We start from the raw sequence: 55,356 nt of genomic DNA, 5'->3' as shown, positions 1-55,356 counted from the left end.
CGTCCCCCGACCGGGGAGCCTTGCGCACCGTGCGATCGACCCGCCATGCTGGCGCCATGACGCAGCCCGGCGCCGCCGCAGCCCATGTCCCGTCGGAGAGCACCGCTGCGAACCAGGCAGGGCGCGCCGAGCACGCGGGCCGCATCGTCGATCATCTGTTCACCCACGGCGGCGCCACGCGCGCAGAGCTCGCGGGCGCGACCGGCATGGGCCGCACGGCGATCGCCGGGTTGGTCACCCGCATGATCGCGGCCGGGGTCCTCATCGACCCCGAGACCGGTGCCGAACACCAGCGGTCCAGCCGGCTCCGTCTCGCGATCGCCGATCGGCTGCTCCTGACCGCCGGCGTCGCCGCCGACGACGCCGTCGCCACCCTCGCCGAGCTCGACGGCACCGAGGTCGCCCGCTACGAAGAACCCGTCGCGGTCGCCGACGACGACCCGCGCCCGGTGAGTGCGGCGCCGCTCGATGCGCTCGCCGTCGTCGTCGACCGGGCGATCGCGCAGGCCGAGCGCGACGGACGTCGCATCGGCGAGACCACGCTGCTCGTCCAGGGCGCGGTCGTCGGCGAGCCGGCGCTCGCACTCGGCGACGGCACGCTCGGCCCGGAGCCGCTCGACGTGGTCGCCGCACTCCGTGCCAGGTCCGAACGCCTCGCCGGGCTGGAGCCCGACCTCATCACGGCGCCCACGCTCCGCACGGCGGCCGCCGCCCGCGCCGCTTCGGACGGTGCCGAACACCGCGACGAGGTGGTCCTGCACATCTCCGGCGATGCGCAGGTCTCGGCCGCGATCGTCGTCCGCGGCGAGCCCTTCTCCGGTGCGCACGGGCTGGCGGGAACGTTCGGCCACCTGCCGATCGTCCCGAACGGCGTGAAGTGCGAGTGCGGCCAGCGCGGATGCCTCGCCACCGTCGCCGCACCCGGCGTCGTGCTCGCCAAGGCCGAGCTCCGGGACTTCGAGCTCACGTACGGCCGACGGGCCGCCATCACCGAACTGACCGAACGGATCTCGGTCTCGGAGGACCGGGCGAAGTGGGCCTGGCTCGACGCTGCGCTCTGGATCGGTCGCGCACTGCAGGTCGTCGTGCCGACGATCGACCCCGACGTCGTGGTCGTGAGCGGATGGTGGGCACCGCTCGCCGGCGACATCGACGCGTCGTTCCGGGACAACCGGCCGACGCTCGGCAACGGAGCGCTCGATGCGATCCCGCGCGTGGTGGCCGGAGGATCGGTCGACGGCCTGGGACTCGCGGGCGCCCGCCGTCAGGCGCGCGACGCCCTGCGATCGTCGTTGGTCTCCGCCGTGGCCTGACGCGAATCCCGCGAGGTCCGCGACGTGGTCGGCCGGAAGCGTCGCGCCACGCCCCACCCCGTCACCCGCGCCATCGCCTCGAGCACGATCGCGGCACTCATCTTCGACCGGCCGCGCTCGCGCTCGACGAAGGTGACCGGCACCTCCACGACCCGCAGTCCCGCCATCACCGCGTGCCAGGTCATGTCCACCTGGAAGCCGTACCCGCGCGTGTGCACGTCGTCGAGATGCAGCGCGCGCAGCGCGCTCGAGCGGTACACCCGGTACCCGGCGGTCGCGTCCCTCACGGACAGTCCGAGCATCCACCGCGAGTAGGTGCTCCCGAACTTCGAGAGCCACACGCGCCGGCGCGGCCAGTTCACGACCGACCCGCCCGGCACCCAGCGCGACCCGATGACGACATCGGCGGCCCGCCCCGCGGCATCCGTCGCCTCGAGCGTCTCGAGGAGCTCGGGCAGCTCCTCCGGCAGGTGCGACCCGTCGGCGTCGAGCTGCACGATCGGATCGAACCCGCGCCCGAGCGCCCAGTCGAAGGCCGCGAGGTACGCACTGCCGAGGCCCTCCTTGCCGTGGCGGTGCAACACCTGCACCGCGGCATCCGTCTCGGCCATCTCGTCGGCGAGCTCGCCCGTGCCGTCCGGTGAACCGTCGTCGACGACGAGCACCGACGCCGTCGGCACCGCGGCGCGCACGCGGGCGACGATGCCCGGCAGGTTCTCCCGCTCGTCGTACGTGGGGATCACCACGAGCGGTCGGTTCACCCGCTCCTCCTCAGCACGCGACGACATGTGAGGGAATCGTACCCGGCCCGCGTCGCCCTCGCGCGCGGGCGGTTCCTCAGCGCACCCCCTGCATGAGCCGCAGCACGGGCCGCGTGCCGAGCGCGAGCGCACCGCCCAGCACGACCGCGATACCGCCGAGGACCCCGAAGTAGACGGCCTCGGGAACGGCCGTGTAGAACTCCGCGAGCTGACCGGCGATCGCCGTGCCGAGCGCCACCGACAGGAAGAACAGTGCCACCATCTGCGTGTGGAACTTCGCCGGCGCGAGCTTCGTCGCGACCGACAGTCCCACCGGCGACAGCAGCAGCTCGGCCACGGTGAACACGAACAGGATGCCGACGATCGCCAGCAACGGCGTCGAGTTCGATCCGCCGCCCGCGAACGGCAGGAAGAGCAGGAACGCGACGCCCATGATGACCGTGCCGAGCGCGAACTTGACCGGCGTCGACGGCTGACGCGTGCCGAGCTTCGTCCACAGCGCCGCGAAGACCCCCGACAGCAGGATGATGAAGATCGGGTTGATCGACTGCACCCACGAGATCGGCATCTCCCAGCCGAACAGGGTGCGGTCGAGCTGTTCGTCGGAGTAGATCGTCAGCACCGTGAACTGCTGCTGGTACAACGACCAGAACGCGACGCTCGCGATGAAGAGCGGGATGAACCCGAACACGCGGCTGCGCTCGACGGCGCTCACCGCACGGCTCGTGATGATCACGATGAAGTACGCGACCGCTGCGACCACCGTGCCGCCGATCACCCAGGTCACGAGGTTCTCCGCGGTCACCAGGCGGGTCAGCACGAGCGCGACGATGAGGATGACCGCCGCGATCGCGATGCCGACGACGAGCCCGCGCCTCTCTCGTGGCAGCGGGTTGGGCACCACGGATGCCTCGGGCGGCAGTCCCTTGCGACCGAACGAGTACTGGATGAGCCCGATGGCCATCCCGACCGCCGCGGCTGCGAAGCCCCAGTGGAACCCGACCGTCGACTGCAGCAGGCCGGTGATCAGCGGGCCGAGGAAGGCGCCCAGGTTGATGCCGAGGTAGAAGAGCGAGAACCCGGCATCGCGGCGCGGATCGTCTCGCGAGTAGAGCGTGCCGACCACGCTGGTGGCATTGGCCTTGAGCCCGCCCGACCCGAACGCGACGAGCACGAGGCCCACGCCGACGCCGACGAATCCGGGCAGCAGGGCGAGGGCGATGTGCCCGGCCATGATCACGATCGCCGAGAAGAAGAGCACCTTCTCGCTGCCGAGCAGGCGATCGGCGATCCAGGCGCCGAGGATCGTCGACAGGTAGACCGCGCCGCCGTAGGCGCCGACGATGCCGGCGGCAGCGCTCTGCTCCATGCCGAGGCCGCCCTCGGACACCGAGAAGTACAGGTACAGGAGCAGGATGGACTGCATCCCGTAGAAGCTGAAGCGCTCCCACATCTCCACGCCGAAGATGTGCGCAAGTGCGCGCGGCTGGCCGAAGAATCCGCGGTCCTCGCGCGCGTCGGAGTGCCCGACCTCGGCAGGCGGAGCCGCCAGTCCGGCGGTACCCGCGGGTCCCGGCGCCGATCCGTCGCTGTCCCCCGCCGGACGATCGTCGTCTCGCATGGCCCTGCACACTACACCGGTTCGCCACGAGCGGTCAGGGGTCGTCGCATCGGGCGCCGACCCTTGTCCGGAGCACCGCGGGATGCTGGACTTGCCGAGGCACACGACCTCAGGGGGACACCGAACATGCCGTACATCACCGTCGGAACCGAGAACTCCGCACCCATCGAGCTCTACTACGAGGACCACGGCGAGGGCCGGCCGGTCGTCATGATCCACGGCTACCCGCTCGACGGGGCGTCGTGGGAGAAGCAGGCGCGGGCACTGCTCGGCGCCGGGCGTCGCGTCATCACGTACGACCGGCGCGGCTTCGGCAGGTCCTCGAAGCCCGCCACCGGCTACGACTACGACACGTTCGCCGCCGACCTCAAGACCCTCCTCGACGCGCTCGAACTGACGGATGTCACGCTCGTCGGCTTCTCGATGGGCACGGGCGAGGTCGGCCGCTACCTCGGCACCTACGGGAGCGAGCGCGTCGCGCGGGCGGCGTTCCTCGGCTCGCTCGAGCCGTACCTGCGGCAGACCGACGACAACCCGGATGGCGCCGCGCCCGACTTCGACGGATTGAAGTCGCAGGCCGAGGGCGACCGGTTCGCCTGGTTCGACGGGTTCTTCGAGAACTTCTACAACCTCGACGAGAACCTCGGCTCGCGCATCTCGGAGGCCGCCGTGCGCGGCAGCTGGCAGACCGCGGCCGGCGCGAGCTGGTACGCCGCGTCGGCGTGCGTCGACACGTGGCTCACCGACTTCCGCGACGACGTCGCGAAGATCGACGTGCCGACGCTGATCATGCACGGCACGGCCGACCGCATCCTGCCGATCGATGCGACCGCGCGGCGCTTCCGGGAGCTGCTGCCGTCGGCCGAGTACGTCGAGATCGAGGGTGCACCGCACGGCATGCTCTGGACGCACGCCGACGAGATCAACGCGGCGCTGCTGACGTTCGTCGCGTCGTAGGGAGGCCGGCGTTCGCCCTGACCGGCGAACCGGTCTCGCCGTGGCGCGTCAGCTCGCGAGCGCCTCGACCAGCTGCGGCTTCGTCATGCGCGAGTAGCCCGTGATGCCGCGCTCCCTGGCGAGCGCGCGCAGCTCGGGCACCGTGCGCGCGGAGAGGTCGCCCGCCGCCGACGCGGCGGTCGGCTTCGCGCCCGGCTTCGTCGCGGGCTTCGCGTTCGGCTTGGTGGCGGGCTTCTTCGCGGCCGTGGGCTTCGTGCCGGAGGCGGGCGTCTTCGCTGTCGCGGCGGGCTTCGCGGGCGCCGCCTGCTCGGCGGCAGGCGCACCGGTCGGCGCGGCGGCGGTCGCGGTCGCCGCCTCGGCCTGCGCCCTGACGGGCTCGCTCACGGGCCCGGTCGGTGCGGGCGCCTCCGCGGCCGCGGGCGCCGCGGCATCCGTCGTCGGGTTCGTGCGGTTCAGCCTGCGCAGTTGCGCGCGCGTGGCCGTGCCGGCTCGCGCGGCGAGCTGCTTCGCCGCGTCGAGCGCCTTCGCGGCAGGGTTCCTGTGGGTGTTCGCGGGTGCCATCGTCGATCCCTCTGGGTCGGGTCGTTCGGGTGGGGGTTCCCGGAATCGTAGCCCGATCAGCGACGCAGTTCGAGCGTGCAGCACTTGACGCCGCCGCCGCCGAGCAGCAGCTCGGAGAGGTCGACGCCGATCGGGTGGTAGCCGGCGTCGCGCAGCTGCCGCTCGAAGCCGGTGGCGCGCGCGGCGATGACGACGTTGCGGCCGTCGGAGTACGAGTTGAGGCCGAGCACCGCGGCGTCCTCCTCGGAGACGAGGATGGCGTCGGGATAGCGCTCGCGGAGGATCTCGAGCGAGGTCGCGTCGAACGCGCTCGGCAGGTAGGCGATGTGCTCCTGGCCGGGTCGGGAGTCGAGCACCGCGATCGCGGTGTCGAGGTGGTAGAAACTCGGGTCGACGAGCGTGAGCGTGACGACCTCGCGTCCCGTGATGCGGCGCAGCTCGTCGTGGCTCGCGCCGTCGCTGCGGAAGCCGGTCCCGGCGAGGATCACGTCGCCGACGAGCAGGAAGTCGCCCTCGCCCTCGTTCGTCTCGACCGGCTCGCGCACGTCGAAGCCCGCCCGGCGGAACCACTCCATGTACGCGGGGCCCTCGGCGGCCCGCTGCTCGTGGGTGAACTTGGCGCCGTACGCGATGCCGTCGATGACCGTGCCGCCGTTCGCGGCGTAGACCATGTCGGGCAGCCCCTCGACGGGGTCGATGAGGTGCACGTCGAAGCCGAGCCCGACGTACGTGTCGTGCAGGGCCTGCCACTGCGACACGGCGAGCGCGGTGTCGGTCGGCTTGGCCGGATCCATCCACGGATTGATCTGGTACACGACGGTGAAGTGCTCGGGGCGGCACATCAGCACGGTCTTCTTCGTCGCGGTCCGCTCCGGCGCGGTCGGGGTCGTCTCGGTCTCGATCACGGTCGACATCTCACTCCTCGAGTGGGGTTTCGTCGGCCGGGCACGGCGGCGCGCCGCCGGCTCGGCCGGTGGGGTGTCGGCGGACCAGGTCGCTCTTCCGAGCCTCGGCGGCGGTGTTCGGATGGCACCGCCGTCGAGACGCCACCTCCAGTGTGGCGCGCGAAGTGCGCGAGTTCTCGGCATCCGACACAAGATTCCTGCGCGTTCCGGCATCCGGCGCAACGTTCCCGGGGTGGCGGACGACGTCGCCGCGGGTTTCGCGCGCGATGGCGCGCGTGCGGGGCGCACGAATCCGGCGCGGCGGAGGCGCGCGACGGCGGGTGCGGCACGCGAATCCGGCTGCGCGGGGCACGGGCATCCGCCGCAGGCGCGCGCTCGGAAATCGTGTCGGGGCATCCGGCACCCGGTCGACGCTGCGAGGGAGGCTCGTCGACCGCTGCTTGCTCGGGCCGCTCGGGGTGCGGCATCCTGACTCCATCCCGGCCGCCCTACGCCGGCCGAGCGAGGAGACCCCGATGTCCGACGGCAATCGCATCGCCGAACTGCAGCGCCTCGCCTACGGAGCCGGCACGGACGACGCCGTGCGCGTCGCCGCAGCGGACGAACTCCATCGCCTGCGCCGGCGAGCGGCGCGACCCGGGAGCGACGGGCCCGGCGTCGAGGCCGCGAACGCACCGACGGTGACCATGACGGCGGCCGATGCCGATCCCTTCGACGCACTCGGCGTCGCCGATGACCGACCGGTCGAGGAACCTCGAGGCGCGCCGTCCGCTGCCGTTCGCGCGGGCGTCCTCGTCGGAGCGATCGCCCTCGCTCTCGGGTTCGGCGCCGGCTGGGTCTCGGGCGCGCAGGCGGCCTCGGACCTGGCCGGCGGGGACGTGCCCGATGAGTCGCTCACGTTCGAGCTCGCACCGAGCGGATCGAGCGAGACGGGTGACGCCGTACCGCTCGACGAGGCGAGGGCGATGGCGGTCTTCGAGCGCACGCAGGTCCCGGAGGACGTGCCCGACTTCGGCGACCCGTCATCCGACCCGGCGACGTATCGGCGCGTCGGAAGCTATCCCGGCGGCGCCTCGATCCACGTCGCCCGGAGCGCGGATTCCGCTCAGGTCTGCCTGATGCTCGACGTCAGGGAGGTCGGCGGCATGTCGACCTGCACCACGGATGGCGAGTTCCCGTCGGGCGGCCTGTTCGCGGAAGGCGGATTCGAGTCCGCCTTCTACCGCATCGGGTGGGCGGAGTCGGGCGAGGTGAGCTACTCCAGTCGGCCGACGAACTGATCGAAGGCCCGCCGCCTCATCCGGCCGCGACTCGGGCCGCGCGCCGGGCCTCGGGCCGCGCGCCGGGCCTCAGGCCGCGCGGACCCCCGCCTCCTCGTTGCGCCGGTCGCGCCAGGCGAGCCAGTGCCGCACGGCCGCATCGTCGTAGTCGGGGCCCGAGATGCCGAGCGTGAAGAGCCGCACCCCCGCGTCGTGGAGCGCGTCGGCGTACGCGTCGTCGAGGCTGCGGCGCGGGAGCTCGTTCGAGATCGTGATGCCCGAGACATCCCGCCCGACCTTCTCGCCCCAGCCCTTCAGCACGTCGACCTTGCGACCGAGCTCGTCGGGTCGCACGAACGAGTGCCAGATATCGGCGTGCTCGGCGACGAGCCGCAACGTCTTCTGCTCGCCCTTGCCGCCGATCATGATCGGGATGTCGCGGGTCGGCGCCGGGTTCAGCTTCGCCCAGCGCGCCCGGATGCGCGGCAGCGCCTCGGCCAGGTCGTCGAGGCGCGAGCCGACCGTGCCGAACTCGTAGCCGTACTCGTCGTAGTCGCGCTCGAACCAGCCCGAGCCGGTGCCGAAGATGAAGCGGCCGGTGTCTCCGCCCTTCGCGCTGATGTGGTCGAGCGTGCGGGCCATGTCGGCCTGCAGGTCGGCGTTCCGGTACGAGTTGCAGTTCACGAGCGTGCCGAACTCGACGCGCTCGGTCTGCTCGGCCCAGGCGCCGAGCATGGTCCACGCCTCGAAGTGGAGGCCCTCGGGGTCGCCCGAGAGCGGGAAGAAGTGGTCCCAGTTCATGAGGACGTCGACGCCGAGGTCCTCCATGCGGAGCACGGCGTCGCGGATCTGCGTGTAGGTCGCGTGCTGCGGCTGCAGCTGCACGCCGAGGCGCGCGGAAGCGGTGTTCGGGGTCATGGCCCCACGATACGTCGATCGGCGAGCGGTTTCCGCCCGGTGCGCCCAGGGCGAACGGATGCCGCGCCCGCGCGTCGCGCGCGACGGGCTCGCGTCGATTCCGGTCGCTCACGATCACGAAAGCGCAACACCACGCACGAATCCGGCGCCGACCCGTTTCCCGGCGCAACGGACCGCCGTACACTCGCCCCATGGACAACCTCGACCGGGCGATCCTCGACCTGCTCCGCCAGAACTCGCGGGCCGGGTACGGCGATATCGGGTCCTCCGTCGGGCTGTCCGCGTCGGCGGTGAAGCGGCGCGTCGACAAGCTGGTCGCCGACGGCGTCATCAAGGCGTTCACCATCCAGGTCGACCCGGCCGTCGACGGCATGAGCACCGAAGCGTACGTCGAGCTGTTCTGCCGCGGCACCGTCGCGCCCGACGAACTGCAGCGCATCCTCCAGAACGTTCCCGAGGTCGTCTACGCGGGCACGGTCACGGGCAGCGCCGACGCGATCGTGCACATGCGCGCCCGCGACATCACCTCGCTCGAGGACGCGCTCGAGCGCGTGCGCATCGCCCCGAACGTCGACCACACGCGGAGCGCGATCGTGCTCTCGCGCCTGGTCAACCGCAACCGCGACTGATCACCACCGACCACGGAGTCCACATGCGATTCACCGTCGACGACGACGCGCACACTCCCCCGTACGAGCAGCTCCGCATGCAGGTCGTCGACGCCGTGCGCGACGGACGCCTCGCAGCAGGGTCGAAGCTGCCGACCGTCCGCGCCCTCGCGGAGGAGCTCGGGCTCGCGGCGAACACCGTCGCACGCGCCTACAAGGAGCTCGAGGCCGACCGCGTCGTCGAGGGTCGCGGCCGCGCGGGCACCTTCGTCTGCGCAGCGGGCGATCCCGTCGAGCAGGCGCTGCAGTCCGCGGCATCCGCCTTCGCCGACAGCGCCGAACGCCTGGGCGTGACGACGGATGCCGCGTTGGCCGCCGCCGAACGCGCGCTCCGCGCCCGCCGCTGACGGTCTCGCGGCTGGCTGGCTCGGCGTCCCGCGCCATCCCATCGGAGTGCGATTTCTGCGATGGAGTGCCGACGAGGGCGCACTCCATCGCAGAAATCGCACTCGATCGGGGTCGGCGCGGGGGGGGGCGCCGGCGCGCCTCGCGGGGGCGGAGTCAGCTCGCCGCGGCCTCCGGCTGCGCCGGGATCGGCTCCTTCGGCAGGCGCCGCACCTTCTGCCGCCGGCGGCGCCGCTCGGGGATCATCGAGCGCATCTCCTCGAGCTTGCCGAAGCAGAGCAGGCGATCCTCGGCCTCGAGCACGACGCCCTTGCGGGGGTTCGGGATGACGGTCGTGCCGCGGTGCAGCGTCAGCACCGTGATGTCTCGCTCCCAGAGGCCCGACTCGCCGAGCGACTTGCCGACGAGGTCGGCCGCACCGTGCACGAGGAGCTCGGCGACGCCGTACCCGGTCGAGACGGTGAGCCGCTGGCGCACGTCGATCTCGGGGAAGGCGACCTGGTTGCCGATGTAGTCGATGATGGCGCCCGCGACATCCAGCTTCGTCGCGGACTCGATGCCCTGCAGGCCGGGCGAGGAGTTGACCTCCATCACGAGCGGGCCCTCGTTCGCCTCGAGCATGTCGACGCCCGCGACCTTGAGGCCCATGATCTGCGCCGACCTCACCGCGGCCTGCTCGTACTCGGGCGTGAGCTCGACGGGCTCGACGCTGCCGCCGCGGTGCACGTTGGAGCGGAACTCGTCGCCGCTCGCGACCCGGCGCATGGCGGCGACGACGCGGTCGCCGACGACGAGGGCACGGATGTCGCGACCGCGACTCTCGGCGATGAACTTCTGGATCAGCACGTTCTGCTTCGTCGAGTGCAGGGTCTCGATGATCGCCTCGGCGACCTTGATCGTCGGCGCCAGGATGACGCCGATGCCCTGCGTGCCCTCGAGCAGCTTGATCACGACGGGCGCACCGCCGACCGACTCGATCGCGGGGCGCAGGTCGGCGCGGTTCCGCACGAACGTCGTGGCCGGCAGCGCGATGTTGTGGCGCGAGAGGATCTGGTTCGCGCGGAGCTTGTCGCGCGCGTTCGTGATGCCGTTGGCGGTGTTCGGCGTGTAGACGTCCATCTGCTCGAACTGCCGCACGACGGCCGTGCCGAAGTACGTGATCGAGTTGCCGATGCGCGGCAGGATGGCGTCGTAGTCCGACAGCGGACGACCGCGGTACTGCAGGTCGGGCTCGGGGCCCGAGAGGTCGATGCCGAAGCGGAGGGTGTTGAGGACCTTGACCTGGTGTCCGCGCTGCTGCGCTGCAGCACGGAGACGCTGGGTCGAGTACGCCTGCGGCGCGCGCGACAGGATCGCGAGTTTCATTCGGGAGTCCCTGCGAAGATGATCGGGTGACGGATGTCTCCACCCATTCAAACACCATCGCCGGATGGCGCGAATGGGTGCGCCTGCCCCAGGCCGACGTCGAGTGGCTGAAGGCGAAGCTCGACACCGGAGCCCGCTCGTCGGCGCTGCACGCGTTCGACCTCGAGGAGTTCGAGCGCGACGGCGTCGCGTGGGTGCGGTTCGGCATCCACCCGTGGCAGGACACCGATGCGGATGCCGCGACGGTCGAGCTTCCCGTGCACGATCGCAGGGTCATCCGCAGCTCGACCGGTCACACGCAGGAGCGCCTCGTCGTGCTCATGGAGATCGTGCTCCACGACCGACCGGTCACGGCCGAGGTCACGCTCACGAACCGCGACGAGATGGGCTTCCGCATGCTCATCGGGCGCGAGGCGCTGCGCAACGGGTTCCTCGTCGATGCGGGCCGCTCGTTCGTCGGCGGGCGCGCGCCCCGCGTCATCCGTCGCCGCAACCGCGGCCGCGCCTGACCCGACCCGTCCGCTCGAGCTTCGCCTCCCGAGGTGCGGCTCGAGTTCGCAGGACCAGACGCGCGATGGCGCCGTAGCACCACGCGTCAGTCGTGTCATCCTGCGAATTCGCACCGCTCCACGGTCGGCGACGACCTTCGCCTTGGCTCACGCAGGGCCGTCGGGCACGGATGCCGCGGCTCACGCCGTCGCGAGGTCCGCCTCCAGCCGCGCGACGTCCTCCGCACGGCACAGCTCCGTCGCCGGCAGCATCGCCGTCGCGCTGCCGGCCGCGACCGCGGTGCGGAACGCCTCCGCGATCGTCCGGCCCTGCGCGAGCCGCAGCACGAGCGCCCCGAGGAACGCGTCGCCCGCCCCGACCGCGCTCGAGACCTGCACGGCCGGCGTCGGCAGACGCAGCACCTCATCGGCCGTCACGAGGATCGCCCCGTGCCCGCCGAGCGTGAGCGCGACGACCTCGCTGCGCCCGGCGGCGACGAGCGACCGCGCGGCCTCCACCATCGCCGGCTCGTCGAGCTCGGCAGGCGCGCCGACCAGTTCGGCGAGCTCGTCTCGGCTCGGCTTGATCAGGAACACGCCCGCCTCGAGCGCGGCCGCGAGCGCCCGCCCCGAGGCATCCACCACCAGGCGCACGTCGTGATGCGCGGAGATCTCGGCGAGCATCCCGTAGAAGCCGGCCGGCACGCCGGGGGGCAGGCTGCCGCTCGCGACGAGGAACCCGCCGACGGGCAGCTCGTCGGCGACGACCGAGAGGCACGCACGCCACTCGGGCTCGCGGATCGTCGGGCCCTGCAGCACGAACCGGAACTGGTCGCCGGTCGACAGCTCGTCGACGGTGAAGCTCTCGCGCGTGTTGCCGCCGATCGTGATGACGCGGGCGACGAGGCCGGCCTGCTCGATGAACCCGCGGTACGCCTGGCCCGTCGGGCCGCCGAGCGGATAGACGGCGATCGAGCTGCCGCCGAGGTTCCGGATGGCGCGGCTCACGTTGACGCCGCCGCCGCCCGGGTCGAACCGGCTCGGCCCGCACCGCAGCTTGTGCTCGGGCACGACGCGCTCGGCCGTGCTCGACACGTCGAGCGCAGGGTTCATGGTCAACGTCACGATGGGTGCGTGCACGGCCATGGCCCGAGCCTAGGGCGCACGATCGGCTCGGTGCGGGACGAACGGCCGCCGCCATCGCGTGGGGCGGCGAGTCCGCGGCATCCGCTCAGTAGTCCACGGGGTCGCGCGAGATCGGGCAGGTCATGCAGTGCCCGCCCCCGCGCCCTCGGCCGAGTTCGGCGCCGACGATCTCGATGACCTCGACCCCCGCGCCGCGCAGCAGTGCGTTCGTATACGTGTTGCGGTCGTAGGTGAACACCACGCCCGGTTCGACCGCGACCGCGTTGTTGCCGCTGTCCCACTGCTGGCGCTCCCCCGCGTACCAGCCGCCGCCCGGCTCGACCGCGCGGAGCTTCGCGAGTCCGAGCGACTCGGCGACCACCTCGATGAACGATCCGCGCTCCTCGGTGACCTCGACGCCGCCGTCGTCGGCCGGCCGCAGCGAGAACGTGTGGATCCCGTCGACGATGTCCGGGTAGTAGGTCACGAGGTCGCGGTCGGCGAACGTGAAGACCGTGTCGAGGTGCATGGCGGCGCGCAGCTTCGGCATGCCCGCGACGACGACGCGCTCCGCTGCGCCCTCCTCGAACAGCCGCGAGGCGACCGCCGTGATCGCCTGGCGCGAGGTGCGCTCGCTCATGCCGATGAGCACCACCCCGTTCCCGACGGGCATGACGTCGCCGCCCTCGAGCGTCGCGCGGCCCCAGTCCTGTTCGGGGTCGCCCCACCACACGGTGCTGCCCGTGTAGTCCGGATGGAACTCGTAGATCGCCTTCATCAGCATCGTCTCGGCGTGCCGCGCCGGCCAGAAGAGCGGGTTGAGCGTCAGGCCGCCGTAGATCCAGCACGTGGTGTCGCGCGTGTAGATCGTGTTGGGCAGCGGCGGCATCAGGTACTCGGTCATCCCCGCCGCCTCGCGGACCAGGGCGACCTCGGGTGGGCGGAACTCCGCCGGCAGGTCGCGCGTGGAGAGACCGCCGATGAGGTACTCGGTGAGCGTCGGATGGTCGAGCGAGTCGAGGAACGCGCGCGTGTCGGCGACGAGGCCGGATCCGACCTCGTTCGCGACGATCTTGCGGTCGAGCAGCCAGTCGCGCGCGCCGGGCACCGCGAGGGTCTCGGCGAGCAGGTCGTGGAGTTCGACCACCTCGACGCCGCGGTCGCCCAGGTGCTGCACGAAGTCGGCGTGGTCGCGCCTGGCGTTCTGCACCCACAGCACGTCGTCGAACAGGAGTGCGTCGCTGTTGCTCGGCGTGAGCCGTTCGTGCCCGAGCCCGGGCCGGCAGACCAGCACCTTCCGGAGCCGGCCGACCTCGGAGTGGACCCCGTACGAATGGTCCGACATGGCGTGCTCCCTTCTGCGCCGCGGCGCGAGGACGGTCAGAGCTGGACGACCCCGGTGACGAGCAGGACGATTCCGATCACGGCGAACGCGACGATCGCGATGAAGACCACGAGCCCGGCGGGCGTGAAGACCCTCGCCTGCTGCTGGCGCCGGGCGACGACGTAGAGGGCCGTGGCGGGGGCGAGCAGGATGGACGCGAGGAACAGGAAGACGTAGCCCGCCGCCCAGATCAGGAACAGCGTGTAGGCCGTCGAGATCGCCGCGATCACGAGCTCGCGCGTGCGACGGGCCGTCGTGGCATCCGCGTAGCCGTCTCGCTGCACGGCGATCTTCACGGCGTACGCGCTCGCCAGCGCGTACGGAGCGAGCGAGAGCGCGGCGGTGAGGTCGAGGGTGAAGTCGAGCGCGTCGTCCACGAACTGCACGAGGAAGAGGATGGCGGTGACGAGGATCGAGGTCCACAGCACCGCGTGCTCGGGCACCTCCCGGGCGTTCAGGCGGGCGAAGTAGCGCGGCAGGTCCCGGTCCTTCGCGGCCGCGAAGACGACGTCGGCGGCGAGCAACTGCCACGCCAGGTAGGCGCCGAGCACCGAGATGATGAGCCCGACCCGGATGAACGCGCCGCCCCACGGCCCGACCGCGGCCTCGAGGACGCCGCCGGCAGAGGGTTGCGGGAGGGCGGCGATCTCGGCCTGCGGCAGGATCCCGTACGACAGGATCGACACCGACGCGAAGAGCGCGAGCACCGACAGGAAGCCCAGCACGGTCGCCCGGCCGACGTCCGAGCGCTTCCTCGCATAGCGCGAGTACACGCTCGCCCCCTCGATGCCGAGGAACACGAACACCGTGATGAGCATGGTGCCCTGCACCTGCGCGAACAGCGTCTCGTAGGCCGCCGGGCCGTCGTCGCCGGAGAGGTTGCCGACGAAGACGTCCCAGTCGAAGAAGAAGGCCACGAGCACCAGGAAGAGGGCGAGCGGCACGAGCTTGGCGACCGTGACGATGAAGTTCACGGCGGCGGCCTCGCGCACGCCCCGCCGGATCAGCAGGTACACGCCCCATACCGCGGCCACCGACACGAAGAAGGCCGGCCAGGTGTCGCCCTGCCCGAGCACCGGCTCGAGGTCGGGGAAGAGCTGCGAGAGCGTCGTCATGATGAGCACCCAGTAGAAGGCGTTGCCCGCGCACGCCGACGCCCAGTAGCCCACCGCCGAGAGGAAGCCGGGATAGACCCCGAAGCCCGCGCGTGCATAGACGTAGACCCCGTTGTCGAGCTTCGGCTTGCGCATCGCGAGCGTCTGGAACACGAGCGCGAGCGTCAGCATGCCGAGACCGGCGATCGACCAGGCGATCAGGGCTCCGTACACGCCCGTCTGCGCCGCGAACCGGGCAGGGAGCTGGAACACGCCCGCCCCGACCATCGAGCCGACGACCATCGCGGTGAGCGCGGGAAAACTGAGCTTCGACGTCGCCCGCGGCTCGGTCGTCGATGTCATCAGTGCCCCCTCGCCGTTCGATCCGCCCCCGTGCGGATGGTTCAGGACGCGGCCTCGCAACCTGGTCCGTGTCTAGCGCAGCCTCGGCGAGCGCACAAGGGCGAGCGGATGGCGCGGGCGGCACCGGGGGCACGCCGAACGGGGCGGCCGCTCGCGCGACCGCCCCGTGACATCCGTCGACGCCGCTAGATCACGTCGTCGGAGATCGTCGTCGGGTTGCCGAATCGGTGGTTCGTGATCGAGATCGCCTGCTCGTGCAGGAACGGCAGGAGCTCGACGCGGCCCGACGGGGTGACCGGGTGCGACCACACCGCGAGGTCGGGCGTGCCGCCCGTGGCCTCGGCGAGCGCCGTCGCCGACCCGCCGACGAGTCGCACGCGGCCCGTGATCTCGCCCTTGCCGGCGCGCGTGATCCAGCCGGCGTCGCCCTCGCGGACCACGCGGATGTCGCGCGACGCGAGCAGCGCGCGCACGCCCTTCGGCAACTCGTGCGCGGTCGAGATCGACAGCGGGGACTTCGCCAGCAGGCCCGCGGCGATGACGCGGAGGCCGTCGGCGAGCGTGGCGTCCTCGCTCACGCGGACCGTGACCGGGAGCGGCAGGTAGCGGAACAGGTTCCGCTCGACGCCGAGGCCCGAGACATCCTTCACGGTGGCGTACTCGTCGGCCCAGGCGACCGCGTCGGAGAGCGCGGAACGGCGGAGCACCTCGTACGCCTCGTACTCGAGCGACGGCTGCGACGCCTCGATGAGGTCGGTCACGCGCTGCTCGAGGCCGCGCAGGTGGAGCGACCGGCTGGGCTCGTCGTGCACGGGCTGCCAGTCGCCGAGGCCGAACAGGTAGTTCGGTCCGCCGGCCTTGGCGCCCGCTCCGACCGACGAGCGCTTCCAGCCGCCGAACGGCTGGCGCTGGACGATCGCGCCCGTGATGCCGCGGTTGACGTACAGGTTGCCGGCCTCGACGGTCGCGAGCCAGGTCGCGAGCTCGTCGGAGTCGAGCGAGTGCAGGCCGGCGGTCAGGCCGAAGTCGACCGCGTTCTGGAACCGGATCGCCTCGTCGAGGTCCTTCGCGTGCATGATGCCGAGCACCGGGCCGAAGAACTCGGTGAGGTGGAAGTACGAGCCGGGCTTGACGTTCGCGCGGATGCCGGGCGACCACAGGCGGCCGGTGCCGTCGAGCTGCCGCGGCTCGACGAGCCACTCCTCATCGGCGCCGAGCGTGGTGAGCGCGTGCAGCAGCTTGCCGTTCGCGGGCTCCACGATCGGGCCCATCTGGCTCTGCGGGTGCTCGGGCCAGCCGACGCGGAGGCTCGTCGCGGCGTCGACCAGCTGGCGACGGAACCGCTCGGACTTCGCGACCGAGCCGACGAGGATGACCAGCGAGGCCGCCGAGCACTTCTGGCCCGCGTGGCCGAAGGCGCTCTTCACGACGTCGGATGCCGCGAGGTCGAGGTCGGCGGACGGAGTCACGATGATCGCGTTCTTGCCGCTGGTCTCGGCGAGCAGCGGCAGGTCGCGACGGAAGGAGCGGAACAGCTCGGCCGTCTCGTAGGCGCCCGTGAGGATGACGCGGTCGACCTTCTCGTCGGAGACGAGCGTGGTGCCGAGGTCGCGCGAGCCGAGGTCGACGAGCGCGAGCAGGTCCTTCGGGATGCCGGCCTCCCACAGCGCCTCGACCATGATCGCGCCGGAGCGCTGCGAGAGCTTCGCGGGCTTGATGATCACGCCCGAGCCCGCGGCGAGCGCGGCGAGCACGCCGCCCGCGGGGATCGCGACCGGGAAGTTCCACGGCGGGGTCACGACGGTGAGCTTCGAGGGCACGAAGCGGGCGCCCTGCACACGGTCGAGCTCCCGGGCGCGCTCGGCGTAGTAGTGCGCGAAGTCGATCGCCTCGCTGATCTCCGGGTCCGCCTCGGCGATCGTCTTGCCGGTCTCGGCGGCCATGACCTCGATGAGGCGGTCGCGGTTCGCGGCGAGTGCGAGGCCCGCGCGGTGCAGCACCGCGGCCCGCTCGTCGCCCGGCAGGGCGCCCCAGGCGGCGCCGTTCGCGGCAACCGTCGTCATGAGCTGCTCGAGCTCCTCGACGGTCTCGATGCGGTTCGCCTGCAGGGTGTCGATGCCGAGCGTCGAGGTCGGGACGCGCTCGAGGATGCGGCGGCCCCAGTCGCGGTTCGCGGCGAGCGCGGGGTCGGTGTCGGGCTCGTTGCGGAAGCCCGGCGTGACGCCGGGGCCGGTGAGGGTGGCCGCGGCGGCCGCGGCGTCCGCCAGATCACCGTCGAGCCCCGACCCGCGCGTGATGCCGAGGACGACGCTCGTGAGCGAGCCCTCGTGCTCCTCACCCGGAGCGGGCGCGCCGACGACGGTGCCGGCGAGCTCGGCGACCTCCTTCTCGTCCCACTCGGTGCGGCGGTTCTGCGTGCGGTTCGGGGACGGCGCCGGGCCGTCGAGGTCCTCGCCCTCGAGTGCGGCGAGCGAGCGGAGGTAGCGGTCGCGCTCGCGCTCGAACAGCGCGCGGTTCTCGTTCAGCTCGAACACGGCCGACATGAAGTTGTCCTGGCTCGCGTTCTCCTCGAGGCGGCGGATCAGGTACGCGATCGCGACGTCGAACTCGCTCGGGTTCACGACCGGCGTGTACAGCAGCAGGCGTCCGACGTCGCCGCGCACGGCCGCGGCCTGGCCGGTCGCCATGCCGAGCAGCATCTCGAACTCGACGCCATCGCCGACTCCGCGTTCCTTCGCCGTGAGGTAGGCGTGGGCGACGTCGAAGAGGTTGTGGCCCGCGACGCCGAGCTTCACGGCGTCGATGCGCTCGGGCGTCATCGACCAGTGCAGCACGCGCTTGTAGTTCGTGTCGGAGTCCTGCTTGGTCGAGTAGGTCGCGAGCGGCCAGTCGTGGACGTGCGCGTCGACGGTCTCCATCGCGAGGTTCGCACCCTTGACGACGCGCACCTTGATGGGGGCGCCGCCCGCCGCGCGGCGCGCCTGCGCCCACTCGGTGAGGTCCTGCATGGCGCCGAGCGCGTCGGGCAGGTAGGTCTGGAGCACGATGCCGGCCTCGAGGGCGCGCAGCTGCGGCTGGTCGAGGAGTCGCTTGAAGACCGCGATCGTGAGGTCGAGGTCGCGGTACTCCTCCATGTCGAGGTTGATGAACTTGGACGTGCCGGCGGCCGAGCCCTCGGCCGCGAGCTCGTAGAGCGGCGTGAGCTTGGCCACGACCTTCTCGACGGCCTCGTCGAACGACCACATCGAGAGCTGGCTCACGACGCTCGAGACCTTGATCGAGACGTAGTCGACGTCGTCGCGCGCGAGGAAGTCGTAGGTGCCCTTCAGGCGGCGGTCGGCCTCGTGCTCGCCGAGCACGGCCTCGCCGAGGAGGTTCAGGTTCAGGCGGTTGCCCGACTCGCGGAGCTTCGCGATGGCGGGGCCGAGCTTGGCCGGCGTGGCGTCGAGCACGAGGTGCCCGACCATGGCGCGGAGCACCCGGCGGGCGATCGGGATGACGATCCACGGGAACGCGGGCGCCATCGCCCCGCCCAGCCGGATCGCGGCCTTCAGGTATGCCGGCAGGAACTTCGGGGTCAGCTTCGCGACCTCGGCGAGGTTGCGACCGGCGACGCCCAGGTCCTCCGGGCGCATGACGCCGTCGACGAAGCCCACGGTGAAGGCGAGGCCGTTCTCGTCCTTCAGCACGCCCGCGAGGCGCTGCGCGGCGGGGTCGACGGGGTGGTTGGCGCTCTCGGCGAGCCAGCGCTCGACGAGGGCGACGACGTGGTCGGTGTCGGGGACGACGTCCGTGAGGAGCTTCGAAGTGGTCACGACTGCGGTGTCCTTAGGTCTCGGAGGGCGCACGGGATGGTGCACGCCCGGCACTTCCAGTGTGCGACTCCTGTTCCATTCAGTACAGCGAATGAATCCGATGCATACTGTTCATGTTTCCCGAATGTCGGAGGCGGCCGCCGCCGCCGCGCCGCATCGGGCCCGAAGCCGGGGCGGATGCCTCGTGAGGAGGTCGTGCGCATGCTCGACGTCCGCCGACTGCGCCTCCTCGTCGAGCTCAGCCGGCGCGGCACCCTCACCGCCGTCGCCGAGGCGCTCTCGTACAGCCCGTCGTCGGTATCGCAGCAGCTCAGCCAGCTCGAGAAGGAGGCCGGCGTGCCGCTCCTCGTCCAGGTCGGCCGGCGCGTGCAGCTCACGCCCCAGGCCGAACTGCTCGTCGGCCACGCGCAGGCCGTGCTCGAACGACTCGAAGAGGCCGAGGCGGATGTCGCGCGCTCGCTCACCACGGTCGGCGGCACGGTGCGCATCGCCGTGTTCCAGTCCGCGGCGCACGCCGTCGTCCCCCAGGCGCTCACGCTGCTCGCCGCCGAGCACCCGTCGCTGCGCGTCGAGGTCACCGAGCGCGAGCCCGAGCTCGCGCTGTTCGACGTCGCCGCACGTGACTTCGACCTCGTCGTGGCCGAGCAGTATCCGGGCTACACGCGTCCGCTGCATCCGGAACTCGACCGGGTGCCCCTCGCACGCGACGCCATCCGGCTCGCCCTGCCGCCGCACCCGGCCGCCCGTCGGCGCGGGCTGCGCCGACCCGACCCGGTCGCCGCCGCGCTCCCGAAGGACGCGCCGACCGAGCTGCTGCGGTCGGTCGCCGACGACGGGCTCGCCGCGGCCGCCGACATGCCGTGGGTCATGGAGCCGCGCGGCACGGCCTCCCGGGAGTGGGCCGAGCAGCTCTGCCGCCGCGCCGGATTCGAGCCCGACGTGCGCTTCGAGACCGCCGACCTCATGGCGCACATCCGCCTGATCCGCTCGGGCAATGCCGTCGGGCTCCTCCCCGATCTCGTGTGGGCCGGCGAGGCGCCGAGCGTGCAGCTCGCGTCGCTCCCCGACGACCCCTTCCGCGAGGTGTTCTCCTCGACGCGACGCGCCTCGGCCCGGCGCCCCGCCGTGGTGGCGGCGCGCGACGCCCTCGCCCGCGCCGCCGCCCGCAGCGCTCCGCCTCCCACGCACGACTGACCCCCCGCCGCCGCCCAGCGGCATCCGCCCGCCCCACCTCATGCGTGAAGATCCGGCCGACGGCACTCGACGCACGCCCATCGGCCGGATCTTCGTGCGGCGGGGGTGCGGGCAGGGCTACGCTGCGAGCATGACCAGCAGGCAGAGGCTCGTCATCGGCATGGGGGTGCTGGCGGCCGCGCTCGCGTTCAGCGGGTGCAGCGGCGAAGCCGGCGAGGACACCGGGGGCGACATCGATCCGACGGGGACGTGGGGCGATTCGTCGGCGGAGGGCTCGCCGTTCCTCACGCTCGAGGAGGGCGGCGACTTCACCGGCAGCGACGGCTGCAACACGCTGAACGGCACGTGGTCGGTCGATGAGGCCGACCAGGTGGAGTTCGAGAACGTGGCGTCCACGAAGATGGCGTGCGAGGACGTCGACGACTGGCTCGCGGGCATGAGCGTCGCGGATGTCGCGGACGACACCATGACGGTGCTCGGTGAGGACGGCTCCCCCATCGGCACGCTCGAGCGCTCAGGCTGACACGTCAGGCCGTCCCGTCGCCGTGCATCCACGGCGTGTGGCTGACCCCCACGAGCAGCCCCTCGGGGCTCATCAGCCGTGAGGTCGTCTGCCCCCACGGCTCGTCGTGCGCCTCGACGAGGATCTCCAGGCCCTTCGCGCGCAGTTCCTCGACGGCGGGCGCGACCGCCTCGGGCGAGGCGACGTCGAACTCGATCCACGCCTGCGGCACGGGCCGGTCGGAGGGCCATTCCGTCGTGCCGAAGGTCGCCTCGGCGGCCTGGTCGAGCGGCCAGATCGCGAACGCCTTCGCTCCCTCGACCTCCTCGGTGTGGAAGTAGCGGGGCGCGTTCTCGTGGAACGGGATGCCGAGTGCACCCGCCCAGAAGTCGTGCGATGCGGAGTCGATGGTGCCGATCGGGCCGAACCCGGCGATGAAGGCGATGTCCATGCCCCCATTCGACCGCGGTCCGCCGACACGCGCCACCCCTCCTGCCCAGACTGCAAGCCCGCGGTCCAGTTCCGCGGATACACGATCCGGCACGCCGCTCGATCCGCCCGTGGCGCGGGGTTGCGGATCGGATATGCGCAGGAGTGAGCCCGCGGTGGTGGCAGGCCGCTCAGGCGGCGGCCGCGGCGCGGAACCGCTCGGCCTGCGCCGCGAGGAAGGCCAGCAGTTCGGGCGGCCCGTCGACGCGGCATCCGACGCCCTCGGGCACCCAGAGCAGCGCCGCCGCGACCCCCGCGACCGACTCCCCCTCGATCGGCCAGACGGTGCCCGATCCGTCGGGAGCCGGGACCGCGTCGCGCGCCCACCAGCCGAGCCGCTCGCGGAACTCCTCGACGGGCATCGCCACCCGCACCGACGCGCGCACCGCCTGGTCGCGCCAGCGCACCGCGCGCTGCACGCGCTCGAGCGCCTCGTCGTCGGTGAGCGGATGCGGCGCGAAGCGCACGCGCGTCTGGAACACGTCGTCGATCCGGTCGAGCCGGAAGGTCCGCCAGTCGTCGCGGTCGCGGTCCCACGCGAGCAGGTACCAGCGCCGGCCGAGCGGCACGAGCCGGTGCGGCTCGATCGAGCGCGTGCTCGCCGCGCCCGCGGCATCCGTGTACTTCATCCTGATCCGCTCGGCGTCGCGGCAGCAGAGCGCCAGCAGTCCCAGGAGTTCGCTGTCCACGGATGGCGCGGGGCGCGCCTGCGACCCGGGCCCGAGCGCTCCCGTCGGCGCCGCCACGGCCTGCAGCGCCTCGATCCGCCGGCGCAGCGCCGGCGGCAGCACCTGTTCGATCTTCGCGAGCGCGCTGAAGGTGGTGTGCTCGGCGCCGCGCAGCCCGGCGGCCGCCTGCGAGCGCAGGCCCACGGCGATCGCGACGCCCTCGTCGTCGGTCAGGAGCAGGGGCGGCAGCCCCGTGCCGGCGGCGAGTCGGTAGCCGCCCGCGACGCCCCGGGTCGACTCGATCGCGTATCCGAGCTCGCGCAGCCGCTCGACGTCGCGGCGCAGCGTGCGCTCGCTCACGTCGAGGCGGTCGACGAGTTCGCGCGCGGTCCAGTGCCGGTGGCTCTGGAGGAGCGAGAGCAGGTCGAGCGTGCGGGAGGTGGTCGCGGCCATGTGTCCAGTATTCTCCGATTCCGGTCGGAAACTGACCGGATGGCGCGGGACGCTGGCCTCATGGACAACGAACCGAACCTCATGATCTGTGCGCGGGGGCTCACCCGGACCTTCCGCACGAAGGGACAGCCCGTCGAGGCCGTGACGGACCTCGACCTCGAGGTCGCGCGCGGCGAGCTCGTCGCGTTCCTCGGCCCGAACGGCGCCGGCAAGTCGACCACGCTCCGCATGCTCACCACGCTGCTGCCGCCCACGTCGGGCGACGCGGTGGTCGCGGGATGCGACATCCGCCGCGACCCCGGCGGCGTGCGACGCCGCATCGGCTACGTCGGGCAGGGCACCAGCGGCGGCCACACGCAGCGCGTCCGCGACGAGCTGCACGCGCAGGGCGCGTTCTCCGGGATGTCGCGGCGCGACACCCGCGCACGGGCCGCCGAGCTCATCGAGTCGCTCGAGCTCGGCCCGGTCGCCGATCGCCAGGTGCAGTCGCTCTCCGGCGGGCAGAAGCGGCGCCTCGACATCGCGCTCGGACTCATCCACCGTCCGACGCTGCTGTTCCTCGACGAGCCGTCGACGGGCCTCGACCCCCACAGCCGCGCGAACCTCTGGGAGCACATCGTCGACCTCCGGCGAACGACCGGCACGACGATCTTCCTCACCACGCACTACCTCGACGAGGCCGACCAGCTCGCCGAGCGCGTGATGGTCATGGACCACGGGCGCGTCATCGCCGACGACACCCCGTCGGCACTCAAGCACGGGCTCGCGGGCGACCGGGTCACGCTCACGTTCGGGTCGGCGACGGATGCCGCGGCCGCCGCCGCACGCCTCGACGGCGAGCACGACGGCGTGAGCGTCGGCGTCCCCGCGTCCGACGGCGACCTCGCGCTGCCGCGCTGGATCCGCGAACTCGACGCCGCCGGGATCCCGGTCGTCGCCGCGACGCACCGGGCGCCGACGCTCGACGACGTCTTCCTCGCGCTCACGGGCCGCAGCCTCCGCGAGGAGGGCGCGGCCGCCGCCTGACCGACCCACCCGCCGGTCGAGGAGGACGCGAAGCGCCCGCACCGAGACCACCAGCAGACACAGGAGCACCCCATGAACACCCTCACCACGTCCACCGCCGCCCCAGTGCAGGACGCCGACCCCGCGGCATCCGCCCCTCGCCCCACCGGATTCGCCCACGACACCGCCGCCGTCTTCGTGCGCGAGTCGAGGCCGCTCGTCCGAGACCCGTTCAGCGTGATCTTCTCGCTCGTCCAGCCGCTCGTCTTCCTCGGCCTGTTCGGGCCGTTGCTCATCGGCGCGTCCGGCGGGGATGCCGCGGGCACGCTGCAGTGGTTCGTCCCCGGCATCCTCGTGATGGTCGCCCTGTTCGGCACGGCCTCGACGGGCGCGAACCTGCTCTTCGAGATGCAGACCGGCTCGCACGAGCGCACGCTCGTCGCGCCGATCTCGCGCGCGGCCCTGCTCGTCGGTCGCGCGCTGAAGGACGTCGTGCCGCTCGTCATCCAGGGCACGCTCGTCGTGCTCGTCGCGGTGCCGTTCGGATTCCGGCTCGACGTTCCGGGGCTCATCGCCGGCCTGGCCGTGCTGTCGGTGTTCGGCGTCGGGCTCGGCGCGCTGAGCTACACGCTGGCGCTCGCCTGCCGGAACCGGGACTGGATGTTCTGGATGGTGCACCAGACGCTGCTGTTCCCGCTCATGATCCTCTCGGGCATGCTGCTGCCGCTCGAGGACGGCCCGGCGTGGATGCAGGTCGCCGCCGCGGTGAACCCGCTCAGCTACCTCGTCGACGCCGAGCGGGCGCTGCTCGCGGGCGGGTTCGGCGACCCGGCGATCTTCGGCGGCGTCATCGCGGCGGCGGTCACGTGCGCCCTCGGCCTCGGCCTCGGCGTCCGCGCGATGCGTCGCGCGCGCTGAGCGCGGCGCACGACCGATGCGTCCGGTGGCCCCGGGCGCATCGGTCGACCGACTTCGACTCGTCTACGCTGCTGGGATGCCCACCGATGCGCACGCCGCCGACGCACCCCTGCCTGCCGACGCACCCGTCCCCGACGGGGAGCACGACCGCGACGTCGTCATCGTCGGCGGCGGCCACAACGGCCTGACCGCGGCCGCCTACCTCGCACGCGCCGGCAGGCGCGTGCTGCTGCTCGAGCGCGACGACCACCTCGGCGGCGCCGCGGTCTCGGCCGAGGCGTTCGACGGCGTCGATGCGCGGCTGAGTCGCTATTCGTACCTCGTGAGCCTGCTTCCGCGGCGGATCATCGACGACCTCGGGCTCGACATCCGACTCGTGCGGCGGCGCTTCTCCTCGTACACACCCGACCCCCGCGACCCGTCGCGCGGCCTGCTCGTCGACGTCGAAGCGGACGCCGAGGAAGCCCGCCGCGCGTTCGCCCGGGTCGGGGCGGAGGGCGACGCCGAGGCCTGGCAGGCGTTCTACGCCGACACCGCCCGCGTCGCCGAGGCGCTCTTCCCGACGCTCACCGAGCCGTTGCCGACCCGCGCCGACGCGCGGGCGCTCGTCGGCGACGACCGCGTCTGGAGCGGGTTCGTCGAGCGCCCGCTCGGCGAGACGATCGACGCACGGTTCGCCGACGACCTCGTGCGCGGCATCGTCGCGACCGACGGGCTCATCGGCACGTTCACCGACCTCGACGATCCGTCGCTCGACGCGAACCGCTGCTTCCTCTACCACGTGATCGGCGGCGGCACCGGCGACTGGGACGTGCCCGTCGGCGGCATGGGCGCCGTCTCCGGCGAACTCGCGCGGGCCGCGCGCGAGGCCGGCGCCGAGCTCCGAACCGGCGCGGAGGTCGTCGTGATCGACGGGGCGTCCGGCGCCGTGCACTGGCGCGAGGGCGGGGCCGAGCGGATGTCGCGTGCGCAGGTCGTGCTCGCCAACGTCGCGCCGGTCGTGCTCGACGGTCTGGTCGCGGCAGCCGCGGCGACCGGCACGCCGGACGCGACCGGCACGCCCGATGCGGCCGACGGGGCCGGCCCCGTGCCATCCGTCGCCCCTCGCGACGAAGCCGCCCCACTGCCCGGCTCCGACGAGGTCCCGCTGGGCGACGCCGACCGCCGCCGCCTCGCCCGAGCCGGCATGCCCGAGGGCGCCCAGGTGAAGGTCAACCTGCTGCTCACGCGCCTGCCGCGGCTGGCCGACGCGGAGGTCGCACCCGAGCAGGCGTTCGCCGGCACGTTCCATATCAACGAACTCGAGACCCAGCTCGAGTCCGCCCACCGCCAGGCGGCCGGCGGCGACCTGCCCGACCCGCTGCCGTGCGAGATCTACTGCCACACCCTGAGCGACCGCACGATCCTCGGGCCCGAGCTCGCGGCATCCGACGCCCAGACCCTCACGGTCTTCGGGCTGCACGTGCCCGACCGGCTCGTCGACGTGCACGGCAACGACGAGCTGCGCGAACGCCTGCGCGACGCCGTGCTCGCGTCGCTCGACTCGGTGCTCGCCGAGCCGATCGCCGACGTGATCGCGACGGACGCCGCCGGCCGCCCGTGCATCGAGGTGAAGACGACGCGCGACCTCGAGGAGGCGCTCAACATGCCCGGAGGCGACATCTTCCACGGGCCGCTGTCGTGGCCGTGGACCGAGCCCGGCGTCGAACCGGTCACGCCCGCGGAGCGCTGGGGCGTCGCGACCCGACACGCCCGGGTGCTGGTCTGCGGCTCGGGCGCGGTTCGCGGCGGCGCGGTCAGCGGCATCGGCGGACACAACGCGGCGATGGCCGTGCTCGAGGGCGAACTCCCCTGAGAACGACGGATGGCACGCGCCGGACCGGGCGTCAGAAGACGAAGAGCTGCCCGAGGATCATGATCGCGATCACGAACAGCGCGACGATCGCGCCGACGATGATCAGGGCGCGACCCGACATCTTCGCGACGCCGTAGCCGACGAGGATCGGCAGCGCGATCAGCAGCAGCGTGACGACCCACCAGAACGCCTGGTAGCCGCCCGCCGTCGCCTCCGAGAGGCGACCGCCGAACAGCTGCTGGGTCTGGGGGTTCGTGGCGAAGGCGAAGGCCGCGCTGAGCGGCACGGCGACCAGCGCGAGCACGATGATCCCGCTGAACCACCCCCACATGCCGCTGTGCCGTCCGGCGATGTGGAGCGACTGCTCGTCGTGCGTCTGCTGCGAGGTTCCCCGAGTGCTCATGCGCGCCACTCTAGCCCTCCCGGGGCGGCCGGATTAGCCTGAGGGCAGGACGACACGCATGGGGGCGACGATGACCATCACTCGAGCGACCGGCCACTACGTTCACAAGGGAGACGGGCTCTACCTCCAGTTCGATCGGCTGTTCCACGCCCCGATCGAGGATGTCTGGTACTCCCTCACCAACCCGACCGCGATGCTCGCGTGGATCGGCACCTACACGGGGAACCCCTCGACGGGCGCCGTCCGCTTCCGGATGTCGAGCGAGGACGCCGAGTGGCAGAACACGTCGATCCTCGAGTGCGATGCCCCGCACGGCTTCCACGCCGACATCGGCGAGGGCGAGGACGCGGTGCGCGTGTTCTGCCACCTTCGGGAGGCCGGGGGCATGACGACGCTCACGCTCGGGCAGCGGCTGCGCACTCCTGCCGACGCGACGTCGATCGGCCCCGGTTGGGACTACTTCCTCGACCGGCTGGCCGCGGCGCGCGCGGGGTCGGCGATGCCCGAGTGGAGCTCGTACGACCCGGGGCTCGTCGACACGTACCGCGCCCTGCACGTGCCGGCGGCCGCGCAGGCGCCGGATGCCGCGGGCGGCCGCTGAGCCGCGGCCGAACGGCAGTCCCGGCCGGGCACTCCCGCCCTGCGACGCGGCACCCCTAGACTGACGCGCGTGAAGCCCCTGGGACGGCGTGCGCGAGACCTCGAGACGATCCGGCAGCGAGAGGCGGGCGCTCCGCCCGCCTCCGGCGGCATGATGGCGAACCGGCCGTTCGTCTGGGCGCTCGTCGCCACGGCCGGCGTGCTCGTCACCCTCGCCCTGGCCGCCGCGCTGATCAACCTGTCGAGCGTGGTGTTCTCGGTGTTCGCGGCCGTCTTCGTCACCCTCGGGCTCGACCCGCTCGTGCGCTGGTTCGAGCGACGCGGCATGAAGCGCGGCTGGGCCATCCTCACCGTCATCATCCTGTTCGTGCTCGTCATCGGCGGCATGCTCTGGCTGGTGCTGCCGATCGTGATCAACCAGGCGGCGGAGTTCATCAGCTCGCTGCCGCAGCTCTACGCGAACCTGCAGGAGCAGGACTGGTTCCAGCAGCTCTCGGACGACTCCGACGGGGTGCTCGCGACCGCGTACGCCACGTTCGTCGACGTCATCACCGATCCCGCCACCTGGGCCACCGTCGGCGGCGGGGCGCTGAACGTCGGGTTCGCGATCATCGGCGGCATCTCGACGGCGTTCTTCATCTTCATCCTGACGATCTACTTCACAGCGACGCTCGATTCGTCGAAGGCGGCCATCTACACGCTGGTCGCGGCCTCGCACCGCGCACGCGTCGTCGACTACGCCGAGCGGATCATGCAGAACGTCGGCCGGTACCTCAGCGGCATGGTCGTGCTCGCGTTCTTCAACGCCGTCTACAGCCTGATCCTGCTGACGATCGCGGGGGTGCCCTTCGCGCTCGTGATCTCCGTCGCCGCGTTCTTCATCACGCTCATCCCGATGATCGGCACGGTGCTGACGACCGCGTTCATGACGGTGATCGCACTCTTCGTCTCACCGACGGCGGCGCTCGTCGTCCTCATCGGCATGCTCATCTACATGCAGGTCGAGGCGTACATCCTGACCCCGCGCGTGATGAACCGCGCGGTGCAGGTGCCGGGGTCGATCGTGCTCATCGCGGCACTCGCGGGCGGCACCCTCGCAGGGCTCCCCGGTGCGCTCGTCGCGATCCCGGTGGCCGCCGGCATCCTCCTCATCGTCAAGGAGGTCGTCGTGCCGTGGAAGGCGCGGATCTAGCGCTCCCGCCGCGCCGAACCGGCGTCGGCTCAGTGCCAGACGGACGGCGCCGCCGCGCGCGTCGGCGGCAGCGCGACATCCGCACCCCACCGCTCGATCCACTCGGGCAGCTCGTCATCGGTCGGCGGCGTGCCGAACACCTCGAGCAGCTCCGACACGGGGACCGTGCCGCCCTCCTTGCGCAGGAACCGCGCGCGGATGAAGGCGCGCGCGTAGATCTCGGGCTCGCCCGCGGCATCCGGTCGCACCAGCCGGTGCTCGACGTAGACCGCGCGCTCGTCGTACCCGAGCAGGCGCGACTCGATCGTGAACCGCTGCCACAGGCGCAGCGACTTCCGGAACGTGATCGTCTCGCTCGCGACGACGGGGTACCAGCCCTTGTCGCGCATGAGCCCGAAGACGCCGTTGCGGACGAGCATGTCGAACCGCGCGACATCCATGATGGAGAAGTACACGCCGTTGTTCATGTGCCGGTTGACGTCGAGGTCGGTGGGCAGCGTGATGAACCTGGTCCGCGCGATGTCGTAGTGCCCGAGCGTCGGCTTGCGGCGCGACAGGAACAGCATGTGGAGCAGGGTCCGGAACAGCATGTGCATAGTCCACGAGGATATGGCCGATTCCGTGGTGGTTCGGCACACCTTGGCGGGCGGGCACAGTGCGGCGACGGATGCCGCGCGCGGCGTTGTGGGCAGGCGCGAAGCCGTCGGCGACGGTTCCCGTTCGTGGCTGGTCGGGGCTCGGCCGGACGCAGTGCGGCTCAGCCCTGGTCGCCGCCGGCGTTGCCGCGCGGCGGCACGTGCCGCTCGTCGTGCCCCTCGTACACCGAGAGCGGGCGGATGAGAGCGTTCGAGGCGAGCTGCTCCATCACATGCGCCGTCCAGCCGGTCACGCGGCTCGCGACGAAGAGGGGGGTGAACGTCTCGGTGTCGAAGCCCATGAGGTGATACGCGGGGCCGGCCGGGTAGTCGAGGTTCGGCTTGATGCCCTTGCGCTCGCCCATCGCGTCCTCGAGCGCCGTGTAGAGCTCGAGGATGTCCTGGCGGTCGTAGTGCTCGACCATCCGCTCGAGCGCATCGCGCATCGTGGGCACCCGGGAGTCGCCGTTCTTGTACACCCGGTGGCCGAAGCCCATGATCTTGCGCTTGTCGGCCAGCGCGGCATCCAGCCACTCGACGGCGCGCTCCGCACCGCCCTCGCCCGGGCCGATCTCGTCGAAGGCGTGCATGACGGCCTCGTTCGCGCCGCCGTGCAGCGGACCCTTGAGCGCTCCGATCGCGCCGGTGACCGCCGAGTACAGGTCGGAGAGCGTCGACGCGATCACGCGCGCGGTGAAGGTCGAGGCGTTGAACGAGTGCTCGGCGTACAGGATCATCGACGTGTCGAAGGCGTTCACGACCTCGAGCTCGGGGGTCTCGCCGAACGCCTGCCACAGGAAGTTCGCTGAGTAGCCGAGGTCGTTGTTCGGCTCGACGAACTCGAGCTCGTGGCGGCGTCGCTGGTCGTACGTGACGATCGACGGCAGCTTCGCGAACAGCCGGACCGACTTCTCGAGGTTCGAGGCGTGGGAGTCGTCGGGCGTCGCGGGGTCGCTCGCCCCGATCACGCTGACCGCGGTGCGGACGACGTCCATCGGGTGCGCCGTGAGCGGCAGCTCGTCGACGATGCGCTTGACCTCGTGGTCGAGGCCGCGGTGGCTGCGCTCGAGGTCCTCGAACGCGGCGAGCTCCTCGTCGTTGGGCAGTTCGCCGTACCAGAGCAGGTAGGCGACCTCCTCGAAGGTGACGGATGCCGCGAGCTCCTGCACCGGGTAGCCGCGGTACAGCAGGGAGTTCGACTCGGGGTTCACCTTCGAGATCGCGGTGACGTCGACGGGGACGCCGGCCAGACCCTTGTAGATCTTCGGCGTCTCCGGCTGCGGGGACTGATCGCTCATCGTGCTCCTCGTGGGCTTCCTCTGACCGCGGGCCGCCGCGTCGCGACCGACCCCCAGCCTACGGCCCACCGCCGCGATGTGCTTCGGGGCTGGAGTGGACACTCCCCGCGGGTGCGGCTCGCTGAAGACCCACGTCTACCGTCGAGACCAGGTCTGGCGGGCGGCAGCCGGGGACGGCGACCTGTCCTCGACAGCCGTTCGGCCGGGGCCGACGGGCCCTGATCGAGACGGGTCCGATCCCGGCGAGCGCTCGAGGGGCGAACCTGCACGGGTGACGCGACGTACGGCCCTTCCCTCGGAGCTCCGCGACGGCGGCTTCAGCGTTCATCGCGCCCGCGAAGCGGGAGTGAGCGCCTCTCGTCTTCGCGCGAAGGACCTGATCGTGGTGAGCAGAGGTGCCCGCGTGCACCACGAGCACACCTTCGCCGAGCGGTGCCGCGCGGTTCTCGGCGTGCTCGACGAATGCGCCTTCGCGAGCGGGACGACCGCGGCGATCGTCCATGGACTGCCCGTGCCTCCTCGGCACCGTGATTCACTCGAGGTGGGCATCCCGGCCCCGAACAGAGCGGTCAGACGTCGGGGAGTGACCGGACGGAGCCTGCGGATCGATGAGTCCGACATCACGACCGTGTCCGGCCTCCGGATCACGAAGCTCGCGCGGACCTGGACCGAACTCGCGCGCACGCTCGACGTGCACGAACTCGTGGCCGCCGGTGATGTCGCCGTGCGCCGCATCGGCCTCGATGCGCTCACCGGAGCAGCGCATCGACACCCCGACCGCCGCATCCGTCCCAAGTTGGCCGCGGCGCTGGAACTCCTCGACCCGGCGTCGGAGTCGCCGAAGGAATCGGAACTTCGGGCGCTGATCGTCCTCGGGGGCCTCCCGAGACCGCGGGCGAACGTCACGCTGCGCGACGCGTCGGACAGGTTCGTCGCCCGTGTCGGCCTGTTTCTCGAGGAGTACCACGAGGTGCTCGAGTACCACGGCGATCACCACCGGACCGATCGACGGCAATGGCGGCGCGATCGTACCCGCGAGTCGGAGATCGAGGCGCTCGGGTATCACGTGACCGAGGTCACCCAGGCCGACCTTGACGATCCCGACGCCCTCGTGCGTCGGCTCGCGACCATCCTCCGCCGCAAAGGCTGGAACGGAGAGACCGTCCGGTCTCGTTGGTACCCCGCCGCGCGCCGGCCTCGAGCATGACGACAGTCGTTGAGGGTACGAGCCACCTTCGACCCGCAACAACTGTCCTCATCGGAACGGCCGGGTCAGAAGAGGCCGGTGGGGATCTCGACGTGGGTCAGGGCGCCAGGGGCGGCGGTGATCGTGAGTCCGCCGAGCTCGTCGGGGCCCAGTTCCGGCAGGCGCTGCGCGACGTCGAGGAAGCGCTCGATCTCGGCGGGCTCGAGCACCCACTCGGCGAGCGTCCGGAACTTCTGCACGTACTGCTCGCGGCCGAACGGGCGGGCGCCGAGGGGGTGCGCGTCGGCCACCGCGATCTCGTCGACGATCTCGTTGCCGTCGGCGAGGCGGATGACCACGCGACCGCCGAAGGCCTTCTCGGCGATGTCGAGCGAGTGGTAGCGGCGCGTCCACTCCGGGTCCTCGACGGTCGAGACCTTGCGCCACAGGGCGACGGTGTCGGGGCGGTGCGCCCGCTCGGGCGTGTACGAGTCGGCGTGGTGCCACGCGCCGTCCTGCAGCGCGACGGTGAAGATGTACGGGATCGAGTGGTCGAGCGTCTCCCGGGAGGCATCCGGATCGTACTTCTGCGGGTCGTTCGCACCCGTGCCGATCACGTGGTGCGTGTGGTGCGACGTGTGAATGGTGATCGACTCGATGCGGTCGGGATCATCGAGGATCAGGGGGTACTCGTCGTGCAGCCTGCGCGCGAGGTCGATGAGCGCCTGCGCCTGGTACTCGGCCGAGTGCTCCTTCGTGTAGGTGTCGAGGATGGCGCGCTTCGCCTCACCGGTCTCGGGCAGGGGCACCTCGTAGGTCGTCTCGGGGCCGCCGAGGAGCCACGCGATCACGCCGTCCTCGCCCTCGTAGATCGGCACCGGGCTGGTCTCGCCGCGCATGGCGCGGTCGACCGACTCGACCGCCATCTTGCCGGCGAACGCCGGGGCGTGGGCCTTCCACGTCGAGATCTCGCCCTTGCGCGACTGCCGGGTCGCCGTCGTCGTGTGCAGCGCCTGGCCGATCGCCTGGAAGATCGTCTCCTGGTCGAGGCCGAGGAGCGTGCCGATGCCCGCGGCCGCCGACGGGCCGAGGTGGGCGACGTGGTCGATCTTGTGCGCGTGCAGCGAGATCGCCTTCACGAGGTCGACTTGGATCTCGTACCCCGTCGCGATGCCCCGCACGAGCTCATGGCCCGTGAGCCCGCGCGATGCGGCCAGGTGCTGTGCGACGGCGACGATCGGCGGGATGTTGTCGCCGGGGTGCGAGTACTCGGCCGCGAGGAAGGTGTCGTGGAAGTCGAGTTCGCGCACCGCGACGCCGTTCGCCCACGCCGCCCATTCGGGCGACGTCCGCCGCGCGGCGTCCGCACCGAACACGGTCGCGCCGTCGCCGCCGATCGAGACGGGGTGCGCGAGCGCCTGGCTGCGGGCCGCCACGACGGGCTTCCGGGCGAGGGATGCCGCGGCGACGGCGGCGTTGTCGATGACGCGGTTCACGACCATCTCGACGACCTCGTCGTCGACCTCGACGGGGTCGACCGCGACGGCGGCGAGCTGCCAGGCGAGTTGGCCCTCGCGTGCGAGGTTCTCGTCGCTCCGGTGGGTACGCAGGTGGTGGATCTTCACGTGGCTCACGCTATCGAACGGGCGTGCGTGCCGCCTGAGCTTGACGGCGACCTCACGGGCGGGGCATGGGACGATGGAGGGGATGATCCCCACCGACACCGAGCGCGTGGGCGCACGCGCGATCGACGACATCCGCCGCGACTTCCCGGCGTTCGCGAACTCGGGCGACGTCCGACCCGCCGCCTACCTCGACTCCGCCGCCACGGCGCAGCGTCCGACGGCGGTGCTCGACGCCGAACGCGGCTACCTCGAGCACGACCTCGCCGCCGTCCACCGCGGCGCGAGCGCCGCGACCGGCCGCTCGACCACCCGCTTCGAGGAGGCGCGCGCCGACCTCGCCCGCTTCGTGGGCGCCGCCGATGAGCGCGAGATCGTGTGGGCGCAGAATGCGACCGACGCGCTGAACATGGTCGCGCTCGGCATCGCCGACGCGAGCGCCGGCATCGGCGGGGCGGATGCTGCGCGCTTCGCGCTGCACGCCGGCCACGAGATCGTGCTGACCGAGGCAGAGCACCACGCCAACCTGCTGCCGTGGCAGCGCGTCGCGGAGCGCACGGGCGCCCGGCTGGTTCCCGTGCGGGTCGACGAGCACGGCTGCTGGTCGATCGACGACCTGGTCGCGGTGCTCACCCCGCGCACGCGCGTCGTCGCGTTCGCCGAGGTGTCGAACGTGACCGGGCTCATCGCGCCGGTCGCCGACGTCGTCGCGGCCGTGCGCGCCCGCGCGCCGCAGTCGCTCGTCGTGCTCGACGCCTGCCAGTCGGTGCCGCACCGACCCGTCGACCTCGCGGGCTACGGCGTCGACTTCGCCGCCTTCTCGGCGCACAAGATGCTCGGCCCGAACGGCATCGGCGTGCTCTACGGCCGCGCCGAGCTGCTCGACGCGCTGCCGCCCGCCCGCACCGGAGGTTCGACGATCACCCGCGTGACGTTCGAGACGGCCCAGTTCCTCCCCGCGCCGCAGCGCTTCGAGGCGGGCACGCAGCCGGTGTCGCAGGCGATCGGGCTGGCCGCTGCCGTCCGCTACCTCGAGGGGATGGGCATGGATGCCGTCGCCGCGCACGAGGCGGCCTTCGCCGAGCGCGTCGTCGAGGGCGTCGCCGCGATCCCCGGCGTGCGCATCGTCGGCCCGCAGCCCGGGCAGGCCCGCGCCGGCCTCGTGAGCGTCGCGGTCGACGGCGTGCACTCGCACGACGTCGGGCAGTTCCTCGACGACGCCGGGCTCGTGGTGCGCGTGGGGCACCATTGCGCGCAGCCGCTGCACCGCGCGCTCGGACTCGCCTCGACGACGCGCGCGAGCGCGCACGTGTACACGACCGCGGAGGAGGCGGACCGGTTCGTCGCCGCGCTCGGCGAGGTCCGCGGCTACTTCGGACTCGGAGCCGCGTGATGTCGAGCCTCGACGGCCTCTACCAGGAGATCATCCTCGACCACGCGAAAGCGCGGCACGGCGACGGCCCGCTCGAGGGCGCCGACGCCGAGCACCACGAGTACAACCCGACCTGCGGCGACGAGATCACGCTGCGGGTCAGGCTCGACGACGCGCACGAGCACATCGAGGCCCTCGCCTGGCAGGGCGACGGGTGCAGCATCTCGATGGCCTCGGCATCGGTGCTCACCGACCTCGTGGCCGGCCGGCCGGTCGACGAGGCGCTCGGCCTCGCCGAGGAGTTCCGGGCGATGCTGCGCTCGAAGGGCGAGGGCGTGCCCGACGAGGACGTGCTGGGCGACGCGATCGCGTTCCACGGCGTCTCGAAGTACGTCATGCGGATCAAGTGCGCGATGCTCTCGTGGGTCGCGCTCGAGGCGGCGGTCGCGAAGGCGCGCTGAGGTCTCGATACGGGCGCTCCGCGTCCTCCTCGACCCAACGGGCTCGATACGGGGCCTCCCGATCGGGCCGGCGGGCCGTCAGGCGGCGTCGGCCGGCCAGACGGGGTCGTGCAACTGCTCCTCGAGCACGCGGGCCGGCAGCCCGCGCGGCACGTCGTCGAGCGTGGGCGGATCCCACTTCGGCGAGCGGTCCTTGTCGATGACCTGGGCGCGGATGCCCTCGTGCAGGTCGTGCTGCCCGATGAACCACGACACGGCGCGGAACTCCTGCTCGAGCGCGTCCTCGAGGCTCGGCAGCGTGCGGGCGCGACGCACGGCCTCGAGCGTGACGGCGAGCGCGGTCGGCGAGAGCGTCTCGAGTTCGTCGGCGGCCGCCGCCGCGTAGGCCTGGGCCGGCTGGTGCGACGGATGCCGCGGCTCGCCGCCCGCGTCGGACGCGGCGGCATCCGCTCGCCCCTCGGCGAACGCCCGCAGCCGGTCGATGATCTCGTGCACCGTCGGCGCCGAGAAGCAGGCGTCGACCCAGGGCCGCGCAGCGGCGAGCGCCGACGGGCCGGGCGTCTCGTCGAAGAGCATGACGATCTCGGACGGCGTTCCGGGGTCGGCGCGCTCCGCCAGCGCCTGCAGCAGGTGCGGGATGTGCTCGCTCGGCACGAACGCGTCGGCGAAGCCGGCGTGCATGGCGTCGGCGGCGTCCATGGTGCGCGCGTTCAGCGCCAGATGCGTGCCCAGCTCGCCGGGCGCGCGGCCGAGCAGCCAGGTGCCGCCGACATCGGGCGTGAAGCCGATCCGGGTCTCGGGCATCGCGACGCGCGAGCGCTCGGTGACGATGCGGATCGACGCGTGCCCGGCGAGCCCGATGCCGCCGCCCATCGTGATGCCGTCCATGATCGCCACGACGGGCTTCGGGTAGCGTGCGATCGCGGCGTTCAGCCGGTACTCGTCGCGGAAGAAGCGCAGCGCCTCGGCGACGTGGCCGCCGGTGGCGTACGCGTAGAGCTCGCGGATGTCGCCGCCCGCGCAGAATCCGCGCTCGCCCGCGCCGTCGAGCACGACCATCGAGACCTCGGGGTCGTGGCGCCACGCGTCGAACACGGCGGCGAGGGCGCGGATCATCTCGTAGCTCAGCGCGTTCAGCGCCTGCGGCCGTTCGAGCGTCAGGCGGCCGACCCCGTCGGCGACGCTCGTGGAGATGTGCTCGCTCACGCTGCAACGGTAGCGGCATCCCCCGGGCGCGGCGTAGCGTCGGCCGCAGGAGGGGTCATGATCGAATCCGCGTTCCCCATCGTCGAGGTGCCCGACATGGAGGCCGCCCTGCGGTTCTACCGCGACGGGCTCGGCGCCACCGTGACGTACCGGTACCCGCCCGAGGGCGAGCCGCTGTTCGCGACGCTGCAGGCGGGGTCGTCGCAGGTCGGCCTGGGCCTCGCCGACGCGGCGACGGCCGGCGAGGGCGCCGGCATCCTGCTGTGGTTCTACGTCGACGACGTCGACGCGGTGACGGCCTCGCTCGCGGAGGCCGGCTTCCTCGTGGTCGAGGAGCCGTCGGACAGCGAATGGGGCGAGCGCGTGTCGCTCGTGTCGGATCCGTTCGGCACGCGGGTGCGGCTCGGACAGCCGATCGCGCCGCAGCCCGACGAGGAGTAGGGGCTGCCGGCCCTCGTGGCACGACCCGGGCGAGCGTAGGATCCCGACGTGGTTCCCGCTTCCAACCTCCAGGCGTTCGTGCTGGCCTCGGTGGTGCTCATCGTCATCCCGGGGCCGAGCGTGCTGTTCGTGATCGGCCGTTCGCTCGCGCTCGGCCGCGTGGGCGGGCTGCTCAGCGTCGTCGGCAACGCGGCCGGCATGCTGCCGCTCGTCGCGGCCGTGGCGCTCGGCGTCGGCACGGTCGTCGCGCAGTCGGTCGCCCTCTTCACGGCGATCAAGCTCGCGGGCGCCCTCTACCTCGTCTACCTGGGCGTTCAGGCGATCCGTCACCGAGCGGATGCCGCGGACGCCGTCACGCGCCAGGTCGCGCCGCGCTCCCCCTGGCGCCTGCTCGGCGAGGGGTTCGTCGTCGGCGTCACCAACCCGAAGACGATCGCGTTCTTCGTCGCCGTGCTGCCGCAGTTCGTCGCGTTCGAGGCCGGCGCCATCCCGCTGCAGATGGCGATGCTCGGCACCGCGTTCGTGGTGCTCGCACTCGCGTGCGACTCGGTCTGGGCGCTCGGCGCCGGCTGGGCGCGCGACTGGTTCGCGCGGTCCCCGCGCCGGGCCTCGCACCTGGCCGCCGCCGGCGGCGGCATGATGATCGGCCTCGGTGGCGTGCTCGCGCTGTCGGGGAACAAGCACTGACACCGCCGGCGGAGGACGCCGGCACCGAGGAACGGAGGAGCCATGGCGAAGGAGTGGAGCGACCTCTCCAGGGGCCAGCAGGTCAGGGGCATCGTCGCGGGAGCCGTCCAGCTCGCGCTCGCGACCGCCGCCTGGACCGACCTGGCCAAGCGCGATGCGGACGACGTGAACGGGCGGAAGTGGATCTGGGCGATCGTCATCGCCGTGAACTTCATCGGCCCGATCTCGTACTTCCTGTTCGGGCGCAGAGTCGACTGAGCGGGCGCGCGACCGCGACGCACCGGGCCGGTCCCGGCTCAGTCGCGGTTGACCGTCCCCGTCAGGATGCCGCGCGCGAGCGCGTGCGCGAAGCAGCGGATGCCGAGCACCGCGGGCGTCGAGGACGGGTCGAGCTCGAGGCTCGGCACGTCGAGCGCGTGCACGACGAACACGTAGCGGTGCTCGCCGGTGCCGCGCGGCGGCGCCGCGCCGCCGAAGCCCCGCTCGCCGTCCTCGTTCGCGAGCACCATCGCGCCCTCCGGCAGCGGCGGTCCGCCCGGCGCGCCGGCGCCCGCCTCGAGGCTCGTCGTCTCGAGCGGCAGGTTCAGGACGGCCCAGTGCCACCAGCCCGAGCCGGTCGGCGCGTCGATGTCGAGGCAGGTCACGGCGAAGCCGCGGGTGCGCTCGGGGAAGCCGCTCCACGACAGCTGCGGCGACCGGTCGACACCGCCGGCGGCGTGGCTCCACTGCGGCCGCGCGAGCGGCCCGCCGTCGTCGAAGTCGGTGCTGGTCACGGTGAACGAGCCCACGGGACGGAGCTTCTGCAACGCGTCGTAGGGATCCACGTCGAGCATCTCGAACCTCCTGGTCGGCGACGTCCGGGCGGACGGCCCGGTCGGCGGTCGAGGTCAGGGTACGTCGGAGCGGATGCCGCCCTCCGCGCACACGCCGCGTCGCGGCATCCGCCCAGCCTGCGCCCCTAGGATCTCGGGGTGCCGACGCCCAAGATCCTGTTGTTCTACGCCTTCACGCCGCTCGCCGACCCAGAGGCGATCCGGTTGTGGCAGCGCGACCTCGCGGAGTCGCTCGGCCTGCGCGGGCGCGTGCTCGTCTCGAAGGACGGCCTGAACGGCACGCTCGGCGGCGAGATGGGTGCGCTCAAGCGCTACGTGCGGAAGACGAAGGAGTACCCGGGCTTCCGCGGCCTCGACGTGAAGTGGAGCGAGGGCACCGGGCTCGACGCCGAGGGGCGCAGCATCGACTTCCCGAAGCTCAGCGTCAAGGCGCGCGACGAGATCGTCTCGTTCGGCGCGCCGGGCGAACTGCGGGTCGACGAGTCGGGCGTGGTCGGCGGCGGCGCCCGCCTCTCCCCCGACGAGCTGCACGCCTTGGTCGCCGAGCGCGGCGACGAGGTCGTCTTCTTCGACGGCCGCAACGCGGTCGAGGCCGCGATCGGCCGGTTCCGCGGCGCGATCGTCCCGCCGACCGAGACCACGCGCGACTTCGTCGGGCTGCTCGACTCGGGCGCCTACGACCACCTCAAGGGGCGACCGGTCGTGACGTACTGCACGGGCGGGATCCGCTGCGAAGTGCTCTCGAGCCTCATGGCGAACCGCGGCTTCGGCGAGGTGTACCAACTCGAGGGCGGCATCGTCCGCTACGGCGAGCGCTTCGGCGACGACGGCCTCTGGGAGGGCTCGCTCTACGTCTTCGACGGGCGCGGCTCGGTCGACTTCAGCGATCACGCCACGGTCGTCGGCGTGTGCGAGGGCTGCGGCGCGGCGACCAGCAGAACCGTCAACTGCACGGATGCCGCGTGCCGCACGCAGCTCGTCCGCTGCGACGCGTGCACGCCGGCGCAGTGCGTCGAGCACGAGGCATCCGTCGCCTGAGACGCTCCGACCCCGGCGCAGCGGGAGCGTGACGACCACGGGATGGCACGCACACGGCATCCGTCCGCCCGCAGGCCGTCTCGCGAGGCGGCGAGTGCGGCGGACGAGCGTAACGTGGCGGCATGGTCGTCGAGGTGACGCGCGCGCAGGCGCGCCGGATCGCGGTGCGAGCGCAGGCGCTCGACGCCGAGCGGCCCGCCGACGTGCTCGACGTGGTGCAGCGGCTCACGTTCCTCAAGGTCGACCCCGTCTCGGCGGTGGCGCCGAGCGCCGACCTCGTGCTGTGGAGCCGGCTCGGCGAGTCGTACGACCCCGCCGAGCTCACGCGCGCGCTCGAGGTCGACCGAACGGTGTTCGAGCTCGACATGATGGTGCGGCCGATGGACGATCTCGCGCTGTTCCGGCCGGTCATGCGCGCCGCGCCCACCTACGAGGCGACGCGGAACTGGCTCGCTGCCAACGCATCGTTCCGCGGCGACCTCCTGATCAGGCTCTCGGCCGAGGGTCCGCTCGCGGCGACCGAGATCCCCGACACGTCCGTGGTGCCCTGGTCCTCGACGGGATGGACGAACGACAAGAACGTGCAGCGCATGCTCGAGGTGCTCGCCGCCCGCGGCGAGGTCGCGGTGTCGGGCCGGCGCGACGGCGCCCGGCTGTGGGACGTCGCCGAGCGGGTCCACCCTCCCGCGGCAGTGGGCGACGAGCTCGACGCCGACGAGGCCCACCGTCGCAGGAACGAGCGTCGACTGGCCTCGCTCGGCATCCTCCGCGAGGGGCGCGGGGCGAGCTCGCCGGGTGAGCCGATCGACACGCGCGGCATCGGCGAGCCCGCTCATGTCGAGGGGCTCAGGGGCACGTGGCGCATCGACCCCGTGGCGCTCGACCGCATCGACGAGCCGCTCGCGCCGCGCACCGCGCTCCTGTCGCCGCTCGACCGCCTCGTGTTCGACCGGCGACGGCTCGACGAGCTCTTCGACTACGAGTACGTGCTCGAGATGTACAAACCGAAGGGCCAGCGCCGGTGGGGCTACTGGGCGATGCCGATCCTGCACGGCGACCGGCTCGTGGGCAAGGTCGATGCGACCGCCGATCGCGCTGCGGGCGTGCTCCGGGTCGACGCGATCCACGAGGACGCGCCGTTCACGCGCGACGTCGTCGAGGCCGTCTTCGGCGAGCTCGACTCGCTGGCCGGATGGCTCGGGCTCGAGCTCAGCGGGAGGGCGATCGGGTTGGCGTGAGCCGGGCGGCCTCGGCTCACCGCCTCCGGCGGCCCGTCAGGTCCCGCGGGTGCGCCGCCGCCGGGGCTGCCGCGCGAACGCCCGCGCGTCACGGCTCGAGAGCGCGAGCAGCACGAGGATGTCGAGTGCGACCGCGATGAACGTGGTGCGCACCGTGACCTCGGCGTCTCCGAGGAACGACTCGGCAGCCGTGCCGGTGATGCTGATCGTCGCGAAGATCATCACGACGATGCGCGAGAGGTTGCCGCCCGCCCAGATGCGCACCGCCAGCAGCAGTTCGATCGCGAGCACCACCGCTCCGGCGACGACCACGACAACGAGGGCGAGGCGCGCGGCGGCGTCTCCCGTCACGACGATGTCGAACTCCTCGCGCAGCAGCTCATCCCACTGGAGCGCGATCGCGACGATCCACACGATGCCCGCCAGGACCCGGAGCACGACGACCGCGGCGCCGAACGCGGTCGCCGCGGGCCGCGGCATCCGTCTCACCGGCTCGCGCTCGGCCAACCGCAGCGGTGACTCGAACGCGGCGCGCTTGGCGACCGGATCCTCGCCGACCCCGGTGGAGGTCGCCGCGCCGCCACGTTCGACGGATGTCTCGGGGCCCCCGGTGACGCTCGCTGCGACCTCCGTCGCCCACTCGGCCCCCGCCGGGGCCACGGTCGGGGGGCCGACGCGCACGATGGGGAGGTCGCCGTCCGTGCGGATGGTGTCGCCGCCGCCGTTGCGCGAGTGGTAGCCGGTCGAGAAGTCGCCGAGGATCTCGACCCGCACGCTCGGGTCGGAATCGACCAGCGTCGCCACGATGTGGTCGCGCTCGACGTCGATGTCGGCGTCGATCTTGTGCGTCACCTGCAGGGTGAAGAGCGAGAAGCCGACCGCGCGATCGAACGTGCCGGCCGCCAGCCAGTCGACGCGACGCCCGCCGGGCAGGAGCCAGCCGTCGGGCGTGCGCCAGAACCGCACGTGGTGCCGCTTCGCGGGGTTGCCGGCGACCTCCTGCTGGTAGGCGAAGTCCTGCTTCTCACCGAACAGGAAGAGCGGGCTGACGGGCGCCTCGTCGTAGCTCCGCCGGGTGAGGGTCGACGTGATGATCCGCCGGCTCGACGCGAGAGTGACGTCGTCGGCCCGGGTCCAGCCCGCCACGCGCATCGCGGCGTGCAGCGCCTCCTCCTCGCCGTCGAACGCGAGGTTCACGGGGTCGCCCAGCAGGCCGTCGCTCGTGCGCGTGCGACCGATGAAGTAGTCGGGCACGTAGATCGTCGTGAGGATGCGGTGCAGCCTCGGAAGCACGAGGTAGGCGAGCACGATCCAGAACACGAGGAAGAACCCGATGCCCGCCCAGCCGAACTCGAACGACTGGTTGAAGAGCAGCCACGCGAGCCACACCGCGGCGGCACCGGCGAAGACGAAGAAGAACCCGTCGAGCAGCCGGGAGAGCGACATGCGCGGCGGCAGCGGCGGCGGGGGCTTCTCGTCCGCGACATCCCCCGACATGCCTGCATGGTAACGCCGGGCGGCCCGTCGGGGCGGGCGATCGCGCTCAGGCGGGGCGGAAGCCCGAGGTCTCGGGCGGCGGAGCGTGGCGGATCATCAGGTGTCGCGTGACCGAGTAGTCGAGCAGTGGCTCGAGCGACATGTCCTTGCCGAAGCCGGAGCCCTTCACCCCGCCGTGCGGGGCCTCCGAGGCGATCGGCAGGTGGTCGTTGACCCAGGTGACGCCGACGTCGAGCGATTGGCTGACGCGCATCGCGCGGGCGACGTCCGAGGTCCACACCGACGAGGCGAGCCCGTAGGCGCTGTCGTTCGCGAGACGGATGCCGTCGGCCTCGCCATCGAACGGCAGCGCGACGAGCACCGGGCCGAAGACCTCGCCCTGCACGATCTCCGACGACTGGGGCGCGCCGACGAGCAGCGTGGGTTCGTAGTACGAGCCCACGCGGTCGATGGCACGACCGCCGACGAGGGCCTCGGCGCCCTCCGCGAGCGCGCGGCTCACGAATCCGTCGACGCGGTCCCGGTGCGCCCGTGAGATGAGGGGGCCGATGTGGGTGTCGGCATCCATCGGATCGCCCGCGACGACGCGGGCGAGGGCCTGACGCAACGCGGCGACGCCGTCGTCGAACACCGACCGCTCGAGGTAGACGCGGGTCGCGGCCGTGCAGTCCTGGCCCGTGTTGTAGGTCGCGCCGAGCGCGACCGCCTGCGCCATCGCACCGAGGTCGGCGTCGGAGAAGACGATGACGGGCGCCTTGCCGCCGAGCTCGAGGTGCACGCGCTTCACGCCCTCGACGGCGCCCCGCATCACGGCCTTGCCGGTCTGCGTCGATCCGGTGACGCTCACCATGTCGACCTCGCGGTGCGCGACGAGCGCCTGGCCGACCTCGGCATCGCCCGTCACGACGTTGAACAGGCCCGCGGGGAGGCCCGCCTCGACCGCGAGCTCGGCGAGCCGCAGCGTGGTGCGCGGCGTCGCGGGCGCGGGCTTCACGATCACCGCGTTGCCCGCGGCGAGCGCGGGACCGGCTTTCCAGATCGCCATGATGAGGGGGAAGTTCCACGGCGTGATGCCGGCGACCACGCCGACGGGGCGGCGCGTGAGGATCGACGTGTAGCCGTTCGAGAGGGACCCGGCGCCGGTGCCGTCGAGCGAGCGCGCAGCGCCGGCGAAGAAGCGCAGGTTGTCGATGGCGAAGGGGAGCTCGCCGTCGAACGCCGTCGTCCACGGCTTGCCGGAGTCCTCGACCTCGAGCGTCGCGAGGTGCTCGGCGTCGGCCTCGATCGCGTCGGCGAGGCGGAGCAGCGCGAGCGAGCGCTCGCCCGGCGTCTTCGCGGCCCAGGCGGGCTGGGTGGCGCGGGCCGCGGCGGCGGCCTGGTCGACGTCGGCGAGGCCGGACTCGCGGTAGGCCGCGACCTCCTCCTCGCTCGCGGGGTTCACGATGACGGCGTCCCCGCCCGTGCCGGCGCGGTACTCGCCGATGAAGGTGCCGGTGGTGGTCATGGGTGGTGCCTTTCAGGAGTTGAAGCCGAGTCCGAAGCGGTCGAGGGTCCGAAGCCACAGGTTGCGCCGGCCCTCGTGCGCGTCGGCGGCGAGGATGCTGCGCCGGGTGTACTGGATGATCGGGTTGCGGAACGGCTCGGGCGGGACGGGGAAGGGCCGTCGCCGCACGATGTCGTAGCGCAGTCGCGAGGTCGGCTCCCCCGCGAGGAGGTCGAGGGCGACATCCGCGCTGAACCGCGAGGCGCCCACGCCGAGGCCGGTGTGCCCGACGGCGTAGGCGACGCGCCCGCCGCGGGCGGTGCCGTATGCCGCCGTGAAACGGGTGGTCGAGTCGATCGGCCCCGCCCAGCGATGGGTGAAGCGGATGCCGGCGAGCTGCGGGAACGTCTCGGCGAAGTGGCGCGCGAGCAGCGCATGGGACCCGCCCTGCTGCTCGTACGCGCTGTCGACCCGTCCCCCGCGGTGGTACACCGCGTCCCACCCGCCGAACAGGATCCGGCCGTCGGCCGTCGGCCGGTAGTAGTGGAACTGGTTGCCCGCGTCGGTGAGCCCCTGGCCCTCGGCCCATCCGATCGACTCGCGCTGCGCGGTCGTGAGCGGCTCGGTGATGAGCACGTGATCGTAGAGCGGCATGATGTACGACCCGAGTCGCTTGAGCGGCGCTGGGTATGCGGCGGTCGCCACGATCGCCGCGCGCGCGAGCACCTCGCCGCCTGCTGTACGCAGCACGACTCGCGCGCCGGCGCGATCGATCCCGGTCACGCGCGAGCCGTCATGGATCCGCACGCCCCGCCGTTCGAGCTCGGCCGCCATGCCCCACGCGAGCCGTGCCGGGTCGACGAGCACTGTGCCCGTGCGGTCGCGGAGCCCTCCGAGGTAGGTCGGCGAGTGCACGTCGGCCTGCACCTCGTCGCGCGACTGCAGCTCGAGCGCGACACCGTGCCGCTCGCCGAGCTCGGCTGCCTCGCGGAGCCCCGCGACCTGCCACTCCTCCACCGCGAGCGTCGTCTTGCCGACGCGCCGCAGGTCGCAGTCGATGCCCGCCGCCTCGATCGTCGCCACGAGGTCCGCGAGATTCCGCTCGCCCTCCTCGTGCAGCGCGCCGACCTGGTCGGGCCAGACCATGGTGCCGTGCGCGAGTCCGTGCGTGAGCGACGAGGCGACGAACCCGCCATTGCGGCCGCTGGCCCCGTAGCCGATGCGCTCGGCCTCGAGCACGACGACGGATGCCGCGTCCCCGCGCTCGAGCGCCCGCCATGCCGCCCACAGGCCGGTGAACCCGGCGCCGACGACGACGAGGTCGGCCTCGTGCCGACCCGCGAGGGCGTCGCGCGGGGACGGCGCCTCGGGACGGTCGGTCCAGTAGGGTCGCGGTGCGGCGTCCGAGATCGCCGCGGCATCCGTCATCGCGCTCACTCGACCCCCGCGGAGCCGGCGCCGACGCCGGCACCGACCGGGAGCCCGACGCCGGCGATGATCTCGGCGGCCTTCGCGACGCCGTGACGCGAGCGGATGGCGGCGCCCGCCGCTTCGGAACGGGCGCGGAGCGCGTCGTCGGCGAGGAGCTCGGTGACCGCCGCGCGCAGCTCGTCGGCCGTAAAGCCGTAGGTGTCGAGGCGGCGGCCGTAGCCCTGCTCGTCGACGCGCTGCGCGTTGTCGTACTGGTCCCAGAAGAGCGGCAGCAGGATCATCGGCTTGCCGAAGTGCATGGCCTCGGTCGTGGTGTTGTTGCCCCCGTGCGTGATGACGAGGTCGGCGAGCGGCAGAAGCTTGGTCTGCGGCAGGAACTCGGCACCCCACATGTTGTCGGCGAGCTCGAACTCGTCGTGCAGCGGGCCCTTCGAGACGATGACGTTGACGGGCAGCTCGGCGAGCGCGTCGATCACTCGCTGCATGAGCTCCACATCGGCCGAGCCGAGCGAGCCGAGGCTGAAGTAGACGAGCGGTCGGGCGCCGTCCGTGAACGTCGCAGGCAGGTCGCCCGGGGCCTCCTCGGTCTCGCGGACCGAGGAATCGAGGCGGTGCCAGGACTCGCCGAGGGGACGCGCGACCGTGTAGTCGAGCTCCTCGGGGTAGACGTAGAGGTTCGCATCACCCGTGTGGATGAACTCGAGGTCGGGCAGCGGCGGCGCGCCCTGCTCCTGGACCCACGCGTCGAACGACTCCCAGAGCGGTCGGTGCGTGCGCTCGTACTCGGCGCGGAAGGCGGCCCAGCCCTCACGGTCGTCCTTGCCGAGGCCGGAGAAGACCGGCGCGATGTCGTCGCCGGGGATCTCCAGCGGGTTGCAGCTGACGATGCGGACGAACGGCACGCCGGCCGTGACGAGCGCGGGGAACGCGAGCACGTTGTCCTCGACGACGACGTCGGGGCGCACGCGGGAGATGATGTCCTTCAGCTGCGGCTCGCAGTACTTCGCACCGTTCACGAGCTCCTCCCAGATGGGAAGCGTCACGGTCTCCAGCTGCTCGGCGGTCGTCTTCCGGAACTCCGGGGCGACCGCCTTGATGTAGTCCTTCCAGAACTGGCCGGCGTCCTGCTCGGCCTGCTCCTCGCCCTCGGCGGGCTCCTCCACCGGGGCGAGGTCGACGAGGTCCTCCTCGAAGCCGAGCGCGGTGAGCTTGCCCTCCCACGACCGCTCGGCGGCGAACACGACGCGGTGGCCATGCTTGAGCAGTTCGTTGGCGATGCCGATGCAGTTGTTGGTGGGGCCGTAGGCGCTCTCGGGCATGAAGAGGAAGGTGCGGCGAGGGTCGGTCATTGCGACTCCGTTCATCGATTCTTTGCAGCAGGTTATAGAGAATTCAGCGGGCTGGAAAGCCTGTCCTGTGCGGACATTTCGGGCTAACATTGCGGGGCGGTGCAGACAATCTGTCCGCTCGGGAGGGAGCACCATGGCGAGGCCCAAGCGGCAGGAGGAGCGGCGCAGCCAGCTGGTGGCGGCGGCGCAGCGCGCGATCGCGATGCACGGTCCCGACGGCGCGCGCCTCAACCGCGTGGCCGAGGAGGCCGGGCTCACCTCCGGCGCGGTGCTGTACTACTACCCCGACATCGACGAGCTCATGTTCGAGGCCAACCGCGCCGGCATGGAGCGCTTCTACGAGGGCCGCGTGCGCATGCTCGAGGGCCTGCCCGACGACCCCGTCGCGCGACTGGTGGCCCTCATCGACTCGGGCCTGCCGAGCGGATCCGACGACACCGAGGTGCGCCTGCTCTGCGAGCTCGGCGGGTCCGCGGGCCGCAATCCGCTCATGGCGTCGCTGCTCACGACGCTGTACGACCGCCAGGTCGGCATGTACCAGGTCGTGCTCGAGCAGGGCGCGGCGCGCGGGCTCTTCATGCTCGCGCAGCCGACGCTCGTCATCGCGCGCAATCTCGTCGCGCTCGAGGACGCGTACGGCTACCGCATCGTCGCCAAGCACCCGACGATCGACCGCGCCTCGGCGGCCGAGCTCCTGCGCGAGTACGCGCGGCTCGCGACGGGTCACGCGCTGACGTCCTGAGCCTCCGCGGCATCCGCCACGGGGATGGCGGTGGTCGGGACCGTCGTCCCGTACGAGGGCGGCTGCGACGGGTCGCGTCGCACCGCCGTCGCCCGCCCGAAGGTCACGCCGACCTCGGCGCCTCGGGCGAGCCGCGTCGCGCCGTGCACGCTGGCGAGGACGGGCGCGGGCAGCCCTGGCACCTCGACCGAGATCGTCGTGGCGCCGCCGAGGAAATACGTGTCGACGACCGTGCCCCGGAGACCGCCCGAGACGTCGACGCCGACGGTGACGTCCTCGGGACGGACGACCGCTGTCGCCGGCGTCCCCGCGGGGAGCGGATGCCCGGCGCGCACGAGTCCGATGCCGGGCACCTCGACGCCGTCGGCGGCCGCGTCGCCGTCGAGCAGGTTCGCGGTGCCGATGAACGCGGCGACGAACCGCGAGACGGGCTCGGCGTACAGCTCCTGCGGGCTCGCCAGCTGCTCGAGGCGGCCCTCGTTGAGCACGGCGATGCGGTCGGCCATCGACATGGCCTCCTCCTGGTCGTGCGTGACGACGACGAACGTGAGCCCGACCTCGTGCTGCAGGCGCTTCAGTTCGAGCTGCATGGAGGCGCGAACCTGACGGTCGAGCGCCGAGAGGGGCTCGTCGAGCAGCAGCAGCTTCGGCCGCTTCACGATCGCGCGCGCGAGCGCGACGCGTTGCCGCTGCCCGCCGGAGAGCTGGGCGGGACGGCGCCGTGCGAGGTGTCCGAGCCGCACGACCTCCATCACCTCGCCGACGCGCTCGCGGATCTCGGTGCGGCCGACGCCCTCGGCCTCCAGGCCGTAGGCGATGTTCCGCTCGACCGACAGGTGCGGGAACAGGGCGTAGCTCTGGAACATCATGTTCACCGGCCGCCTGTGCGCGGGCAGGCCCAGCAGGTCGAGGCCGTCCACGGTGATCCGACCGGCGGCGGGCGTCTCGAACCCGGCGATCGAGCGCAGCAGCGTGGTCTTTCCGCAGCCCGACGGCCCGAGCAGGGCGAAGAACTCGTTGTGCGCGATGTCGAGCGAGACGTCGTGCAGGGCGACGGTGTCGCCGTACACGGCGCGGACGCCGTCGACGCGGAGCAGGGGTTCGGCGGTCGGTGCGGCGGTCATCGGGGAGTTCCTGTCAGTCGGGTGAGGCGCTGCGCCGAGATCACCGCGACGATGCTCACGAGCAGCAGGAGGGTGGCGAGGGCGTTGACCTCGGGGGTGACGCCGAAGCGCACCATCGAGTAGATGACGATCGGCAGCGTCGGCTGGGTCGGCGCGGTCGTGAAGAACGCGATCACGAACTCGTCGAGCGAGAGCGTGAAGGCGAGCAGTGCGCCGGCGACGATCCCGGGCGCGAGCTGCGGCAGGGTGATCCGAAGGAATGTCTTCGCCGGCCCCATGCCGAGGTCGCGCGACGCCTCCTCGAGGCTCGGGTCGAGGTTCGCCATGCGCGCGAGCACGATCGCCGTGACGAACGCGGTGGCGAACACGGCGTGCGCGAGGATCACCGAGTGCAGCCCGAGCGACACGCTCAGCAGCGAGAAGAACGTGAGGAGGCCGATGCCGAGCAGCAGGTCGGGCAGGATCGCCGGCGCGATCGCGAACGCCCGGATCAGCCCGCCGCGCGTGTAGTGCTGGATCCCGTAGGCGAGCAGCGTGCCGAGGACGGTCGCGATGAGCGTCGCCCCCGTCGCCACGATGAGGGTGTTCCCGAGGCCCTGCATCATCGCCCCGTCGGAGAACAGCTCGGGGTACCACCGCAGCGAGAACCCCGTCCAGACGAAGAGGTTCCGCGACTCGTTGAAGCTCATCACGACGACGACGAGGATCGGCAGGTAGAGGAAGGCGTAGCCGAGCCAGAGGGGCACGAGGATGCCGCGGGGCCGGCCGCGACGCGCGGCCCTCGTGTCCGGCGCGTGCGCGCCATCCGTCGTCGGCGTCGTCGGTGCGGCGCCCGTCGTCGTCTCAGCCACGGCGCGGTCCTTCGTTCAGGCGCCGCGTCACGGCGGCCTGCACCACGATGACGACGACGAGCAGGAGGGTGAGCACCAGGGCGAGCGTCGCGCCGAACGGCCAGTCGCGCGCCTCGAAGAACTGGTCGCGGACGAGGTTGCCGATCATGATCGTCTTGCCGCCGCCGATGAGTTCCGGGATCACGAAGTTCGACATCGCCGGCACGAACACGAAGATGCATCCGGTCAGGGCGCCGGGAAGCGACAGCGGCAGCGTGATCGTGCGGAAGGCTCGCCACGGCGAGGCGCCGAGGTTCGTCGCGGCCTCGCGGAGCGAGGGGTCGAGCTGCTGCAGCGATGCGTAGAGCGGCAGCACCATGAGCGGCAGGTACATGTACAGCAGCCCGACGACGATCGCCTGCGGCGTGTACAGCATCGAGATCGGGTCGTCGATCAGCCCGAGGCCCTGGAGCCACTGGTTCACGAACCCCGCGTTGTTGAGCAGCAGGATCCACGCGTAGGTGCGGATCAGGAAGTTGGTCCAGAACGGCAGCACGACGGCGATGAGCGCGATCGTGCGCCATTTCGGCGAGAGGCCCGCGATGGCGTACGCCATCGGGTAGCCGATCAGCAGGGCGAGCAGCGTGACGACCAGCGCCAGGCCGATCGACTGCAGGATGACCCCGACGTAGAGCGGCTCGGCGAGCTTCGCCCAGTTGTCGAGCGTGAACTCGAAGACGAGACCGCCGAAGCGGCCGCGCTCGAAGAAGGTGTAGAACGCCAGCAGCCCGACCGGGATCGCCATGAAGACGATGAGGAAGAGCATGCCGGGCCCGAGGAACGGCGCGGCGGCGAGCCCCCGCCGGGCGCGCTGGGCGCGCACGGCGGGGGCCGCCTTCTCGTTCGCGGTGGTCACGTGGCTCCGGGTCAGTTGGTGGCGAGGACCTCGGCGTTCAGGTCGACGTACTTCAGCGAGTCCTCGCCGAGGTCGACGATCACCTCCTGCTCGAAGAGTTCGTCGACCGTGATGCCGAGGGTCGGGTACGACTCGACGAGGGCCGGGTCCAGGGCCTCCATGGCGGCCTGGTTCGGCACCTTGTAGAGGATGTTCTCGGCGACCCAGGTCTGGATCTCGGGGTCGAGGATGAAGTCGATGAAGGCCATGGCGGCCTCCTTGTTCTCCGACGACTCGAGCACGGTCATGGTGTCGACCCAGAGGTCGGCGCCCTCCTCGGGAACGACGAACTCGATCTCGGGGTTCTCGGCGATGCCGTAGTTGCACCAGCCGTCCCACGCCTCGACCATCGCCGCCTCGCCCGAGACGAGCTTGGAGTAGAAGGTCGTGTCGTCGTACGCGAGCAGGGTCGACTTCGTCTCGATGAGCTGGGCCTTCGCCTCCTCGAGCTCGGCGTCGTCGGTCGTGTTCAGGGAGTGGCCGGCGGCCTTGAGCGCGGGCATCGAGAGCCATCGGTCGGTGGAGAGCATCGTCGTCTTGCCGACGAGTTCGTCGACCGGATTCAGCAGGTCGTTCCACGAGGTCGGCTCGAAGCCCGTCAGGTCGGGGCGGTAGCAGAGGCCCGTGGTGCCCCACGCGTACGGCTCGGAGTAGACGTTGCCCGGGTCGTAGTCGAGCTCGAGCGCCTCGGGGTAGAGGTTCTCCTCGTTCGGGATCAGGTCCTTGTCGAGCTCGGCGAGGATGCCCTGCTCGGCGAGCGCCTGCGCGTACTGGCCGGACACGAATGCGACGTCGATGCCGGGGTCGGAACTCGCGGTGAGCTTCGCGACGACGTCTTCGTTGGTCGTGTGGTTGACGATCGTGGTCGTGACGCCCGTGGCCTCCTCGAACTGCTCGGCGAGGTCTTCGGGGTAGTAGTCGGCCCAGATCGAGACCGTGAGGGTCTGCTGGGTGAGGTCGGCGTCGGGGTCGAGCGCCTCGTCTCCGCCACCGGTGGAACATGAGGTGACGGCGAAGGCGAGGGCGACCGTGCCGGCGGCGGCGCCGAGGATGCGACGCGTGGTGGGCATGTGGTACCTCCTGGGGACGTCGGAAAGGTTGAGGAATTGTTGCACCGGGCATCAAGAAACCGCAATGGTCTTCAGGACGCTCTAGAGCGGGTTTTGCACAGTTGTTACAATCCAGATTCAATGAACTCAGTGCTCGGTGGCGAGCGGCCCGAGATCGCCGGCCGTGCGGTCTTCGTCGCGCCCGACGACGGGGTCGTGTTCGACGGCGGGGTCGGGTCCGACGCCCGTCCCTCGGCGGGCGACGGCATCGCGCGAGAGCTGGCACGACTCGTCGATCCGAGCGTGCCCGCGGATGCCGCGGAACGGGCGATCGCCGTCGACCAGACGAACACGTCGGTGATCGTCGACGAGCGGTTGGTCGTGAAGGTCGTGGGCCGCTGGGCCGCGGCCGAGCGCGCCGCGCACCTGCTCGAACGGCTGGCCGACGCCGGGTCGACGGATGTCGCCGGCTACGCCGGCCGCGTCGACTGGCGCCACCCGACCCGGGGCACCTCGACGCTCGCGGTCGTCACCGAGTACCTCCCCGGCGCGCAGGACGGCTGGGACTGGGCCGTCGACGACGTCGTCGCGCTGCTCGCGGACGGCGCGCCGGAGCCCGACTTCCCTGCGATCCTGGGTGCGACGGTCGCGCGACTGCACGATGTGCTGGGTGCCGACGCCGCGCCCGCCCCCGACGACGCAGCCGCCGCACGCGAGCGACGCGCCGCGGCGGCGCTCGACGCCGCGCTCGAGGCGACCGCCCGGACGGGCGGGCCCGCGGCCGCGCGACTGGCGAACCGTGCGGCGTCGGTGCACCGCGACATCCGCTCGCTCGGCGCGACCGCACCCGGCCTCGTGTTCGACCTGCACGGCGACCTGCACGTCGGGCAGGTGCTGCGCTCTCCCGGCAGCCCGCCGCGCTACACCGTGATCGACTTCGACGGCGACCCGCAGCTCGACGCGTCGGAACGCGGACGAACGGATGGTGCGGCCCGCGACGTCGCGCACCTGCTCGTTTCGCTCGACCTCGTCGCGGCCGTCGCGCAGAAGCGGCTCGGACGCGCCGAGCCGGCGGCGTTCGCGTGGGCGGATCGTGCCCGCAGCGACCTGCTCGACGCGTACCGTGCGACGCTCGTGCGAAGCGGACTGTTCGATCCCGCGCTCGTGCCGGGGCTCGAAGCCGAGCAGCTCGCCGCCGAACTCACCTACGCCGACCGGTTCCTGCCGCGCTGGCGCTACGCGCCCGACGCGGCGATCACGCACCGCCATCCCTCGACCGACGACCACCCGGAGGACCCGTGGACACCGCCGCCTTCCGAGCCGACCTCGAGCTGATCCCCGAGTCGCTCGGCCGCCTCGCCGACGCCATCGACGCGGGGCTGCCCGGCCTCGAGCGCCTCGGCATGCTCGGCGCCGGCCGTGTGCTCGTCGTCGGCATGGGCTCCAGCCGCTACGCTGCCGACGTCGTCGCGCGACGCTTCCGGTCGGTCGGCGCGAACGTGCTCGTCGAGCTCGCGAGCGTCGACCTGCTCCCGCCCGCCGCGCCCGACCTCGTGGTCGTCGCGGTGTCCGCCACGGGGGGCAGCGTCGAGGTGCCCCGCGCCGTCGAGCGGTACCGGGGCACGGGACGCCTCCTCGCGATCACCAACCGGGCGGACTCGCCCCTCGCGGACGCCGCCGACGTCGTCGTGCCGCTCGGCGCCGGCGTCGAGGCGTCGGGCGTCGCCTGCCGCACGTTCCGGGCGACGTTCGCCGTGCTCGACGAGGTGCTCGGCGAGCTCCTCGGCACGGCGCCTGCCGCGCGATTCGACGCTGCGGCCGTGCGACGCGGCGCCGAGGCGAACGCCGCGCTGCTGGAGGCATCCGCCGACTGGCTCGACCCGCTCGCCGACCTGCTGACCGGGCCCGACGGCACCTGGACGATCGCCCCGGCCGAGCGGCTGTCCAGCGCGCAGCAGTCGGCGCTCATGCTCCGAGAGGTGCCGCGCCTCGGCGCGTTCGCCTCGGAGACGGGCGACTGGTCGCACGTCGACGTGTACCTCACGAAGACGCAGGACTACCGCGCGCTCGTCTACGCCGGATCCGCGTGGGACGCGCAGGCGCTCGACTGGATGCACCAGCGCGGCTCCCGGTTCGCCGCGATCGGGGGTCGGCTCGACGGGGCCGAGCTCACGGTGCGCTACCCGGGCGACGACGACCCGACCGTCGCCGCCCTCGCCGACTCGCTCCTCGGCGAGCTCGTCGCCGACCGGCGACTCGCGAGGCCCGCGCCGCACGCCCGGACGACCGCCGGCTGAGACGCTGCGACCGTGATCGCACGCCGGCGCGACCGGCTCAGCTGAAGTGCACCCCCGCGGGCGCCCCGTCGATCTCGCGCTCGTCGATCGACAGTGCTCACTCGCGGACGACATCCAGGATGGCGTTCGCCTCGTTCCACGGCCAGTCATCCCTGACGTTCGACAGCAGGACCGCCGCGATCCCGGCACGCCGATCCACGAGGACCGCCGAGGCGAACCCCTGGGACCACCCGAGGATGTAGGTCACCTCCCCGCCCTCGCGCGACTCGACCTCCCAGAAGTAGCCGGTCTGCGTGCGCGGCCAGCGCGTGTCGGCGATCGGCTCGAGGGCCGCCGCGCCCGGAGTGCTGCCGTCGAGCACGGCCTCGGCGAGCGCGACGACGTCGTCGACGGTCGCCGCCACGCCGACGGCTGGAGCGTAGGCGCCCGCGCCCCGCGATCCCATCCGTCGGCCGAACTCGTCATGACCCTGGGCGAGGCGCTCGGGCAGCAGGTCACCGGATTCGACGACCGTCGCATCCGCCATCCCCAGCGGCGTCAGGATCCGTTCCTCGAGCAGGTCGCCGAATCGTATACCCGCGGCGTCGGCCACCGACTGCCCGACCAGCGCCGCGTCGAAGTCGCTGTAGTGGTGCTCGAGCCCGTCGATCGTCGGGGTGAGCGCGACACGGTCGATGAGTTCGCGCAGGCCGCCGAGGTCGGGCTGCTCCGACCGGTCGTCGCGCGAGGCGACGGGGTCGAGCGCGCCCGGCGCGAGCGGACTCTGGGGCAGCCCGGAGTGATGGGTCGCGAGGTCCCGCAACGTGAGGGCCGCGGCGTCCGCGTCGCCCAGCTCGAAGCGGGACCCGACGCGATCGTCGAGGGCGACCTCACCGCGCTCGATCGCGTCGGCGAGGAGCAGGCCGGTCAGCGCCTTCGTCGCCGTGCCCAGCTCGAACGTCGTCGACTCATCGGCCGATACGAACGCCGTCCGGACCTCGTCGCCGTCGATCACCGCCATCGCGACCCGGTCGTACGCGTCGGTGAACTCGCCGCGCGCGACCTCGAGCAGGGCCTCGTCGCCCGTGAGGAGCTGATCGACCGGCTGGCCGGAGTAGCACCCCGTCATCGCGGCGATCGCCGCCGCGACGAGCACGGTGCGTGGGCGCGCCACGCGATGCGTGGCCATACTGCGGATGATACGCCGACCGGTGGCGCAGTGGAGTGCCGGTCGGCACATCGGCGCCTCACGCGTCGATCAGCTGCATGAGCGGCCTCAGGCGCGACCACGGCCAGGCCTCCTCGGCGTTGGACAACAGCACCACGGCGCGCCCAGCGCGCTGGTCGGCGAGCACTGCGCCGGTGAACCCCTCGGCGGATCCCACGATGTAGACGACGTCTCCGTCATCCGACGAGAGGTGCTCCCAGAAGTAGCCGATCTCGATCTGCGGCCATCGCGTCCCGGCGATCGGCTCGAGTGCCGAGCTGTGCGCGAAGGGCCCGTCGAGCACGGCCCGGGAGAGGGCGACGCCATCGTCGATCGTGACGGTCACCCCGACGGCAGGAGCGTATGCGCCGGTTCCGCGTGCGGCCTCGCGTTCCCCGCGCCGGTCGTGCCCCTGGGCGAGCCCGTCCGGAACCAGGTCCCCGGACTCCACCACGATCGCGTGCTCCATCCGAGCGGGCTCGAGCACGCGCTCGGCCAGCAGGTCGGCGAACCGCACGCCCGTCGCCGCTGCGAGCGACTGGCCGATGAGCGCCGCGTCGAAGTCGCTGGGGTTGTACTCGAGCTCGGGAACCAGGTCGAGTGCAGCGGTGCGCGTGAGCAGCGCATCGAGCCCGCCCCGGTCGACCGGCTCGGCGTCGGCGGCGACGTCCGGTTCGTACGCCTCGGGGCCGAGGGGACTCTGCGGCAGCCCGGAGCGATGGGTCGCGAGGTCGCCCAGGCTCAGCGCGCCGGCCGGCGCGTCGCCGAGGTCGAGGTACGCGCCGACAGGATCCTCGAGCGAGACCTCGCCGCGTTCGACGGCGTCGGCGAGCAGCAGGCCCGTGAGCGCGCGCGTCGCGGATCCCAGGCCGAACCTCGTCGAGGCGTCGGCCGACACGAACGCGGTCCGCACCTCGTCCCCGTCGATCACGGCGAGCGCGACGCGGTCGCGCGCCTGCGTGTACTGCTCGCGCAGGACGGCGAGCAGTACCTCATCGCCGGTGAGGAGCTGGTCGACGGGCTGGCCGGCGTAGCACCCGGTCATCGCCGCGACGGCGGCGACGATGCCGACGAGCGCGATGCGCGGATGCGGATGCCGGCGCGCCACGCGGTGCGCGGCCATACGCCGAATGCTACGCCCCGCCGCTGGGAGCGGCCCCGCCGCCCCAGCCCGC

The 55,356-nt window shown here is 72.1% G+C and carries 52 protein-coding genes; 24 read left to right on the top strand and 28 right to left on the bottom strand.

Going from position 1 to position 55,356, the window contains the following annotated elements; genetic code table 11:
- Positions 1-56: 56 nt before the first annotated feature.
- Entirely contained in the window at positions 57-1,313 is a 1,257-nt protein-coding gene (locus ACULK2_RS01050; protein ID WP_445969717.1) for an ROK family transcriptional regulator, read from the top strand.
- Here ACULK2_RS01050 and ACULK2_RS01045 read toward each other — a convergent pair.
- Entirely contained in the window at positions 1,265-2,101 is an 837-nt protein-coding gene (locus tag ACULK2_RS01045) for a polyprenol monophosphomannose synthase (protein ID WP_445969716.1), read from the bottom strand. The genes ACULK2_RS01050 and ACULK2_RS01045 overlap by 49 nt on opposite strands.
- Before the next feature lie 49 nt (positions 2,102-2,150).
- Entirely contained in the window at positions 2,151-3,695 is a 1,545-nt protein-coding gene (locus tag ACULK2_RS01040) for a peptide MFS transporter (protein ID WP_445969715.1), read from the bottom strand.
- 126 nt (positions 3,696-3,821) lie between these two features.
- On the opposite strand from ACULK2_RS01040, the gene ACULK2_RS01035 reads away from it, so the two are divergent.
- Complete coding sequence (locus ACULK2_RS01035) at positions 3,822-4,652, top strand: alpha/beta fold hydrolase (RefSeq protein ID WP_445969714.1); 831 nt, start codon at positions 3,822-3,824, stop codon at positions 4,650-4,652.
- A gap of 48 nt (positions 4,653-4,700) precedes the next feature.
- Here ACULK2_RS01035 and ACULK2_RS01030 read toward each other — a convergent pair whose 3' ends face one another.
- Together ACULK2_RS01030 and ddaH are read right to left on the bottom strand one after the other, a co-directional pair.
- Entirely contained in the window at positions 4,701-5,213 is a 513-nt protein-coding gene (locus tag ACULK2_RS01030; protein WP_445969713.1) for a Rho termination factor N-terminal domain-containing protein, read from the bottom strand.
- A gap of 56 nt (positions 5,214-5,269) precedes the next feature.
- Positions 5,270-6,127, bottom strand: coding sequence for a dimethylargininase (gene ddaH / locus ACULK2_RS01025; RefSeq protein WP_445969712.1), 858 nt, complete (start codon positions 6,125-6,127; stop codon positions 5,270-5,272).
- 506 nt (positions 6,128-6,633) lie between these two features.
- Here ddaH and ACULK2_RS01020 point away from each other — a divergent pair.
- A complete protein-coding gene (locus tag ACULK2_RS01020; protein WP_445969711.1) occupies positions 6,634-7,398 on the top strand; it encodes a hypothetical protein in 765 nt (254 codons plus the stop codon).
- Between the two features lie 69 nt (positions 7,399-7,467).
- Here ACULK2_RS01020 and ACULK2_RS01015 read toward each other — a convergent pair whose 3' ends face one another.
- The gene (locus ACULK2_RS01015; protein ID WP_445969710.1) at positions 7,468-8,295 is read right to left on the bottom strand and encodes an LLM class F420-dependent oxidoreductase; all 828 of its coding nucleotides are present in this window, start codon (positions 8,293-8,295) and stop codon (positions 7,468-7,470) included.
- Between the two features lie 191 nt (positions 8,296-8,486).
- Here ACULK2_RS01015 and ACULK2_RS01010 point away from each other — a divergent pair, with 191 nt between their 5' ends.
- Together ACULK2_RS01010 and ACULK2_RS01005 are read left to right on the top strand one after the other, a co-directional pair.
- A complete protein-coding gene (locus tag ACULK2_RS01010) occupies positions 8,487-8,924 on the top strand; it encodes an Lrp/AsnC family transcriptional regulator (protein WP_401000123.1) in 438 nt (145 codons plus the stop codon).
- Between the two features lie 23 nt (positions 8,925-8,947).
- Positions 8,948-9,310 carry a GntR family transcriptional regulator gene (locus tag ACULK2_RS01005; RefSeq protein ID WP_445969709.1) on the top strand — a complete coding sequence of 121 codons (363 nt, stop codon included), beginning with the start codon at positions 8,948-8,950 and terminating at the stop codon, positions 9,308-9,310.
- Positions 9,311-9,464: 154 nt separating this feature from the next.
- Here ACULK2_RS01005 and rimK read toward each other — a convergent pair whose 3' ends face one another.
- The gene (gene rimK / locus ACULK2_RS01000) at positions 9,465-10,673 is read right to left on the bottom strand and encodes a 30S ribosomal protein S6--L-glutamate ligase (RefSeq protein WP_445969708.1); all 1,209 of its coding nucleotides are present in this window, start codon (positions 10,671-10,673) and stop codon (positions 9,465-9,467) included.
- 26 nt (positions 10,674-10,699) lie between these two features.
- Here rimK and ACULK2_RS00995 point away from each other — a divergent pair, with 26 nt between their 5' ends.
- Positions 10,700-11,182, top strand: a complete 483-nt coding sequence (locus ACULK2_RS00995; protein ID WP_445969707.1) for an ATP-dependent zinc protease family protein — start codon at positions 10,700-10,702, stop codon at positions 11,180-11,182.
- Positions 11,183-11,362: 180 nt separating this feature from the next.
- On the opposite strand, the gene ACULK2_RS00990 is transcribed toward ACULK2_RS00995, so the two are convergent.
- The 4 genes from ACULK2_RS00990 to ACULK2_RS00975 all read right to left on the bottom strand — a co-directional run bounded on the left by ACULK2_RS00990 (position 11,363) and on the right by ACULK2_RS00975 (position 18,942).
- On the bottom strand, positions 11,363-12,307 hold the full coding sequence (locus tag ACULK2_RS00990; protein ID WP_445969706.1) for a 1-phosphofructokinase family hexose kinase: 945 nt from the start codon (positions 12,305-12,307) through the stop codon (positions 11,363-11,365).
- An 85-nt stretch (positions 12,308-12,392) separates the two neighbouring features.
- Positions 12,393-13,631: an arginine deiminase gene (locus ACULK2_RS00985; protein WP_445969705.1), complete on the bottom strand. Its 1,239-nt coding sequence runs from the start codon at positions 13,629-13,631 to the stop codon at positions 12,393-12,395.
- Between the two features lie 35 nt (positions 13,632-13,666).
- On the bottom strand, positions 13,667-15,127 hold the full coding sequence (locus tag ACULK2_RS00980) for a basic amino acid/polyamine antiporter (RefSeq protein WP_445969704.1): 1,461 nt from the start codon (positions 15,125-15,127) through the stop codon (positions 13,667-13,669).
- A 185-nt stretch (positions 15,128-15,312) separates the two neighbouring features.
- Positions 15,313-18,942 (bottom strand): bifunctional proline dehydrogenase/L-glutamate gamma-semialdehyde dehydrogenase, encoded by a 3,630-nt coding sequence (locus tag ACULK2_RS00975; RefSeq protein WP_445969703.1) that lies wholly within the window; start codon positions 18,940-18,942, stop codon positions 15,313-15,315.
- A 201-nt stretch (positions 18,943-19,143) separates the two neighbouring features.
- Between ACULK2_RS00975 and ACULK2_RS00970 the strand changes: the two genes are divergently transcribed.
- Together ACULK2_RS00970 and ACULK2_RS00965 are read left to right on the top strand one after the other, a co-directional pair.
- Entirely contained in the window at positions 19,144-20,136 is a 993-nt protein-coding gene (locus tag ACULK2_RS00970; protein ID WP_445969702.1) for a LysR family transcriptional regulator, read from the top strand.
- 130 nt (positions 20,137-20,266) lie between these two features.
- Positions 20,267-20,659: an META domain-containing protein gene (locus ACULK2_RS00965; protein ID WP_445969701.1), complete on the top strand. Its 393-nt coding sequence runs from the start codon at positions 20,267-20,269 to the stop codon at positions 20,657-20,659.
- A 4-nt stretch (positions 20,660-20,663) separates the two neighbouring features.
- Here the strand turns inward: ACULK2_RS00965 and ACULK2_RS00960 are convergent, their stop codons facing one another.
- Positions 20,664-21,089: a VOC family protein gene (locus ACULK2_RS00960; RefSeq protein WP_445969700.1), complete on the bottom strand. Its 426-nt coding sequence runs from the start codon at positions 21,087-21,089 to the stop codon at positions 20,664-20,666.
- 169 nt (positions 21,090-21,258) lie between these two features.
- Positions 21,259-22,248, bottom strand: coding sequence for a helix-turn-helix transcriptional regulator (locus tag ACULK2_RS00955; RefSeq protein WP_445969699.1), 990 nt, complete (start codon positions 22,246-22,248; stop codon positions 21,259-21,261).
- Between the two features lie 60 nt (positions 22,249-22,308).
- Between ACULK2_RS00955 and ACULK2_RS00950 the strand changes: the two genes are divergently transcribed.
- The 3 genes from ACULK2_RS00950 (at position 22,309) to ACULK2_RS00940 (ending at position 26,026) form a co-directional block, all read left to right on the top strand.
- Positions 22,309-23,274: an ATP-binding cassette domain-containing protein gene (locus ACULK2_RS00950; protein WP_445969698.1), complete on the top strand. Its 966-nt coding sequence runs from the start codon at positions 22,309-22,311 to the stop codon at positions 23,272-23,274.
- 72 nt (positions 23,275-23,346) lie between these two features.
- On the top strand, positions 23,347-24,171 hold the full coding sequence (locus tag ACULK2_RS00945) for an ABC transporter permease (protein ID WP_445969697.1): 825 nt from the start codon (positions 23,347-23,349) through the stop codon (positions 24,169-24,171).
- A 16-nt stretch (positions 24,172-24,187) separates the two neighbouring features.
- The gene (locus ACULK2_RS00940) at positions 24,188-26,026 is read left to right on the top strand and encodes a phytoene desaturase family protein (RefSeq protein WP_445969696.1); all 1,839 of its coding nucleotides are present in this window, start codon (positions 24,188-24,190) and stop codon (positions 26,024-26,026) included.
- A gap of 31 nt (positions 26,027-26,057) precedes the next feature.
- Here the strand turns inward: ACULK2_RS00940 and ACULK2_RS00935 are convergent, their stop codons facing one another.
- Positions 26,058-26,429 (bottom strand): hypothetical protein, encoded by a 372-nt coding sequence (locus ACULK2_RS00935; RefSeq protein ID WP_445969695.1) that lies wholly within the window; start codon positions 26,427-26,429, stop codon positions 26,058-26,060.
- Between the two features lie 70 nt (positions 26,430-26,499).
- On the opposite strand from ACULK2_RS00935, the gene ACULK2_RS00930 reads away from it, so the two are divergent.
- Both ACULK2_RS00930 and ACULK2_RS00925 read left to right on the top strand, forming a co-directional pair.
- A complete protein-coding gene (locus ACULK2_RS00930) occupies positions 26,500-27,030 on the top strand; it encodes an SRPBCC domain-containing protein (RefSeq protein WP_445969694.1) in 531 nt (176 codons plus the stop codon).
- Positions 27,031-27,099: 69 nt separating this feature from the next.
- Positions 27,100-28,221: an AI-2E family transporter gene (locus tag ACULK2_RS00925; RefSeq protein WP_445969693.1), complete on the top strand. Its 1,122-nt coding sequence runs from the start codon at positions 27,100-27,102 to the stop codon at positions 28,219-28,221.
- A 29-nt stretch (positions 28,222-28,250) separates the two neighbouring features.
- Here the strand turns inward: ACULK2_RS00925 and ACULK2_RS00920 are convergent, their stop codons facing one another.
- Both ACULK2_RS00920 and ACULK2_RS00915 read right to left on the bottom strand, forming a co-directional pair.
- Entirely contained in the window at positions 28,251-28,811 is a 561-nt protein-coding gene (locus ACULK2_RS00920) for a thioesterase family protein (protein WP_501044946.1), read from the bottom strand.
- 167 nt (positions 28,812-28,978) lie between these two features.
- The gene (locus ACULK2_RS00915) at positions 28,979-30,154 is read right to left on the bottom strand and encodes a bifunctional 2-methylcitrate synthase/citrate synthase (RefSeq protein ID WP_445969691.1); all 1,176 of its coding nucleotides are present in this window, start codon (positions 30,152-30,154) and stop codon (positions 28,979-28,981) included.
- Positions 30,155-30,425: 271 nt separating this feature from the next.
- On the opposite strand from ACULK2_RS00915, the gene ACULK2_RS00910 reads away from it, so the two are divergent.
- Positions 30,426-31,361: a hypothetical protein gene (locus ACULK2_RS00910; protein ID WP_501044945.1), complete on the top strand. Its 936-nt coding sequence runs from the start codon at positions 30,426-30,428 to the stop codon at positions 31,359-31,361.
- 65 nt (positions 31,362-31,426) lie between these two features.
- Here ACULK2_RS00910 and ACULK2_RS00905 read toward each other — a convergent pair whose 3' ends face one another.
- Positions 31,427-32,965 (bottom strand): MmgE/PrpD family protein, encoded by a 1,539-nt coding sequence (locus ACULK2_RS00905; RefSeq protein WP_501044944.1) that lies wholly within the window; start codon positions 32,963-32,965, stop codon positions 31,427-31,429.
- 82 nt (positions 32,966-33,047) lie between these two features.
- Here ACULK2_RS00905 and ACULK2_RS00900 point away from each other — a divergent pair, with 82 nt between their 5' ends.
- Both ACULK2_RS00900 and sufU read left to right on the top strand, forming a co-directional pair.
- Positions 33,048-34,355, top strand: a complete 1,308-nt coding sequence (locus ACULK2_RS00900) for an aminotransferase class V-fold PLP-dependent enzyme (RefSeq protein WP_445967610.1) — start codon at positions 33,048-33,050, stop codon at positions 34,353-34,355.
- Positions 34,355-34,795: a Fe-S cluster assembly sulfur transfer protein SufU gene (gene sufU / locus ACULK2_RS00895; protein WP_445967611.1), complete on the top strand. Its 441-nt coding sequence runs from the start codon at positions 34,355-34,357 to the stop codon at positions 34,793-34,795. The genes ACULK2_RS00900 and sufU overlap by 1 nt, the downstream gene beginning before the upstream one ends.
- A 78-nt stretch (positions 34,796-34,873) precedes the next feature.
- Here sufU and ACULK2_RS00890 read toward each other — a convergent pair whose 3' ends face one another.
- A complete protein-coding gene (locus ACULK2_RS00890) occupies positions 34,874-36,001 on the bottom strand; it encodes an enoyl-CoA hydratase/isomerase family protein (protein ID WP_445967612.1) in 1,128 nt (375 codons plus the stop codon).
- Positions 36,002-36,058: 57 nt separating this feature from the next.
- Between ACULK2_RS00890 and ACULK2_RS00885 the strand changes: the two genes are divergently transcribed.
- From ACULK2_RS00885 to ACULK2_RS00875, 3 genes are read left to right on the top strand one after another with little or no spacing between them, the layout of a single operon-like run.
- Positions 36,059-36,442, top strand: a complete 384-nt coding sequence (locus tag ACULK2_RS00885) for a glyoxalase superfamily protein (protein WP_501044943.1) — start codon at positions 36,059-36,061, stop codon at positions 36,440-36,442.
- 48 nt (positions 36,443-36,490) lie between these two features.
- On the top strand, positions 36,491-37,129 hold the full coding sequence (locus ACULK2_RS00880; protein ID WP_445967614.1) for a LysE family translocator: 639 nt from the start codon (positions 36,491-36,493) through the stop codon (positions 37,127-37,129).
- Between the two features lie 42 nt (positions 37,130-37,171).
- Positions 37,172-37,387: a PLD nuclease N-terminal domain-containing protein gene (locus tag ACULK2_RS00875; RefSeq protein ID WP_445967615.1), complete on the top strand. Its 216-nt coding sequence runs from the start codon at positions 37,172-37,174 to the stop codon at positions 37,385-37,387.
- Positions 37,388-37,425: 38 nt separating this feature from the next.
- Here ACULK2_RS00875 and ACULK2_RS00870 read toward each other — a convergent pair whose 3' ends face one another.
- A complete protein-coding gene (locus ACULK2_RS00870) occupies positions 37,426-37,962 on the bottom strand; it encodes a YbhB/YbcL family Raf kinase inhibitor-like protein (RefSeq protein WP_445967616.1) in 537 nt (178 codons plus the stop codon).
- Positions 37,963-38,100: 138 nt separating this feature from the next.
- On the opposite strand from ACULK2_RS00870, the gene trhO reads away from it, so the two are divergent.
- The gene (trhO, locus tag ACULK2_RS00865) at positions 38,101-39,000 is read left to right on the top strand and encodes an oxygen-dependent tRNA uridine(34) hydroxylase TrhO (protein WP_445967617.1); all 900 of its coding nucleotides are present in this window, start codon (positions 38,101-38,103) and stop codon (positions 38,998-39,000) included.
- Between the two features lie 122 nt (positions 39,001-39,122).
- Positions 39,123-40,238, top strand: a complete 1,116-nt coding sequence (locus ACULK2_RS00860) for a DNA glycosylase AlkZ-like family protein (RefSeq protein WP_445967618.1) — start codon at positions 39,123-39,125, stop codon at positions 40,236-40,238.
- Positions 40,239-40,274: 36 nt separating this feature from the next.
- Here ACULK2_RS00860 and ACULK2_RS00855 read toward each other — a convergent pair whose 3' ends face one another.
- Genes ACULK2_RS00855 through ACULK2_RS00840 form a run of 4 tightly spaced genes read right to left on the bottom strand, consistent with a single transcriptional unit; the run spans position 40,275 to position 45,998 of the window.
- Entirely contained in the window at positions 40,275-41,735 is a 1,461-nt protein-coding gene (locus ACULK2_RS00855; RefSeq protein ID WP_445967619.1) for an LssY C-terminal domain-containing protein, read from the bottom strand.
- A 46-nt stretch (positions 41,736-41,781) separates the two neighbouring features.
- Complete coding sequence (locus tag ACULK2_RS00850) at positions 41,782-43,239, bottom strand: aminobutyraldehyde dehydrogenase (protein ID WP_445967620.1); 1,458 nt, start codon at positions 43,237-43,239, stop codon at positions 41,782-41,784.
- Positions 43,240-43,251: 12 nt separating this feature from the next.
- The gene (locus ACULK2_RS00845) at positions 43,252-44,646 is read right to left on the bottom strand and encodes an NAD(P)/FAD-dependent oxidoreductase (protein WP_445967621.1); all 1,395 of its coding nucleotides are present in this window, start codon (positions 44,644-44,646) and stop codon (positions 43,252-43,254) included.
- Positions 44,647-44,651: 5 nt separating this feature from the next.
- The gene (locus tag ACULK2_RS00840; protein WP_445967622.1) at positions 44,652-45,998 is read right to left on the bottom strand and encodes a glycosyltransferase; all 1,347 of its coding nucleotides are present in this window, start codon (positions 45,996-45,998) and stop codon (positions 44,652-44,654) included.
- 133 nt (positions 45,999-46,131) lie between these two features.
- On the opposite strand from ACULK2_RS00840, the gene ACULK2_RS00835 reads away from it, so the two are divergent.
- On the top strand, positions 46,132-46,740 hold the full coding sequence (locus tag ACULK2_RS00835; protein ID WP_445967623.1) for a TetR/AcrR family transcriptional regulator: 609 nt from the start codon (positions 46,132-46,134) through the stop codon (positions 46,738-46,740).
- Here ACULK2_RS00835 and ACULK2_RS00830 read toward each other — a convergent pair.
- From ACULK2_RS00830 to ACULK2_RS00815, 4 genes are read right to left on the bottom strand one after another with little or no spacing between them, the layout of a single operon-like run.
- Positions 46,722-47,864, bottom strand: coding sequence for an ABC transporter ATP-binding protein (locus tag ACULK2_RS00830; RefSeq protein ID WP_445967624.1), 1,143 nt, complete (start codon positions 47,862-47,864; stop codon positions 46,722-46,724). The two genes, ACULK2_RS00835 and ACULK2_RS00830, sit on opposite strands and share 19 nt — an antisense overlap.
- Positions 47,861-48,715, bottom strand: a complete 855-nt coding sequence (locus tag ACULK2_RS00825) for an ABC transporter permease (RefSeq protein ID WP_445967625.1) — start codon at positions 48,713-48,715, stop codon at positions 47,861-47,863. The genes ACULK2_RS00830 and ACULK2_RS00825 overlap by 4 nt, the downstream gene beginning before the upstream one ends.
- A complete protein-coding gene (locus ACULK2_RS00820) occupies positions 48,708-49,610 on the bottom strand; it encodes an ABC transporter permease (RefSeq protein ID WP_445967626.1) in 903 nt (300 codons plus the stop codon). The genes ACULK2_RS00825 and ACULK2_RS00820 overlap by 8 nt, the downstream gene beginning before the upstream one ends.
- A gap of 11 nt (positions 49,611-49,621) precedes the next feature.
- Positions 49,622-50,719 carry a polyamine ABC transporter substrate-binding protein gene (locus tag ACULK2_RS00815; protein ID WP_445967627.1) on the bottom strand — a complete coding sequence of 366 codons (1,098 nt, stop codon included), beginning with the start codon at positions 50,717-50,719 and terminating at the stop codon, positions 49,622-49,624.
- Positions 50,720-50,839: 120 nt separating this feature from the next.
- Here ACULK2_RS00815 and ACULK2_RS00810 point away from each other — a divergent pair, with 120 nt between their 5' ends.
- Together ACULK2_RS00810 and ACULK2_RS00805 are read left to right on the top strand one after the other, a co-directional pair.
- Positions 50,840-52,033 carry a hypothetical protein gene (locus ACULK2_RS00810; RefSeq protein ID WP_445967628.1) on the top strand — a complete coding sequence of 398 codons (1,194 nt, stop codon included), beginning with the start codon at positions 50,840-50,842 and terminating at the stop codon, positions 52,031-52,033.
- Entirely contained in the window at positions 51,997-52,995 is a 999-nt protein-coding gene (locus ACULK2_RS00805; protein WP_445967629.1) for an SIS domain-containing protein, read from the top strand. Before ACULK2_RS00810 ends, ACULK2_RS00805 begins: the two co-directional genes overlap by 37 nt.
- A 97-nt stretch (positions 52,996-53,092) precedes the next feature.
- Here the strand turns inward: ACULK2_RS00805 and ACULK2_RS00800 are convergent, their stop codons facing one another.
- Both ACULK2_RS00800 and ACULK2_RS00795 read right to left on the bottom strand, forming a co-directional pair.
- Positions 53,093-54,163 (bottom strand): serine hydrolase domain-containing protein, encoded by a 1,071-nt coding sequence (locus ACULK2_RS00800; RefSeq protein WP_445967630.1) that lies wholly within the window; start codon positions 54,161-54,163, stop codon positions 53,093-53,095.
- Between the two features lie 58 nt (positions 54,164-54,221).
- The gene (locus tag ACULK2_RS00795; RefSeq protein ID WP_445967631.1) at positions 54,222-55,304 is read right to left on the bottom strand and encodes a serine hydrolase domain-containing protein; all 1,083 of its coding nucleotides are present in this window, start codon (positions 55,302-55,304) and stop codon (positions 54,222-54,224) included.
- Positions 55,305-55,356 lie beyond the last annotated feature (52 nt).

Source organism: Agromyces molybdatiresistens (assembly GCF_052748445.2).
The sequence above is the reverse complement of the archived record's forward strand: the minus strand, read 5'-3'. Positions and strand labels throughout refer to the sequence as shown.

Excerpts from the sequence above, each read along its gene's own strand:
- ACULK2_RS00800 (WP_445967630.1), bottom strand. The coding sequence starts at position 54,163 with ATGGCCACGCATCGCGTGGCGCGCCCACGCACCGTGCTCGTCGCGGCG.
- ACULK2_RS00875 (WP_445967615.1), top strand. The coding sequence starts at position 37,172 with ATGGCGAAGGAGTGGAGCGACCTCTCCAGGGGCCAGCAGGTCAGGGGC.
- ACULK2_RS00915 (WP_445969691.1), bottom strand. The coding sequence starts at position 30,154 with ATGAGCGATCAGTCCCCGCAGCCGGAGACGCCGAAGATCTACAAGGGT.
- ACULK2_RS00855 (WP_445967619.1), bottom strand. The coding sequence starts at position 41,735 with ATGTCGGGGGATGTCGCGGACGAGAAGCCCCCGCCGCCGCTGCCGCCG.
- rimK (WP_445969708.1), bottom strand. The coding sequence starts at position 10,673 with ATGAAACTCGCGATCCTGTCGCGCGCGCCGCAGGCGTACTCGACCCAG.
- ACULK2_RS00940 (WP_445969696.1), top strand. The coding sequence starts at position 24,188 with ATGCGTCCGGTGGCCCCGGGCGCATCGGTCGACCGACTTCGACTCGTC.
- ddaH (WP_445969712.1), bottom strand. The coding sequence starts at position 6,127 with ATGTCGACCGTGATCGAGACCGAGACGACCCCGACCGCGCCGGAGCGG.
- ACULK2_RS00950 (WP_445969698.1), top strand. The coding sequence starts at position 22,309 with ATGGACAACGAACCGAACCTCATGATCTGTGCGCGGGGGCTCACCCGG.
- ACULK2_RS00965 (WP_445969701.1), top strand. The coding sequence starts at position 20,267 with ATGACCAGCAGGCAGAGGCTCGTCATCGGCATGGGGGTGCTGGCGGCC.
- ACULK2_RS00900 (WP_445967610.1), top strand. The coding sequence starts at position 33,048 with ATGATCCCCACCGACACCGAGCGCGTGGGCGCACGCGCGATCGACGAC.
- ACULK2_RS00860 (WP_445967618.1), top strand. The coding sequence starts at position 39,123 with ATGGTCGTCGAGGTGACGCGCGCGCAGGCGCGCCGGATCGCGGTGCGA.
- ACULK2_RS00795 (WP_445967631.1), bottom strand. The coding sequence starts at position 55,304 with ATGGCCGCGCACCGCGTGGCGCGCCGGCATCCGCATCCGCGCATCGCG.
- ACULK2_RS01040 (WP_445969715.1), bottom strand. The coding sequence starts at position 3,695 with ATGCGAGACGACGATCGTCCGGCGGGGGACAGCGACGGATCGGCGCCG.
- ACULK2_RS00870 (WP_445967616.1), bottom strand. The coding sequence starts at position 37,962 with ATGCTCGACGTGGATCCCTACGACGCGTTGCAGAAGCTCCGTCCCGTG.
- ACULK2_RS01005 (WP_445969709.1), top strand. The coding sequence starts at position 8,948 with ATGCGATTCACCGTCGACGACGACGCGCACACTCCCCCGTACGAGCAG.
- ACULK2_RS00815 (WP_445967627.1), bottom strand. The coding sequence starts at position 50,719 with ATGCCCACCACGCGTCGCATCCTCGGCGCCGCCGCCGGCACGGTCGCC.
- ACULK2_RS00850 (WP_445967620.1), bottom strand. The coding sequence starts at position 43,239 with ATGACCACCACCGGCACCTTCATCGGCGAGTACCGCGCCGGCACGGGC.
- ACULK2_RS01045 (WP_445969716.1), bottom strand. The coding sequence starts at position 2,101 with ATGTCGTCGCGTGCTGAGGAGGAGCGGGTGAACCGACCGCTCGTGGTG.
- ACULK2_RS00980 (WP_445969704.1), bottom strand. The coding sequence starts at position 15,127 with ATGACATCGACGACCGAGCCGCGGGCGACGTCGAAGCTCAGTTTTCCC.
- ACULK2_RS00930 (WP_445969694.1), top strand. The coding sequence starts at position 26,500 with ATGACCATCACTCGAGCGACCGGCCACTACGTTCACAAGGGAGACGGG.
- ACULK2_RS00830 (WP_445967624.1), bottom strand. The coding sequence starts at position 47,864 with ATGACCGCCGCACCGACCGCCGAACCCCTGCTCCGCGTCGACGGCGTC.
- ACULK2_RS00955 (WP_445969699.1), bottom strand. The coding sequence starts at position 22,248 with ATGGCCGCGACCACCTCCCGCACGCTCGACCTGCTCTCGCTCCTCCAG.
- ACULK2_RS01010 (WP_401000123.1), top strand. The coding sequence starts at position 8,487 with ATGGACAACCTCGACCGGGCGATCCTCGACCTGCTCCGCCAGAACTCG.
- ACULK2_RS00935 (WP_445969695.1), bottom strand. The coding sequence starts at position 26,429 with ATGAGCACTCGGGGAACCTCGCAGCAGACGCACGACGAGCAGTCGCTC.
- ACULK2_RS01050 (WP_445969717.1), top strand. The coding sequence starts at position 57 with ATGACGCAGCCCGGCGCCGCCGCAGCCCATGTCCCGTCGGAGAGCACC.
- ACULK2_RS00845 (WP_445967621.1), bottom strand. The coding sequence starts at position 44,646 with ATGACGGATGCCGCGGCGATCTCGGACGCCGCACCGCGACCCTACTGG.
- ACULK2_RS00960 (WP_445969700.1), bottom strand. The coding sequence starts at position 21,089 with ATGGACATCGCCTTCATCGCCGGGTTCGGCCCGATCGGCACCATCGAC.
- ACULK2_RS01030 (WP_445969713.1), bottom strand. The coding sequence starts at position 5,213 with ATGGCACCCGCGAACACCCACAGGAACCCTGCCGCGAAGGCGCTCGAC.
- ACULK2_RS00985 (WP_445969705.1), bottom strand. The coding sequence starts at position 13,631 with ATGTCGGACCATTCGTACGGGGTCCACTCCGAGGTCGGCCGGCTCCGG.
- ACULK2_RS01015 (WP_445969710.1), bottom strand. The coding sequence starts at position 8,295 with ATGACCCCGAACACCGCTTCCGCGCGCCTCGGCGTGCAGCTGCAGCCG.
- ACULK2_RS00840 (WP_445967622.1), bottom strand. The coding sequence starts at position 45,998 with ATGACCGACCCTCGCCGCACCTTCCTCTTCATGCCCGAGAGCGCCTAC.
- ACULK2_RS00835 (WP_445967623.1), top strand. The coding sequence starts at position 46,132 with ATGGCGAGGCCCAAGCGGCAGGAGGAGCGGCGCAGCCAGCTGGTGGCG.
- ACULK2_RS01020 (WP_445969711.1), top strand. The coding sequence starts at position 6,634 with ATGTCCGACGGCAATCGCATCGCCGAACTGCAGCGCCTCGCCTACGGA.
- ACULK2_RS00990 (WP_445969706.1), bottom strand. The coding sequence starts at position 12,307 with ATGGCCGTGCACGCACCCATCGTGACGTTGACCATGAACCCTGCGCTC.
- ACULK2_RS00920 (WP_501044946.1), bottom strand. The coding sequence starts at position 28,811 with ATGCTGTTCCGGACCCTGCTCCACATGCTGTTCCTGTCGCGCCGCAAG.
- sufU (WP_445967611.1), top strand. The coding sequence starts at position 34,355 with ATGTCGAGCCTCGACGGCCTCTACCAGGAGATCATCCTCGACCACGCG.
- ACULK2_RS00810 (WP_445967628.1), top strand. The coding sequence starts at position 50,840 with ATGAACTCAGTGCTCGGTGGCGAGCGGCCCGAGATCGCCGGCCGTGCG.
- ACULK2_RS00945 (WP_445969697.1), top strand. The coding sequence starts at position 23,347 with ATGAACACCCTCACCACGTCCACCGCCGCCCCAGTGCAGGACGCCGAC.
- ACULK2_RS00885 (WP_501044943.1), top strand. The coding sequence starts at position 36,059 with ATGATCGAATCCGCGTTCCCCATCGTCGAGGTGCCCGACATGGAGGCC.
- ACULK2_RS00970 (WP_445969702.1), top strand. The coding sequence starts at position 19,144 with ATGCTCGACGTCCGCCGACTGCGCCTCCTCGTCGAGCTCAGCCGGCGC.
- ACULK2_RS01035 (WP_445969714.1), top strand. The coding sequence starts at position 3,822 with ATGCCGTACATCACCGTCGGAACCGAGAACTCCGCACCCATCGAGCTC.